Source organism: Aeromonas sp. PS2Canimalfood6 (genome assembly GCF_048276795.1).
GTDB classification, from domain to species: Bacteria; Pseudomonadota; Gammaproteobacteria; order Enterobacterales; family Aeromonadaceae; genus Aeromonas; species Aeromonas caviae.
The window spans coordinates 1-48,349 of record NZ_JBLUXC010000030.1 but is presented as its reverse complement, the minus strand read 5'-3'; the positions used below and the strand labels follow the sequence as shown (position 1 = coordinate 48,349).

Here is a 48,349-nt window from a genome sequence, read left to right as displayed (position 1 = left end):
GGAAGGGGTGAACAACAAGATCAAAGTGATAAAGCGTATGGCATATGGATTTAGGGACTCAGAATACTTTTTTCTGAAAATCAAGGCGGCCTTCCCCGGAAAGCCGCGATGAACCTTTTTTTTTGGCCGTTCCCCTCTGGTGCGTTGCTGCATTTTCAATCATTTTTAGTGGTCGTCGTCTGCGTCTTTGGTCGCAGAGACGGGGCGGGAGTGTGGTGATAATCTGGCCACTCACACGGGGCGAGCTTGTTAATACGGGCGAAAACGTGTAGTTTTTTGCCTTCTCAAGAATTGAATAACCAATCAACTAGGAGCGTGTATGCGCATTGTTCTGTTGGGAGCTCCGGGCGCCGGCAAGGGTACCCAGGCTCAGTTCATCATGGAAAAACACGGTATTCCGCAGATCTCCACCGGCGACATGCTGCGTGCGGCGATCAAGGCGGGTACCGAGCTGGGCCTCAAGGCCAAAGCCGTGATGGACGCAGGTCAGCTCGTCTCCGACGACATCATCATCGGCCTGGTCAAAGAACGCATCGCGCAACCGGATTGCGCCAACGGCTTCCTGCTGGACGGCTTCCCCCGCACCATTCCCCAGGCGCAAGCCATGAAGGATGCCGGTGTGACCGTGGACTTCGTGCTGGAATTCGACGTGCCGGACGAAGAGATCGTCAAGCGCATGAGCGGCCGCCGCGTGCACTCCGGCTCCGGCCGTACCTACCACGTGGTGTTCAACCCGCCGAAAGTGGAAGGCAAGGATGACGTGACCGGCGAGGATCTGGTGATCCGTGCCGACGACGAAGAGACCACAGTGCGCAAGCGTCTGGATGTCTACCATCAGCAGACCGCGCCGCTCATCGGTTTCTACGGCAAGGAAGCGGAAGCGGGCAACACCCGTTACGTCAAGATCGACGGCACCCAGCCGGTGGATCTGGTCAGCCAGCAACTGGCCGCCATTCTCGGTTAAGCCATTCAGGGCCGGCAGGACGCAGCCGTTCGCCGGCTGGCTACGAGAGTGAGAAAAGGGTCCATACCGGGCCCTTTCTTGCATTCCATTCCCACGACACAGAACGACAGGATGCTAACGTGACCACGAAAACCGGGATCTTGCTGGTCAATCTGGGTACCCCGGCCGCGCCGACCACGGCGGCGGTCAAGGCGTTTCTCAGCCAGTTTCTGCACGATCAGCGGGTCGTCGACCTGCCGCGCTACCTCTGGTGCCCCCTGCTTCACTTCATCATCCTGCCGACCCGCTCCCCCAAGGTGGCCAAGCTCTATCAGCAGGTATGGACCGAGCAGGGCTCCCCCCTGATGGTCATCAGCCAGCAGCAGCGCGCGGCCCTGGAGCACGAGCTCAAGCGGGAAGGGGTCGAGGTGCCGGTGGCGCTCGCCATGACCTATGGCGCCCCGTCGCTGGCCGATGGCTGGCAGGCCCTCAAGGCCCAGGGGGTCAACCGGGTGATCCTGCTGCCGCTCTATCCCCAGTATTCGGTCAGTACCACCGCCTCGGTGTTCGACGCCTGGGCCAGGGCGATGAAAACCGAGCGCAATCTGCCGGTGGTGCGGCTCATCCGCGATTACCATGCCCACCCGGAGTACATCCAGGCGCTGGCCATGAGCGTGCGTCGCCACTGGGAGCAGCACGGCCAGGGGGAGCATCTGCTGATGTCCTTCCACGGCATTCCCGAGCGCTACGAGCGGGAAGGGGATCCTTATGGTCATCAGTGCAGGCGCACCGCCGCCCTGCTGGCGGAGGCGCTGGGGCTGGCCCCGGAGCAGTGGACCGCGAGCTTCCAGTCCCGCTTTGGCAAGGAGGAGTGGCTCAAGCCCTACACGGACCTGACCGTGGGCGAATTGCCCTCTCGCGGCGTCAAGCGGCTCGATGTCATCTGCCCGGCCTTCTCGGCGGATTGCCTCGAGACCCTGGAGGAGATCCAGGTGCAGAACCGGGAGATCTTCATGGCCGCCGGTGGCGAGCAGTTTGAATACATCCCAGCCCTCAACAGCGATCAGGCCCATATCCGAATGATGGTTTCCCTCATCTGTCGCGAGCTGGCATGATGACCGTTCTCATCCGGTGCCCGACGTGGCGGACGTTCGGATTCAACGATAAAGGAGTGTCCTGATGATGCATATCACGCTGATTTACGCCGGCCTGCTCGGGCTCTTGTTTCTGCTGCTCTCCTTCTGGGTGGTCAAGCGCCGCGCCCAGTTCAGGGTGATGATAGGGGAGGGGGAAGCCCCCGAGATGCTGGCCGCGATCCGCGCCCACGGCAACTTTGCCGAGTACGTGCCCCTCACCCTGCTGCTGATGGCCCTGTGCGAACTGGCGGGGGTCGGGGCGCTCTGGCTGCACCTGGGCGGTGTGCTGCTGGTGGTGGGGCGCATCCTGCATGCCATCGGCATCCAGATCCCCAGGGCTCCCAACATGCCGCGCCTCTTCGGCACCCTCTTCTTCTGGCTGTCGCTGGGGATGTTCTCGGTGCTGGCCCTGGTGCAGGGGCTCTCGGCAAGCTGAATGTCATCCCGCAACACCACCCCGCCACGGGGTGGTTTTTTGTGGCAGCCAAGTCAAACGTTTTCCTCGCAAACCCTTGTCTATACTGACCTCAAAATTCAATCGTGCGACTTTTCGGCGTGGTGGATTGTGTTAAAATCCCGCCCCTCTTTTCCCCAGAGCACAGAAGATTGCCATGAAATTTCCCGGTCAGCGCAAGTCCAAACACTACTTCCCGGTCGACAGACGTGATCCCCTGATCCCGCAGAACTCCCAGCTCACCGAACTGGGCAAGGCCTATGTAGTGGGCATCGATCAGACTCTGGTGGATATCGAAGCCCATGTGGATGAAGACTTCCTGAACCGGTACGGCCTGAGCAAGGGCCACTCCATGCTCATCTCCGACGAGGTGGCGGAGCTGGTCTACGACGAGCTCAAGGCCAACAACATGGTGGTGAGCGAATTTGCCGGCGGCACCATCGGCAACACCATGCACAACTACTCCGTGCTGGCGGACTCCCACTCCATCCTGCTTGGCGTCATGAGCCAGGACATCCGCATCGGCAGCTATGCCTACCGCTATCTGTGCAACACCTCCTCCCGGGTCAACCTCGACTACCTGCAGCCGGTGGACGGCCCGGTCGGGCGCTGCTTCACCTTCATCACCGAAGGGGGAGAGCGCAGCTTTGGCATCAACGCCGGCAAGATGGATCACCTGGATGTGGACCACATCCCCGAGACCATCATCAAGGAGGCCTCGGCCCTGGTGATCACCGCCTACCTGGTGCGCGGCGCCGACGGCACCCCCATGAAGGAGGCCGCCATGGCCGCGGTGCGCTATGCCCGCGAGGCCGGGGTGCCTGTGGTGCTGACCCTGGGCACCCGCTTCGTCATCGACGAGAATCCCCAGTGGTGGCGCGATTTCATCAGCGAGAACGTGACCGTGCTCGCCATGAACGAGGACGAGGCGGAGGCCCTGACCGGGATAAAGGATCCCCTCGGCGCGGCCGACAAGGCGCTGGACTGGGCGGACATGGTGCTCTGCACCGCCGGCCCCATCGGCCTCTACATGGCGAGCTACACCGACGAGGACTACAAGCGCGAGACCACCCACACCCTGCTGCCCGGCGTCATCCCCGAGTTCAACATGTACGAGTTCAGCCGCCCCATGGCCCGGGACAAGTGCCGCAAGCCTGCGCGTATCTACTCCCACATCTCCCCCTACATGGGCGGGCCGGAGAAGATCAAGAACACCAATGGGGCAGGGGACGGGGCGCTGTCCGCCGTGCTGCACGACATGGTGGCGAACGCCTACCACCGCATGAACGTGCCGAACTCCGCCAAGCATCTCTCGGAATTCCTGACCTACTCCTCTCTGGCCCAGGTGTGCAAGTACGCCAACCGGGTGAGCTACGAGGTGCTGGCCCAGAGCAGCCCGCGCCTTTCCCGCGGGTTGCCGGAGAAGGAAGACAGCCTGGAAGAGGTGTACTGGGAGCGGTGATACCTCTTCCTGTCGACCACGAGAAAGGGTGCCACTGGGCACCCTTTCTTGTTTTTGGGGCTGGATCATGTTTTTGGCATCGCTTTTGCTGACATCGTGGACAGCCCGCGTCGCGGCGGCATACCTTGTGTTAAGGATATGTAGCTGCTGCGGGGCGAGGGTATGTTGAGACAATGGAGTATCGGTCGGCGTCTGTCGCTGGTGACCCTGATGGTGCTGGCGCTGCTGGGACTGCTGCTGTTCTTCTGCCTGCAGATCTATCAGCAGGGGCTGATGGGGGAGAAGAGCCGCCAGACTCAGGCTCAGGTGGATACCGCCTACAGCCTGGTGGCGGGGCTGGAAGCCAGGGTGCGCAAGGGGGAGATGGACGAGGCGAGCGCCAAGGCCGAGGCGCTGGCGCTGATCAAGGGGTTGCGTTATGGCAACGATGACTACTTCTGGATCAACGACAGCCACCCCACCATGGTGATGCACCCCATGAAACCCGAGCTGGACGGCAAGGATCTCTCCGGGGTGGAGGACAAGCAGGGGCTCAGGCTGTTCGTCGCCTTCGCCGATCTGGCGCGGGCCCAGGGCGCGGGGGAGGTGGCCTACTACTGGCCCAAACCGGGGGTGGACGAACCGGTACGCAAGATCTCCTACATCAAGCGCTTCGCCCCCTGGGACTGGATCATCGGCACCGGCGTCTATGTGGACGACGTCGAGGCCCAGTACCGGGAGGTGCTGCACACCCTGCTGGGGATCGGGCTGGTGCTGGCCCTCCTGCTGTTTGCCGTGGTTGGCCTCATTGTGCGCAGCATCGTCGTACCCCTCTCCCGCTCGGTCTCGGCCCTTGGCAACATCGCCAGGGGGGAGGGGGATCTGCGGGTACGTCTGCCGGAGTCGGGGCGTGACGAGCTGAGCCAGCTCAGCATCAACTTCAACCTCTTCGCCAGCCAGATGGCGCAGCTGGTGGCCCGCAGCCAGCAGATAGCGGATCAGAACCGGGTGCATGCCCACCAGCTGGCCGAGGTGGTGGAGCGTACCGGCGCCATCGTCACCGGCCAGGAGCAGGATACCCTGCGGGTGGCCAGCGCCATGGAGCAGATGACGGTGAGCAGCCGCGAAGTGGGCCAGCACGCGGCCCAGGCCGCCGACGCGGCGGACTCGGCCCTCAATCTGGCCCAGCATGGCCGCGAGGTGGTGGTCCAGACCCGGGAGTCCATCAGCCAGCTGGCGGACGAGATGGTGGAGACGGTACAGGCGGTGAGCCGCCTCGAGCAGGAGACTCAGCAGATTGGCTCCGTGCTCGACGTCATTCGCGGGGTGGCGGAGCAGACCAACCTGCTGGCCCTCAACGCCGCCATTGAAGCGGCACGGGCCGGGGAGCAGGGGCGCGGCTTTGCGGTGGTCGCCGATGAGGTGCGTACCCTGGCGACCCGCACCCACAGCTCCACCGACGAGATCCGGCAGATGATCCAGCGGTTGCAGGAGGGGGCCGGCAAGGTGGTCAGCGGCATCAGCCAATTACAGCAGCTCTCCCGCGCGACGGCGGACAGGGCCGGCGATGCGGATGTCGCCATCAATGCCATCGATGGATCCGTCCACACCATTACTGCCATGAATGGGCAGATTGCCACGGCGGCGGCGGAGCAGAGTCGGGCGGCGGAGGAGATCAACCAGCGGTTGGTGGCCATCACCCAGCTGGCGGCGGATGCCCTGGCCCAGAACCGGCTGACCGAGCAGGCATCCGGGCAACTGGCGCTGGCCTGCGACGAGCTGGGGGCCCTGGTGGCGAAATATCGCATCTGACGGCCTTTATCCCCGCTTTTTCGGGATAAGGCTTGAGTCTGGGGGGCTTTTGGGACACCATCTGCCCCATTCTCGGCCAGCCCTGGCCGACAGCCTGCCATTGCTTTGCAAGAGAGAGACCCCATGAGCAAACTAACTGACAATCTTGACGCCAATTTCCAGCTGTTCATCGAAGAAGTCCGCGAGTCGGGTCAGGTGTGGGGTCTGCGCTACGGTGAAGACTGGGTGGTGTGCCGCTCCGCCGAGTTCGAAGATGCGGACGTGATGCCGCTCTGGTCCGCCGAAGGGGATGCCCGCCTGCACTGCGTGGACGAGTGGGCGGATTACGAGCCGGAAGTGATCGAGCTCGAAGAGTTCCTGGACATCTGGATCAACGATCTGGACGAGGATGACGTGCTGGTCGGCCCGAACTGGAACGCCGATCTGGAAGGTCAGGAGCTCGAGCCCATCGAGCTGGCCAAGGCGCTGGTGGAACTGGACGCCTGAGTCTGCCGTCCCGCCGGATTGTGATGAACCGGCCCCCTTCGGGGGGCCGGTTTTTTTATGGCCGCCATGGGCCATGAAAAGGCGATTTGCCTTTGCACCCGTCCCGGGGATGGGTCATCATCAACCCTTTGCCGATCGGGAGGTGCCATGTTTGTCTTTGACGTGACCACGAAGGCGGGGGCGCAGGGGAGGATCCAGGTGCAGGCGCTGGACTGGAGCCAGAGCGGCCCGGTGAGCTTTCAGTGTGACAGCGACGAGCTGGCCCTGGTGCTGCTGAGCGGGTGCCGCTGTGATGCCGTGGGGTACTTCAATCTGCTGGGGGGCTGCAAGCCGCTCTACGTGGAGCAGTGGCTCACCTATTTGCAGGAGCGTGGCCAGCTGGAGAAGGTCACGGCCCGCCAGGAGAGCCCGTCCCAACCCGATTACCTGACCCGGGCCGGGCTGGCGGACGACGAGCTCAATGCCCTGCTCGGCCAGATCTACAAGGTGGCCGGGTTCAACCGCCTGCAGATCAACCGCTACCTCAAGCATCGCCACAACCCGACCATGCTGGCGACCCGTTACGATCAGAAGGAGCTGGAGCGTTATCGCCAGCTCAACGACATCATTCTGACCCTGTTGAAGCTGAAACCGTCTCCGTGAAGATCCCCATCTGACCGATCTCCGGTCCCAGCTCCTGGGGCCGGGCGATGAGGTAGCCCTGCAAGCCGTCCACATACATGCTCTGCAGCATCTGCTTCTGGCCTATCTGTTCCACCCCTTCCGCGATCACCAGGCAGCCCATGCGATGGGAGACGTCGACGATCATCCGCACGAACTGCTGATTGGTGAGATCCTGCTCCAGCTCGGTGATGAGACCGGGGTCCAGCTTGATGTAGTCGGGTTTGAGCTCGCGAAACAGGCTGAAGGAGCCGATCCCCTTGCCGAAGTTGCAGATGGCCGAGCGGCTGCCGTGGCGCCTGAGCAGCTCGAACAGCCGCCTGGACCCGGTCAGGTTGCGCTCCAGATGCTCCTCGTCGAGCTCGAACACCAGGTTGGCCCCGATGTCGGGGTCTTTTTGCAACTGGTGATCCAGCCAGATGAGAAAGGCGCTGTTTTGCAGCAGGGAGCCCGGCAGATTGAGACCCCATCGGCTGTTGTGGCCTCCGAAGGCGCGGTATTGGCGGATGACGTGGCGGATCACCATCTGGGTCAGGCGCAGTACCATGTCCAGCCGCTGCGCCATGGCGAGCAGGGTATCGCTTGGCAGCACGGTGCCGTCGCTGCTGCAAAAGCGGGGATAGATCTCGTGATAGGCGAGCATGCCGCGATGCAGGGGCTGGATGGGCTGGCAGGTGAAGTTGACGCTCTCCTGCTCCAGCAGATCGGTCAGCACCTGGGTCCAGTGACGCTGACCCTGCACTTCGACCACCTCGTCGTTCTGCTGGATGGCCCAGCCATTGACTACCTCTGTCTGGGCGCGGGCCAGCGCGAGATCCGCCCGGGCCAGAATGGCCTCTATCTTCTGCTCGCTGCTCAGGCGGGTCATGCCCGAGTAGGCGGCGCTCTCGAGCTCGTGATCGTGCTGATAGCGATCGAAGGCGAGCTTTAGGTCCCGTCCCAGCAGATGGGGCGGGATCTGGGCCAGGGGGGGCAGCAGGACGGCAAAATCGGCCCCCGAGATGCGATAGACCCGGTGGCCCGGGAAGCGGCTGACGGTGTGGCTGATGAGGGCGGCGATGTCCCGGATGTAGGCATCTCCGGACTGGAAGCCGCGCTGGGCGTTGAGGGTCCCAAGCTCAGTGGCGCGGATGAGCACCAGGATGGCGGTCTGGGTGTTTTCCTGTTGCAGCAGCTCGGTCAGATCGCGCCGGAAGGCGTGGCGGTTGCCAAGGCCCGTCATCTCGTCCCGGGTCGCCTGATTGTGCAATTCGGTGATCTGGCGGTGGGCATCGATCTCGGCCTCATTGAAGGATGCAAGGAGCTGGCGCAGAGCCGTTTGTGCCTGTACGCTGTCGAGCATGGCGGGATCCCGCTGCTGCAGCGCCAGCAGCCAGCGTTGCTCCTGCCTCGCCTTTTCCCCACGGCGCACGCTGTGGGTGAGAAAGAGCAGCAGGGCGAATCCCGTCAGGGTGGTCATCAGGACCAGCAGCAGGGTGAGCGGTGAGGCGGGGGGGGCGAGCAGCACTCCCTGCAACAGCAGCATGGGAATGCAGACCAGTGCGCTGACCAGCAGCAGGTTTCCCTCATGTTTATTCAACATCGTTTCATCCTTGATGATGTTCATGATGTAGAAATTCTAACCAAGTCGCTGGCGCAAAACATGAGTACTCACGCAACTCCACGATAAAGCGCCGGCGGAATGCAACTAAATGTGAGTGAAAACACTTTCATGGTCTGTAAAAAAAGCGAAGATGGGTTGAAAACAGCCCCAACAGAGCAGAGGTAGATATGTTGCTAGAACCCGTAGACACCGCCAAAGCACGGCAACTATTGAATCAGAGTATGGCCTTGGTGCTCGCAGGGGGACGGGGCAGCCGCCTGAAGCAGTTGACCGATAACCGCGCCAAGCCCGCCGTCCACTTTGGCGGCAAATTCCGTATCATCGACTTCGTGCTCTCCAACTGCATCAACTCCGGCATCCGCCGGGTAGGTGTGGTGACCCAGTACAAGTCCCACAGTCTGTTGCGCCACCTGCAATCGGGCTGGTCTTTCCTGCGCTACCAGATGAACGAGTTCATCGACTTGCTGCCCGCCCAGCAGCGGGTGGACGAGGTGCACTGGTATCGCGGCACCGCAGACGCCATCTACCAGAACGTCGACATCATCCGTGACTACGGTCCCAAATACATAGTGGTGCTGGCAGGGGATCACATCTACAAGATGGACTACGCCGCCATGCTGCTCGATCACGTGCGCCTCGGCGCCAAGGTGACGGTGGCCTGTATCGAGGTACCGCGCTGCGAGGCATCGGCCTTCGGCGTGATGGACATCGACGAGCAACGCAAGATCCGCGCCTTCGTGGAGAAACCGGCCAATCCGCCCGCCATGCCGGGCTGCGAGGATCGCTCGCTGGCCTCCATGGGCATCTACATCTTCGAGGCGGAGTACCTCTACCAGTTGCTGGAAGAGGACATCCACAATCTGGAGTCCAAGCACGACTTCGGCATGGACGTGATCCCGCGCATCGTGGGGGAGGGCAAGGCCTTTGCCCACCCGTTCAACATGTCCTGTGTCGGGGCCAAGGAGGGGCAAAAACCCTACTGGCGCGACGTGGGGACCCTGGATTCGTTCTGGGAGGCGAACATGGACCTTGCCTCCGTGGTGCCCGAGCTCGACATCTATGACGAGAACTGGCCCATCTGGACCAGCCAGAACATGTCGCCCCCGGCCAAGTTCGTGCAGGACAGAAACGGCCAGCACGGCATGACCATCAACTCCATGTTCGCGGGGGGCTCCATCGTGAGCGGCTCCTTCGTGCTCAACTCGGTGCTGTTCACCAACGTGCGGGTGCACTCCTTCTGTACCCTGGATCAGGCGGTGATCTTCCCCGGGGTCGAGATCGGGGCTGGTTGCCGCTTGCGCCGGGTGGTGGTGGACAAGGGATGCAAGCTGCCAGACGGCCTGGTGGTGGGGGAGAACGCGGACGAGGATGCACGCCGCTTCTACCGCTCCGAGCAGGGCATCGTGCTGGTGACCAAGCCGATGCTGGCCAAGCTCGGCTAACTTCGTCGATACAGACAAAAAAAGGGAGCCCTGGGCTCCCTTTCTATTGGTGGTCGATTTATTTCTCGCTGACCAGGGCCTTGCCGGCCATCACCATGGCGGTGCCATGCTTGCCACCGGCGGCGGTCACTTGCGGGACACCATCTTCGTCGGTGTCGCTGCCGGCACCCTCGATGACGTTCTCGCCGGAGTCGCCGATCCACTCGGCCATCTGCATGCCGCCGTTGACGGTGCCGCGGAACCAGCTCACGTAGCGCTGGGTCAGCTGGGCCAGCTCCAGCTCGGGTGCCTTCTCGGCCCCTTCGTTGCGCAGGTTCAGCATGGCAGAGCGCAGGGCGCCGGAGATGGCGGCCTGGGTCCAGGGGGTGTATTCACCCTGCTTGCCGGCGAGCCAGGTTCCGGCCTTGGCATTGAAGTAGGCCTTGTCGGCGGCGATGAAGAGCTCGCGCGCCGCGGTGCGGTACTTGGCATCCGAGGTGGCCAGGAAGGCGGCGGTCAAGCCGCGGATGGCGGCGAACTGCGCGTCGATGGACTGACCGGCGTCAAGCTTGCCGCCCAGGGTCAGACCGTCATGGACCAGGCCGTTCTTGCCCTTGAGGTTGGCGAGGATGAAATCGGCCTGCTTGCGGACCAGTGCGATCGCCTGCTCACCCTGTGGGGTCTTGAGGTTCAGCTCGCCATTGTCACCGGCGGCGTAACCCACCGGCAGCGCATCCTGGGCGCGCTGGAAGATCTGCAGGGCGACCAGGCTGTAGGCAGCGTCAAAGGTGGTGACGTGCTTGTCCTGTTTGCCAGCCTGCCAGCTGTCGACCAGGGTGCCAGCCTTGGGCTCGAAGTGCAGGGCCAGCAGGTTCTTGAAGGTGAGGTTGGAGAGGTTCAGGGCCAGGGAGAAGGCATCGCTGCCCGCCACCGCCTTGCCCAGATCGTTGGTCTGGTTGGCAGCCGGAGCGGCGGCGAACGGGGCACCGTCAAACACGGCGTGGAAGGCCGGGTTCTGGTTGGTGTTGGCCGTGCGCTGATCGCTGAAGGCGTAGAACTCGGAGAGGGGCCACAGCAGCATCCAGGCGTCGCGCAACTGGGCGGTGCCGTCCACGACCTCCAGCTTGCCGATGGCACCGGCGTCGTTCTTGCTGGTCTCGGTCACTTTCACCTGATGAGGGAAGTAGACAACCCCCTTGGCCGGATCGTACTGCGGGGTGATCTTGGCACCCAGGGTCTTGCCGTCAAAGCCGAGCTGACCCTGCAGGATGGCGAGCTTGTCGATGGACTGCTCGGTCAGCATCATGCCGTTGAAGCCGTCGGCGGCAGAAACCCCCAGCTTGTGCTTGCCGTCCTGATCCATGGTGGCGGACGCGGCTTCCACCTCTTCATCGGTCTCGGCTACGTGCATGCCGCCCAGGAAGTCCTGGGACCACATCACTTCCTTGAGCAGGATGCCGCCCACGGCTGCCGGGACCAGCAGGTTGTCACTGCCGCTCCAGCGCAGGGTGGCGTAGTCGCGGAAGTAGGCGGGGACCTGGGTCTTGACGCTCTTCTCGTTGCCCTTGGCGGTCTTGATGGTGATCTGGTCACCGTTGACCGGGGTGGCGTTTACGGCCTGGGCGAACTCCGGGTTGGCGGAGGCGTAGGGCAGGGAGAGGGGATACATGCCCTGGGGAATTTCATCGGCGGGGAAGCCGACGGCCTCTGCCATGGCCAGTACCCGTTTGCCCAGGTCGGCCAGGGTGCCGCCACGGGCCTGGTTTTGCGGCCCGTTTACCAGATGGGGGCCCATGCCGGACTGGTAGTTGAGGGCGTACATTGCCTCTTCGGAGTATTCATAGGATTCGATGCCGGCGGCGAAGTCGAACGGGGTCGGCTCGTCGGCGCGGTTGGCGTCCAGCACATCCAGATCCAGACCGAGGGCCTCGGCTAGCGGCTCGCCGGAGAGCTCGAATTCGGTGTAGGCCAGCATGTTGGCGGCGGTGTTGAACGTCTTGTCCTCCACCTTGACGGCAGCCTGTGCGGCGCTGCTGAGGAGTGCGCAGGCGATCGCCTGCACCAGTACGGTTTTTCTCATGTCCTTCTCACCATATTGTTGATTTTATTATGACGCTTCTCATGAATCTAAATGAGAATGGTGTGCATTATGGGGCAAAGGGCGGGGCTTGAGAAGAAAAAAACCGCGCCCCGGTGGGGTGAAGAGGAGAGGCGCGGCGGCAGGTGTCACATCAGTTTGAAGGGGATGACCAGTCGGCCCGGCTCCACCTTGAGGGCTTCGACCTTGTCCTTGATCCGCGCCTCGTTCTGGCGGCTGCCATCGAGCCGGTAGACGGGGGTCTGGGAGAGGAACAGGGAGAGGGACTGGTTGAAGGTGGGCAAAAGCGGGGAGAGGGCGGTGCCCACGTCCGCCGGCTCTGTCTTGACGGAGAGCAGCTCGAGATCGCGCAGATAGATGGCGCCCTGTTCGGCCACGTAGTCCGGGCGTGCCCGCAGGGAGAGGCGGATCTTCATCTGCTGGCTGCCCAGCGGGCTCGCCACCTGCAGCTCGCCGGCGGCATCCAGCTCGACCTTGTCGGCCTGGCTGCGGCCGATGCGGCTTTGCATGTCATCGAGTCGGATCTTGCTCGACATGATGCCGGGGATCCCCAGCTGTTTCTCGAAGGCGACTCGCTCCTTGAGGTACTGGTTGATCTCTCCTTCACTGACGCTGTACTGGGTCAGCGAGCAGGCCGCCAGCAGCAGGGCGAAGGGGAGCAGAAGCAGGTGTTTCAACATGGGAGGGTTCCATTTTCGGGGCTGTCACAAGAGGTGGCGCCATCTTAGAGGCAAAGCGGGTTGGCCGCCAGTGGGGCCGCCCTGACCGGTTTCTGTCGCATCCCCCATATGGGGATGGCAATCCGTTTTCATTCGAGTAGCTGTTTCCCTTCACCGCCAGCAGGCCCGCCCTGGCGTCATCCCCGACATACCCACAGACAAGCTCCTGTTTTAACGATGCAAAATCCCATTGACCCCGCGATTTCAAAGCGAGTATTTTACCGCCGCACAAAGTCAAATTGATAATCATTATCATTTTGAATCTTCTTTGAGGGTATGACGTGAAGACTCGAGTAATGGACAATGGCACACCTGCCGAGGCGAAGATGTCGCCTGATTTCTTGTTTACCTCGGGTCAGGGCACGATCAGTGCCACTGACCTGGGGCAACCCATCACCACCCCCGCCTGCGAGTGGCCCCTGCTGGCACAGCAGATAACCCTGGCCCTCGATGCCGCCAGGGCTGCCGGCCAGACCAACCCTCTGCTGATAGGTGCTTTTGCGTTCGACCCGGCGGAGGCCTCCTGCCTCTATGTGCCCGGCAACTATAAGCGGGGCGAGAAACTGGCCCCGACAGAGCCGTCATCGGTGACAGCGGCTGAGCAGGCCCCCGAGGCCAACCGGGTCATCTCGGTGCAGAGCACCCCGCCGGCCAGCGAATTCCAGGCCTCGGTCAGTGCGGCGCTGGATGCGTTTGCACAAGGCCGGCTCGCCAAGGTGGTGTTGTCGCGCAAACTCACCCTTACCCTGCACCAGCCTGCCGACCCTACGCAGGTGATGGCCCGTTTGATGGCCCAGAATCCCCACGCCTTCCACTTCTCCCTGCCGCTCGGCCAGGGTCGCCGCCTGCTGGGCGCCAGCCCCGAGTTGCTGCTGCGGGTCAGCGGGGGAGAGGTGTTCACCCATCCGTTGGCGGGCTCCGCCAGACGGGCGAGCGAGCCGGCGCAAGACGAAATGGTCGCCCGGGAGCTGCTGGCCTCTCGCAAGGATCAGCATGAGCACCGCCTGGTGATCGACGAGATCCGCCGGGTGCTGACCCCCCACTGCCGCGAGCTGGCGATCCCGTCCAGCCCCTCGCTGATGAGCACGGATACCCTCTGGCATCTGGGCACCCCCATCGCCGGCCGACTGCACGGTGGCGAGGCCTCGGTGCTCTCCTTGGCCTGCCAACTGCATCCCACCCCGGCCCTGTGCGGCTATCCCACCGAACTCGCCCGCCAGTTTATTCGCGAGCAGGAGCCCTTCCGGCGCGCCCTGTTCAGCGGCATCGTCGGCTGGTGCGACAGCCAGGGCAACGGCGAGTGGGCCGTGGTGATCCGTTGTGGCGTGCTCGATGGCCATCAAGTGGAGCTGTTTGCCGGCGCCGGCATCGTCGCGGGCTCGGATCCCGCCATGGAGTGGGCCGAGACCGGCACCAAGCTGGGGACCATGCTCAAGGCCCTGGGCCTGGATTTGGAGGTGGCGCAATGACCCAGCTTCAATATCTGGGCTGGCAGAGTGGACAGCCGAATCTGGAAGCCCTGGGCCTGAGTTCGGAGGTGGCGCAATGAGCCAATTCAACCGCTTCCTGCCCTATACCCGCTGGCCCGAAGAGTTGGCGGAGCTGTACCGCGCCAAGGGTTATTGGCGCGGCGAGCCGCTGACCGCCATGCTGGCGCGTCAGTGCGAGCTGGCACCTGACGCCGAGGCCATCCTCTGCGGCGAGCGCCGCTTCAGTTATCGTGAGCTGGACGCCGCCTCGAGCCGGCTGGCCGCAAATCTTGCCCGCCACGGCCTGGGGGTGGGGGACACCGCACTGGTGCAACTCCCCAACGTGGCCGAGTTCTATCTGGTGTTCTTCGCCCTGCTCAAGGCCGGCATTGCGCCGGTCAACGCGCTCTTTAGCCACAACCGGCTGGAGCTCCTCTCTTATGCCGAGCAGATCACTCCGCGCCTCTTTGTCGGCTCGCTGACCCACCCGCTGTTTGCGAGCAAGGGACGCGAGAGCGAGCTGCTGACAACCATCGGTGCCGAGCTGGTGCTGCTGGATGGCGATGGGGGGGAGCTGGGGCTGGCTCGCTGGCTCGGCGAGGGGGATGAGGGGAGCTCCCCATCCGTCTCCTTTGCCCCGACCCCGGCGAACGAGGTGGCCTTCTTCCAGCTCTCCGGTGGCAGCACAGGCACCCCCAAGCTTATCCCGCGCACCCATGACGATTACCTGTACAGCGTGCGCCGCAGCAACGAAATTTGCGGCCTCGGCTCCCATACCCGCTATCTGTGCGCCCTGCCGGCGCCCCACAATTTCCCCCTGAGCTCCCCGGGCGCCCTGGGGGTGTTCGAGGCAGGCGGCACCGTGGTGCTCGCCCCCGACCCCAGCCCCATCAGCTGTTTTCCGCTGATCGCCCGCCACCGGGTCAACCTCACCTCGCTGGTGCCGCCGGCGGTCTCGCTCTGGCTGCAGGCAGCGGAAGCGGACCCCACTGCGCGCATTCAGCTCGAGAGCCTCGACTTGCTGCAAGTGGGCGGCGCCAAGCTGGGGGAGGCGGTGGCCAGCAAGATTGGGCCGCTGCTCGGCTGCCGGCTGCAGCAGGTGTTCGGCATGGCGGAAGGGCTGGTCAACTACACCCGGCTCTCTGATCCCGACGAGAAGGTCATTCACACCCAGGGCCGCCCCATGAGCCCGGACGACGAGGTGCGCATCCTCGATGAGGCGGGCAATCCGGTTGCCCCCGGCGAGCCTGGCGCCCTGCACACCCGCGGCCCCTATACCTTCCGCGGCTACTACCAGAGCCCGGCCCACAACGCCCGGGTGTTTGATGCCGAGGGCTTCTACTGCTCCGGCGATCTGGTGGTACAGGATGCCGATGGCTACCTCACCGTGGTGGGGCGGCAGAAGGATCAGATCAACCGGGGAGGCGAGAAGATCGCGGCGGAAGAGGTGGAAAACCAGCTGCTGCACCACCCTGCCATCACCCATGCGGCCCTGGTCTCCATGCCTGACAGCGCCATGGGGGAGAAGAGCTGCGCCTTTATCGTCAGCACGGATCCCGCCTTGAAGCCGCTGGCCTTGCGCAAGTTTCTGCGCGAGCGCGGGGTGGCGGACTTCAAGCTGCCCGACCGTTTCGAAACTCTGGACGCCCTGCCCATGACGGCGGTGGGCAAGATTGACAAGCAGGGGCTGCGGGCGCGCATTGCGCACGCCATCGCCGCCAACCAGCCCCTGACAACAGCATAAAACTAAAAAAGGAATCATGACGTTATGGCTATCCCAACCCTGAACAATTACGCCATGCCCAGCCAGTGGAAGGCCAACAAGGTCGACTGGTCTCTGGATCCCAAACGCGCCGCCCTGCTGATCCACGACATGCAGGAGTACTTCACCGCCTTCTATGGCGAAAACAGCCCGCTGATCGCGGCCCTGACCGAGCGTCTGGCCGCCGTGCGCAAGCAGTGCAAGGCCCTCGGCATCCCGGTCTTCTACACCGCCCAGCCCAAGGATCAATCCCCTGAAGATCGCGCCCTGCTCAACGACATGTGGGGCCCGGGTCTCAACAAGCGGCCCGAGCAGCAGCAGGTGGTGGCCGCTCTGCGCCCGGAGCGTGACGACACCGTGCTGGTCAAGTGGCGCTACAGCGCCTTCCAGCGCTCCGAGCTGGAGCAGATGCTCAAAGCGCTGGGACGGGATCAGCTGATCATCGGCGGCATCTACGGCCATATCGGCTGCATGATGACCGCCTGCGACGCCTTCATGCGCGACATCCAGCCCTTCTTCCTGGCGGACGGGGTGGCAGACTTCTCCCTGGCCGATCACCAGATGGCGCTCGACTACGTGGCAACCCGCTGCGGCAAGGTGATCCCCTGCGAGGAGGTGCTGGCCCTTGCGCCGGTTGCCGCTTCTGCCGTCCAGAGCAATCCGTTGCTGACGTATGAGGGGCTCAAGGCACGGCTGCTGAGTCATATCGACGAGGACGAAGATGAGTTTGACCCCGACGAGAACCTCATCGACTACGGTCTGGATTCGGTGCGGATCATGGCCCTGCTCACCGAGTGGCGCGCCGCCGGGGTGGAGCTCGGCTTCGTGGATCTCGCCAAGCTGCCGACCCTCAATGGCTGGTGGCGCCTCATCGAGGCCAAGTTGGCAGCCCAGGCGCTGGAGGTGACCCCATGAACCGCTTCCCCTTGACCATTCCCCAGCAGGGGCTCTGGTCCGGACATCTGCTCAATGACGACAAGGCGATGTTCAACACCGCCGAGTGCATCGCCTTCGACGGCAAGGTCGAGGCGGCCGTGCTGGTCGCGGCCCTTGCCAAGGCGGTGGGGGAGTGCGAGGCGATCAAGGGCCACTTCGAAGACGATAATGAGGCGGTCTGCTTCGTCTCGCATGAGCTGCCCCTGGCCTATGAAGAGGTCTCCCTCGAGCACGATGACGAGACGCTGGCCCGCGCCTGGGCCTGGGCCGATCTGCGCCGCCCGTTCGAGCTGACCCAAGAGGCACCCTGCCGTTTCGCCCTGCTGCGCGGCCCCGGCCGCGATTATCTCTACAGCTGCGTGCACCACATCGCCCTCGATGGCTTTGGCACCACCTTGCTGTTCCAGCGCATCGCCGAACTGTATGCCGAGGGGCTGGCCGGTGAGATGAACTCCCCATCCCCCTTCGGCTCGTTGGCGGAGGTGCTGGCCGAAGAGGTGAGCCGCGAGCAGAGCGGCAAGAACGCCGCCGCCCGCGCCTTCTGGCAGGAGCAGTTGAAGGAATGGCCCGAGGTGCGCTCCTTCAGCGAATCCCGAGCCCCCATCGCGGCCGAATTTATCCGCGAGAGCCGCCCGCTGCCGGCGGCGCTCTGGCTATCCCTGACCGGCTTTGCCGACGAGCACAAGCTGGGCTGGCCCGATCTGCTGTTGGCCGGCCTCTCTGCCCAGCTGTCGGTTTCGAGCGGCCAGGGCCAGACCCTGCTCGGCCTGATGATGATGAACCGCATCGGCTCGGCATCGTTGACCGTGCCCTGCATGCAGATGAACATTACCCCGCTGGCGCTGACTCTGGGTGAAGAACTGGATCTGGCGGGGGCTGCCGGCGCCGTGGCCAAGGCCAAGCGCGGGGTGCGCAAGCACCAGCACTACCGCTACGAGCTGCTGCGCCGCGACCTTGGCCTGGTGGGGGGCGACAAGCGCCTGTTCGGCCCGCTGGTCAACATCATGCCGTTTGATCACGCTCGCCGCTTCGGGCCGCTATCTGCCCATATTCTCAACATCAGCGCCGGCCCGGTGGAGGATCTCACCATCGAGGTGCAGGTCGGCGTCGATGGCCAGCCACGCCTGGATCTGGACGCCAACCCCGACTGCTACCAGCAGGCCGATCTGGCGGCCATCGCCGATACCCTGTTTGCCCTGCTGGAACGCTGGCTGGCCGAGCCCGCCCAGACCCTGGGAACGCTCAAGGCCGACTGGCTGGCCGAGCAGCGAGCCAGCGCCCTGATCACCGGCCCCGCCCATGAAGTGATCAAGACACGGCCGGTGCTGGAGGCGCTCTGCCACTTCGCCGCCCAGACCCCTGACAAGGTTGCGCTGGAGCAGGGAGAGGCCCGCTTCAGCTACGAGGCGCTGCTGGCCAGATCCGAACAGATGGCGGCTGCCCTACAGGCCGCAGGCGTCGCCCCCGGCGACAAGGTGGGGGTCATGCTGGCCCGCACGCCACAGGCCATCTTCGCCCAGCTGGCGGTGCTGCTGGCGGGCGCCGTCTATGTGCCCCTCGACCCCGAGCAGCCGCTGGAGCGTCAGGGCCATATCCTGCGACTGGGGGAGGTCAAGACCCTGATCACCCAGGCCGAGTACCGCCACAAGTTGGCCAGCCTGTTTGAGGGGCGCACCCTGCTGGCGGGGGATCTGGTGAGCGGTGATCGGCTCAACCAGCCGGCCGCCGGCCGCGCCGTCGCCTACCTGATGTTCACCTCGGGCTCGACCGGCCTGCCCAAGGGGGTGGCGGTGAGCCACGGCGCGCTGGATCACTTCGCCGCCGCCGCCCGCTGCCGCTACCACCTGGATGAAGACGCGCGGATGCTGCAATTCGCCCCCTTCAACTTCGACGCCAGCATCGAGGAGGTGTTCGCCACCCTGAGCGCCGGTGCCACCCTGGTGCTGCGCACCGACGCCCTGCTCGAATCCATGCCCGCCTTTGCGGCCGGGGTGGAGCAGATGGGGATCACCCACCTCGACCTGCCCACCGCCTTCTGGAACGAATGGGTGGTGGCGCTGACGGCGGGTCAGGCCCACATTCCTGCCGGGCTTACCACCGTCATCATCGGCGGCGAGGCGGTCTACCCCGAGCAGCTGGCCCAGTGGCAGCGCCAGGGCCGCTCCGATGTGCGCCTGTTCAACACCTACGGCCCCACAGAAACCACTGTGGTGGTGACCACCCAGGAGCTGCAACAGGAAGACCCGAGCCAGGCCCAGTTGCCCATCGGCCTGCCGCTGCCCGGCATGCAGGCGCTTATTCTGGGGGCGGGGGAGCAACCTGCCGAGGAAGGAGAGTTGGTGCTGCTCGGCCCACAACTGGCCAATGGTTACGTGGGCGGTGTGCAAGGGAGCTTTGGCACCCTGCGGGTTGGCGCGGAGCTGATGCCCGTCTATCGCACCGGCGATCGGGTGCGCCTGGTGGCTGGCCGGCTGGTCTACCTCGGCCGGCGCGATAACGAATTCAAGATAAGCGGCTATCGTATCCAGCCCGGCGAGGTGGAGGCCCAGTTGCTGGCCCTGCCGGGGGTGGACGAGGCATGCGTGCAGGGGGTGAGCATCGGCAGCGTGCGCCGACTGGTGGCCTTCGTGGCGGGGCTGGAGCGCGACAGCCGGGTCATCAAGGCGCAGTTGGCCAGGGTGCTGCCTGCCGCCATGATCCCCACCGACTATCGCCACTATGACCAGCTGCCCCGCACCGGCTCCAACAAGCTGGATCGCAAGGCCCTGCTAGCCGCCTACCAGGCGGGCGGCGAAGCCCTGACCCTGGGCAGCGAAACCGAGAACCGGGTCGGCGCCATCTGGCAGCAGATCCTGGGACTCGCCACCATGGGGCCTGCCGACAACTTCTTCGAACTGGGGGGCCAGTCCCTGCAGACCATCCAGATAGTGAACCGGCTCGGCGCCGAGTTCGGGGTGCAGGTCAAGGTCTCCGACGTGTTTGATCACCCGCGCCTCGATGACTTCTGCCGTTTCCTCGACGGCCTGCTTGCCGAAGACGAAGAGAGCGTGGAGATGGTGTGGTGATGAGCAAGGAGCAACAAGCAATGGCCTTTGATTTCACTGGCAAGCGGGTCTGGGTGACCGGAGCCGGGCGCGGCATCGGCCGCGAGGTGGCGACGCAGTTCGTGGCGGCCGGCGCCGCCGTGGTGGGGCTGGATCTGGCGTTTCCCGAAGCCGACTACCCCTATGCCACCCGGCTGCTCGATATCGGTGACTCGAAGGCGGTCAACGCCTGCTGCGCAGCGCTGCTGGCGGACGGCGGGCTGGATGTGCTGGTCAACGGGGCCGGGGTGCTGCGCCTCGGCCCCACCGAAACCTTAAGCGATGACGACTGGCACGACTGCATGACGGTCAACGCCAGCGGCGTCTTCTATCTGCTGCGGGCCCTGGTGCCCCACTTCAAGGGGCAGCGGCGCGGTGCCATCGTCACCATCGGTTCCAACGCTGCCCATGTGCCGCGCATGCAGATGGCGGCCTATTGTGCCTCCAAGGCGGCGGTCACCAGCCTGACCCAGACGGTGGGGCTGGAGCTGGCCCCCTTCGGCGTGCGCGCCAACCTGGTGTCGCCGGGCTCGACGGATACCCCCATGCTGCGCGGCATGCTGCCAAGCGAGGAGGCCATGGCCCGCACCATTGCCGGGTTGCCGGAGCAGTTCAAGCTTGGCATCCCCCTGCGCAAGGTCGCCACCCCGGCGGAGATCGCCCATACCGTCCTCTTCCTGGCCTCGGATCTGGCCAGCCACATCACGCTGCAGGATCTGGTCGTCGACGGCGGCGCCACCCTGAGTGCCTGAGGCTTGAGAAACAGATGAACAATATGATTTTGCTGTTGAAACAGCTGGAACGGCAGGGAGTGAAGCTTGCGCTGAACGACAAGGGCCAGCTTATCTCCCAGTCGAGCAAGGAGGCGGTAACGCCGGCCATCGGCGCCACCATCAAGGCCCACAAGGATGAGCTGGTGCGCTGCCTGGCGGCCCGCGCCGCCTTCGAGGCCCCTATCATCTCCGAGGGGGCCTTGCAGGGGCCGCTCTCGTCGTCCCAGAGCGGGCTCTGGTTTATCGAGCAGTACGAGGAGGCCTCCCACCTCTACAACATGCCGGTCTATTTTCGCGTCAAGGGAGAGCTGGACACGGCGGCGCTGGAGTTTGCCTTCGATCACCTGTTTGCCCGCCACCCCAGCATGCGTACCCGCTTCATCAAGGACGAGGCGGGCAGGGGGGCGCAGGAGATCCTGCCCCACGTGCCCTTCAAGCTGCAGATTGAGGACGTGAGCGCAGAGCCCATTGCCGAGCACGAGGCCTATGTGGCCCGCCGGGTGCGGGAAGAGATTGGGCGTCCCTTCTCCCTGACCCAGGGGGATCTCAGCCGAGTGCATCTTATTCGGCTGGGCAGCCGCGAGCACGTACTGCTGATCACCCAGCACCACATCATTTCCGACGGCTGGTCGGTCAAGAACATGTTCGCGGATCTCAAGCGTGCCTTTCTTGCCCATCAGAACCGCGAGCCTCTGCAGGTGAGCGAGCTGCCGCTCACCTACATCGACTATGCCCGCTGGTTCAACTCACCGCGTTTTCTCGATTATCACGCCGAGTTCAAGCCGTTCTGGGTCGAGCGGCTCGGTGGCAGCCCCGAGGTGCACGGTCTGCCGCTCGACAAGCCGCGCCCGGCCCATCAGGACAGCGGCGGCGAGCTGGTCTTCTCCACCATCGAGAGCGACCTGTGGGAGAGCTTCAAGCGCCTGTGCCAACGGCACAGCACCTCCAACTTCATCGGTCTGCACGCCCTGTTTGCCCTGCTGATGGTGCGCCAGAGCGGCGAGAAGGAGGTGGTGATCGGCACCCCGCTTGCCTATCGCGAGCGTCACGAGATCGAGTCCCTGGTGGGCTTTTTCGTCAACACCCTGGTGCTGCGCACTCAACTCAGCGGCAAGCCCAGCTTTGTCGACTATCTGCAGCAGTGCCGGGAGGAGGATCTGGCGGCCTTCGATCACCAGCTCTACCGTTTCGAGGCGCTGGCCGAGGCCATCGGCGCCGATCGCACCACCGCCATCAACCCCATCTTCCAGATCATGCTGGTGTATCAGGCCAAGGTGGACTTCAACGATCTCATCCCCGGCTGCCAGCTGGTGGAGGAGACCTCGCCTGTGTTGCCTGCCAAGACCGACATCTCGGTCAAGGTGACCGAGCTGATGGACTCCGTCAGGGTGGACTGGCTGTTTGCCACCGCCCTGTTCGAGCGAGAGACCATCCAGGCCTACGCCGATCGCCTGCTGCACCTGATGCGCGCCGTGGTGGAGGCCCCCGAGACCGACATCTGGCAACTGCCGCTGGAGGCGGGCACCGACCAGGCCGCGCTGGCCGCCGAGCTTGCCGACCTGCCGCCGGACTATCCGAGCCGCGACACCCTGCTCTGTCATATCGAGCGGCGCGCTATTCAGTTGTCGGACGCGTTGGCGGTCAGCGACGGCGCGCAATCGTTGACCTATGGCGAGCTGGAAACGCGTGCCAACCGGCTGGCCCACTGGCTGCTGGCTCGCGGCGTCACCCCGGGCGCCGCCATCGGCATCCAGGCCAGGCGCGATATGGCCTTCGTCATCGCCCTGCTCGCCTGCTGGAAGGCGGGGGCGGCCTATGTGCCCCTCGACCCTGCCTATCCCGCCGAGCGGCTGGCCCATATCCTTGGCGATGCATCCATCAGCCTGGTGCTGGGGGGCGTGCCGGACCCGCGCCTTGGCGAGGCGCTGGCGGGCACGACGGCCGAATATCACGATCTGCACGGGCTGGCGCTGGACAAGATGCCAGCCAGCACGCCTGCATTGCCTCGGGACGCTGCCATGCTGGCCCAGATCATCTACACCTCCGGCAGCACCGGCCTGCCCAAGGGGGTCATGGTGGAGCAGGGCAGCCTGGTCAATCTGATGGCGGATCACGGTGAGCGCATCGCCCTTGATCAGAACGGGGCCATGTTCAACTGCATGTCCCTCTCGTTTGATGCCGGCAACATGACCAGCTTGCTGCCCCTGTACTGCGGTGCGGCCCTGCACTTCGGGGAGCCGGGCGAGGGGGTGATCGGTGCCGCGATCGCTCGGGGTGCCAGCCATATGATTTTGCCGACCGCCCTGCTCGCGAACCTGCTGCCAGCGGCGGATCTCGGCTCCCTCAAGGCCATCGGCTTTGGCGGCGAGGCGTGCCCGAGCAGCCTGGTGGAGCGTTGGGGGGAGCGGGTGGCGCTGTTCAACATGTACGGCCCGACCGAGTGCACCGTCACCGCGCTCTGCGCGCGGCTCACCCCGGGGGCGCCCATCACAATCGGTCGACCCGTCAACAACCTGAAGGCGCTGATCCTGGACGAGGCGGGCAACCTCTGCCCGGTGGGGGTCCCAGGCGAGCTCTGCCTGGCAGGGCTGGGGCTGGCTCGTGGCTACCTCAATCTGCCGGAGCGCACCCAGGAGGCCTTTATCGAGCTGGCCTTTGATGCAACGAATGAGGAACGTACCCATCGCCTCTATCGCACCGGCGATCGGGCCCTGCTGCGCCGCGACGGCAACATCCAGTATCTGGGCCGGATAGACGAGCAGATCAAGCTGCGCGGCTATCGCATCGAGCCGGGTGAGATAGAGACCCGGCTTGCCGAATTGTGCCCGGCCATTCGTCAGATCAAGGTGGTGGTGCAGGAGGGGCGCCTGCTGGCGTATGCCTGTTTGCAGGCCGGGGCGAACGAGCCCGACGGCGATGCCCTGCTGCAGCGGGCCGGCGAGTGCCTGCCCGAATACATGGTGCCGGCGCGCCTCTGCTGGCTGCCCGAGATGCCGCTCACCCCCAACGGCAAGCTGGACTTGCGCCGCCTGCCCGCCATCGTCTGGCAGCAGAGCAAGGGAGAGCCGCAAAACGAACTGGAGCAGACCGTGCTTGCCATCTGGCAAGGGGTGCTCAAGCAACCGCTCGGGGTGGAGGATGACTTCTTCCGTCTGGGCGGTGACTCCATCCTCAGCATCCAGCTCACCACCCGGCTGCGGGATGCGGGGCTGCACTGCAGCGTGAAGGACGTGTTCGAAGCCAAGACGGTGCGCCGCCTCTGCCGCCAGCTCGGCCAGCAGCAGGCGGTCAGCCACAGGAGCGAGCAGGGCAGCCTGACCGGCGAGTTCCCGCTCCACCCCATCCAGCACTGGTTCTTCGAGCAGGGCTTTGCCAAATCCGGTCACTGGAACCAGGGGGTGATCCTGCGCCTGCCGGCCGGGGTGGACGATGAGGACCTGCGCGGCTGGCTGAATGCCCTGCGCCAGCACCACGATGCCCTGCGCTTGGCGGTGACCCCGACCGGCCAGCGCTACCTGGCCGAACTGCCATTGCCGCCGCTGCCGACCCTGGATGCCGCCAATCTCGATGAGGCTGAGCTGCAAGCCCGCCTGACCGAGCTGCAGGGAGAGCTCGACCCTGCCAGCGGCCACACCCTGGCCTGGGCCCGCCTGCGCAATCTCTCCTTGGAGGGGGATCGGGAGGGCGAGACGGTGGAGGGGCTCTTCCTTGCCTTCCACCACCTGGTCATCGATGCGGTCTCCTGGCGCATCCTGGCCGAGGATCTGGCCCGGGTGAGCAGGGGTGAGCCGCTGCCCGCCAAGGGCAGCAGCTATCGCCAGTGGGGTGAGGGGCTCGCGGCCTACGCCAAACGGGAAGAGGATCAGCTTGGCTTCTGGCTGGCTCAGGGGGAAGGCAGCCAGGGTCACCTGCTGATCGCTGCGCGCGCCACCGATGGCCGCGCCGCCGCCAGCCTGCTGCAACTGAGTCAGGAGACCACGGCTCGTCTCATCGACACCGCCAACCAGGCCTACTTCACTCAGGTGCCCGACCTGCTGCTGGCGGCACTGACCCGTACCCTGAGCGAGCAGGGTTACGGCAACCGTCACTGCGTGATGCTGGAAGGACACGGCCGCGAGGCCATCGATGCTGAACTCGACGTGAGCCGTACCCTCGGCTGGTTCACCAGCACCTATCCGCTGGCGCTGGCGGATGCCAAGGAGTGGGATGCGCTGGTGTGCGCCACCAAGGAGCAGCTGCGCGCCGTGCCGGACAAGGGGGTGGGCTTTAACGCCCTGCGGCTGCACCACCCACGTGGCTGGGCACTGCCCGAAGCCTTGGTGGTCTTCAATTACCTGGGGGTCAGCCATCAGGGTGTTGCAAGCCAAGCCTGGCAGCCCCTGCCGCTGGCGCCGGGGGCACCAAGTTCCCCTGACAACCTGCCGCGCGAGCTGGTCAGTCTGCACGGGGGCGTGTTTGATGGCCGCCTCACCCTGCGCCAGGTGGGCGCCCTCAACCAGCAGGCGAGCGACGCCCTGATGGCGCGGCTGGCGGACAACCTGACGGCGCTGGTGGAGCACTGCTGCACCGTGAAGGTCCCACGCCATACCCCGAGCGACTTCCCGGGGCTTGGCCTCTCGCAAGCTGCGCTCAATGGGGTGCTGAGCGGGCGCGAGGTGGAGACCCTGCTGCCCATGACCTCGCTGCAGCAGAGCATGTTCCATCACAGGGCGCTGCTGCCCCGGGATCACGCCTATCACCTGCAGACCGAGATCGACTATCACCAGCCGCTGGACGTGGCGGTCTACCGTCAGGCCTGGCAGGGGCAGATCGCTCGCTGGCCGGCCCTTCGCAGCGAACTGGTGCTGGTGGACGGGGTGGCGCTGCAGCGCATCCTCAAGCGCGCCGAGCTGCCATTCCACTATGAGGATTTGTCTGAAGTGGAAAATGCAGAGGCTCGGGTCCAGGCCTATCGCGAGCAGGATCTGGCCCGCCCGATCCCGCTCGAGCAGGCGCCCCTGCTGCGGCTTGCCTGCTTCAAATTGGCCCCCGATCACCACAAGGTTGTCTTCAGCGCCCATCACGGCGTGCTGGATGGCTGGAGCGGCCCCGTGTTGCTGGGGTCCTTGCATCGCGCCTATCAGGCGCTGATGAACGGCCTGCTGCCGCAGGGCGAGCCGGATACCGCCTGGCTCGAGTTTGGCCGCCATATCGCCAGCCAAGCCCGCAGCGCCGAGGCTTACTGGCAGGGGCGGGAGGAGCTGCTAACAAAGCCTAACGATCTCGCCTGCCTGTTCGGGGTGACGCTGGACGCTGGCGCAAGCGGGCGCCATACCCAGCAGCGACCGGCGGTGTGCGCCACGGAGCTGCCGGCCGAGGTAGCGACCCTGCTCGCGCGCCGAGCCTGCGAGCTTGGCGTGACCGCAGGCCTGTTGGCCCAATACGCCTGGCACCGTCTGCTGGCTCGTCGCTCTGGCGATGCCGTCACCCTGGTGGGCAACGTGACACCGGGCCGGGATTACCCCATCGAGGGGATCACCGCGAGCGTCGGGCTCTATATCAACAGCCTGCCGTTGGCGCTTGAGTGGCGCACCGAGCTGACCCTGGCCGAGCATATCGCCCGGTTGCAGACCGACCTGATGGCGCTCAATGAGCACGGCACCCAGTCGCTGGCGGCACTGACCAAAGGCCGGTCGCGTCTGTTCCAGAGTCTGTTCGTGTTCGAGAACTACCCCATGCCGGTGGCCCCTGTCGCCCCCGAACCTCACCAGCTGGTGCCGCGCTTTGGCACCGTGGTGGAGAAGGTGGAGCTGCCGCTCTCCTTGGTGGTCAGCAGCCGGGGCGAGACGCTCCAGCTGCGCCTCGAGTTCGATGGCGAGCAGATCCCCGAGGCCCGGGCAGAGGCGGTGCTGGCTGACTGGCTGGCCGAGCTTGGCTGGCTGGCGCAGGCGGATCTGAGCCAGCCGGCCAGCGTGGCGGCGGTACAGTCCCCGGTGATGCCGCTGGTGGTCGCCACCAGGGCGGAGCCCAGCCTGGCTCAGCCGCCGGCCGAGGCCCGCGTGCTGGTGGCCCTGTGGGAGCGTCTGTGCGGCGTGCCCGGCATCTGGCTGCAGACCCTGTGTGAACTCGGGGTGGATTCGGTGCAGCAGCTCGCCCTGCTGGCGGCCCTCAACGAGGCGTTTGGCCAGGAGCGGGCGCCGCTCACCCTGCAGACCCTCAAGGCCCATCCATCCCCCAGCCGGCTCTATGGGCACTGGCTGGTGTGCCAAACGGAGGCCGCGCTATGACGGTGACCATCAAGCATAAGGCTCAACTCGTGCAAACCCGGCCCGCCCCCCGTGAGGGGGCGGCCAACCTGGGCGCGCGGCTGGCGGCCTGTCTGGCCGCCAGCCCGCTGGCCCCTGCCATCCGTATGGGCGGGGAGGGTATCGGTGAGGGCGGATCAGATGAGCAGTGGCTCAGCTACGGCGCGCTCAATGCCAGGGTCGGCGAGATTGCCGCCCGTTTGCAGGGGCTGGCGGTGGGGGAGCGGGTTGGCCTCTATCTCTCCCGCAGCCCCGATCTGGTGGCCAGCCTGCTGGCCTGCCTGCGCCTCGGTCTCACCTTCGTGCCCCTTGAACCGGATTTTCCGGTGGAACGACTGCAGGGGATCGCCCGCCAGGCGCGCCTGTCGGCGGTGATCTGCGACGGCGACAGACCGGCTCCCGCCTTCGGTTGTCCGCTGCGCACTCTCGACGGGCCGGCAGCTGCAGGGCCGGTCTCCTGGCCCCAAGTGGATGATGCCCTGGCTGCCTACATGATGTTCACCTCGGGCTCCACCGGCGAGCCCAAGGGGGTGGTCATCAGCCGGCGGGCCCTGCTCTGCTTCCTCGACGGGATCCGTGAGCGGCTCGGGCTTTCACCTGGCTGCCACTGGCTCTTCATCACCACCCCGGCCTTCGACATCTCGCTGCTGGAGATGCTGGGGCCGCTCTGGGACGGTGGCCGGCTGACGGTGGCCGGCGGTGAGCACAACAAGGATCCCCTGGGGATGCTGGCCCTGCTCGAGGCCGACCCCTCCATCAACTGGCTGCAGGCCACCCCGGCCTGCTGGCGCATGCTGCTCAAGGCGGGCTGGCAGGGGCGCAATACCCTCACCGCCCTGTGCGGTGGCGAGGCGCTGGACCCAGGTCTGGCCGAGCAGCTCTGTGCCCGCCCCCGGCGGCTGTGGAACTGCTATGGGCCGACCGAGGCCACCGTCTGGTCCCTGGTGAGCGAGGTGATCTGGCCGCCGGTTGGCGGGCAGATCACCATCAGCCACAGCCTGCCCGGCTATCGTCACTGGGTGCTGGACGAGGCGGGGCAGCCGGTGGCAGAGGGGGAGTGCGGTGAGCTCTGCATCGAGAGCCCGGCCCTGTGCGAGGGGTACTGGCGCAAGCCGGCCTTGACCAGCGCCGCCTTCCTGCGCCTTGCCACCCATCGCCTCTATCGCACCGGCGATCGGGTGCGCCTCCTTGGGGCGGACCGCTTCCTCTATCTGGGACGGCGCGACGATCAGATCAAGCTGCGGGGCTTTCGCATCGAGCTCGGCGAGGTGGAGGCGGGACTGCGCCGCCAGGCCGGAGTGCAGGAGGCGGCGGTGCGTCTGGTGGGCGAGGGGGACGAGGCCATGCTGGTGGGCTACGTGGAGGCGAAAAGCGGGGTGACTCTCAATCGCCTCGCCCTGCGCAAGGGGCTGCAGGCGACGTTGCCGCACTACATGGTGCCGGCGCGGCTCATCCTGCTGGATGCCCTGCCCAAGACCGGCAGCGGCAAGCTCGACAGAAAGGCGCTGCCATTGCCCGAGTAGTCGCCTTGCCGGACGGTAAGAGCGATGGATAAAAAAGAAGCCCGCATCATGCGGGCTTCTTGTTGGCCGTCAACCGAGGGATTAGTGAGCGATGGGGGCGGCATCCGGTTTGGTCAGCAGGCGCTCGACGTCGTCGATCACCTTGAGGGCCGCCTGGGGGCCGCCGGTGGAGGTCCAGAGTGACCCGTCCACGGCGCCGAAGCGCTTGCCCTTGATGGCGCCGAGCTGCTGGAAGGCCGGGGTCTGCTCGGCCTGCTTCATGGCATCCACCGCATCCCCGCTGGTGCTGAGGGTGCCGATCACCAGCCAGTCACCGTCCAGCAGGTTGAGGGATTCGAGGCTCAGGGCCGGGGAGTGGGGGCTCTTGTCGCCAATCTGGTGGGAGGGGCGGGTGAGCCCCATCTCGGTGACCACGCTGCTGGCAAAGGTGCCGCCGTGCATGTAGCTCGGCCCCTTGGGGTTCCAGCGCACTATGCTCATCTGCTCCCCCTGATGCTGGGCGAGCTTGCTGCGGGCCTCTGCCAGGCGGGCCTCATACCGGGTGAGGAACGCCTTGGCCTCGGCCCCCCGGTTCATCGCGTCGGCGCTGCGACCGAACACGGTTTTCCAGGGCTCGCCCCAGTTGCCGGTGACGACGGTAGGGGCGATCTCCTTGAGCAGGGCGAGGAGCTCGGGCTTGGTCTGGCCGGTGAGGATGAGGTCCGGCTCCAGATCGATGAGGGTCTCCAGATTGGGGTTGTCCAGATCCCCGACCACGGCGATCTCCTTGCCCGCCTTGTCCAGCAGATAGCGGGGCAGGGTGGACTGGCCGCGTCCATTGACGGTGCCTACCGGCTGCACCCCCAGAGTCAGGGCGCTGTCGAGATCGAGTTCGCTCAACACGACGACCCGCCGGGGCGCATCGGGGACGCTCTGAGACTGGCCGTTGGCATCGATGACCTGGCGGCTGCCCGCCTGGGCCTGGAAGCCCGTCAGGCTGGCCAGCATGAGCAAGGTGGCCAGCGGGGAGAAGATCTTCATGGTGACATCCTTATGGGTGAAATCGGTGGGCCGGAGTCTGTGGAAAGTGCCTGAGAGCCGCCCGGCCAGCCCCGAATGGGCGGGGACATGCTACCACAAAGCAAGTGAGAAGCGTTGTCATTTGTATTTGTGGCATGGCCTCGGCTTGCTTTGGTACCATCGCAGGCCCCTGTCAGGAGCCTTGCATGTTGCCTCGTTGTCCCTCACTCGATGGACCCTTTGTCCGTCAATTCGATACCTTGTGCCTGCCGGGCCTGGAGACGCTGTCTCTTCATCGGGTCAGTTTTGATCCCGCCGCCTTCTCGCCGGAGTGCTTTGGGGCCCAGGGCATCATCCTGCCTGCTTCATTGCAGGGGGCTGCCCCCAAGCGCCTCGGGGAGTTTCTGGCAGGGCGTCTCGCAGCCCGTGAGGCCCTGCGTCCCTTCGGTCTTGCAGGATGCAGCGTGGCCATCGGAGCGGCCCGGGAGCCACTCTGGCCTGAAGGGGTGGAGGGGAGCATCAGCCACAGCCGGCTGGCGGGAGAGGGGGTGGCCCTGTGTGCGGTGCGCCCGGGCCAGGAGGGAATAGGGCTGGATCTGGAGGCCTGGCTCGATGGCGACCAAGGGGCGCAGCTCTGGCCCGGCATCATGGATGGGGAGGAGTGGGGACGGCTGGAGGCGGGGGTTCACGACGCCCAGCTGAGCCTGGCAGAGGGACTGACCCTGGTGTTTTCCGCCAAGGAGAGCCTCTTCAAGGGGCTCTATCCCCGGGTGGGGCGCTACTTTGACTTTCTCGATGCCCGCTGGCTCGCCATGACGGCGCAGACTCTCACCCTGGAGCTCAAATGCCCGCTGACGCCGACCCTGCCAGCCGGCTGGCGCGCCACCCTGCACTGGCAAGCCCTGCCGGGGGGCGTGCTTACCGTCTTGCTGCTGTGAGCACGATACCAGCGCCCGGATAACGCCAACGCAAAGCCCAGAGAAAGAAACCGCCATCAGGCGGTTTCTTTCTCTGGCACAGGGCCTTGCTCAGGCCGACACGTCATGGTCGGCGCGCAGGCGGGGCACTTCGTCAGCGCGTCGGCGGGGCACGATGACAGGGGCCCCGTCGCCGGGGGCGTGCAGTATGTCCACATCGGTCTGGTAGAGGCGATCGATGAGGGGCTTGGTCACCACCTCCCGGGCCGGGCCCATGGCCTGGATGGCGCCATCCCCCAGGGCAATCAGCTCGTCGCAGTAGCGGGCGGCGGTGGCGAGATCGTGGATGACGATAAGCACCGTCTTGCCCTCGGCGGCGACCCGATGGATGGCTTCCATCACCTCGGTCTGGTGGCCGATGTCCAGCGCGCTGGTGGGCTCGTCCAGCAAGATGATGTCCGCATCCTGGGCCAGCACCATGGCGAGCCACACCCGCTGGGCCTGACCGCCGGACAGCGAACTGGCGCTCTGGTGCCAGATGGCATCGAGCTGCATCCGCTCCCGGGCCCAGTCCACCATGCGGGCATCTTCCTCGCTCCACTGATTGAACCAGCCCTGATGGGGATGGCGGCCATATTGCACCAGCTGCTCCACCAGGATACCGGGGGGGACCAGGGGGCGTTGGGGCAGATAGGCGAGTTCCCGAGCCAGGGCTTTGGCGCCATAGGCACCGAGTGGCTTCTCCTTGAGCAGGATCTCCCCGGACCGGGGCTGCTCCTGTCCCGCAAGGAGCTTGAGCAGCGTGGATTTGCCACCGCCGTTGGGGCCGACGATCCCCACCAGCTTGCCCCGGGGGAGGGAGAAGGAAATCTCCTTGAAGATGGTCTTTTGCGGGTAGCCGAACTGGAGTCGGTTCACGGTGAGCGTCATCGGGCGGCCCTCGGTCTGTATTGAAAATGGATGAATGCCATGGTCAGTCGGCCTTCTGGCGATCTTTGAGCAGGATGAAGAGCAGCAGCAGGCCGCCGAGAATGCGGGTCATGATGCCGGTGGCCACCTCGTGGGGGCTGGCCAGCACCCGCACCAGGGTGTCGCTGGCGAGCAGCATCAGGGCGCCGCACAGGGCGGCAATCCAGAGCGGCACGATGCGATCCCGGCTGAGCCAGGAGGCAAGGATGGGGGCCGCCATGGCGATGAAAACCACGGGGCCACCGATGGCGGTGCCAAGGGCTGCAACGATGATGGCCTGGGCCAGCACCCCGAGCTGCACCCGGTTCACGTTGACCCCGAGGGTGCTGGCCGTCACCGGTCCCAGGCGCAGCACGCCGAGGGAGCGGGAGAGACAGACGGTCCAGGGACAGATGAGCAGGAGCAGCAGGCTCACCGGTAGCAGGGTGCCATAGCCCTGACCGACGAAGTTGCCCATGTTCCACAGATAGAGGCTGGTGAGGTGCACCAGGGACTGGGTGGACATGACGAACTGGCCGAGGGCGTTCATCAGCTCCGAGACCCCGATGCCGATCACCACGAACAGGTAGCCCTGCTCCCCCGGCTTGTTGCACAGGGCATAGAGCACGGCGGCGGCAAACAGGGCGCCGAACGGCGCGGCCCACCAGGGCCAGGTGCCCAGCGTCAGATAGAGGGAGAAGATGATGATGGCAAGGGATGCCCCCTCGTTGACCCCTATCATGTCCGGGGTGGCGAGGCGGTTTCGCACCAGGGTCTGCACCAGGCAGCCCGAGAGTCCCATGGCGGCGCCGGCCACCAGCACCGCCAACAGGCGCGGCAGTCGGATCTTGAAGACGGTTACCTGATCGAGTCGGCTTCCCTCCCCGAGCAGGGTCTGGATCACCCCCATCATGGTGATCTTGCCGGAACCCAGGGTGAGGGCCAGCAGGGAGAGCAGGGTGAGGGCGACCAGGAGCCCCAGGGTGATGAGCCAGGCGCGGCGGTGCAGCAACAGGGTGTGGCTGCCAAGGCGAAGGCAGAGGGTGCCGCTCGGGAGTGAGAGAGAGTTCTTCATGGGCGTGGCACCTTATTTGACGGCCAGCAGGGAGCGGAAGCCGCCGCTGCGCACCACCAGGATGAGCACGGGCGCCCCGATGAGCGCCAGAATGACGCCGTTGGGCAGCTCGTAGGGCTGGATCAGCCAGCGGGCCAGCACATCGGCACCGAGCAGAAAGAGCACCCCGAACAGGGCGGAGAAGCGCACCTGGATGGCGAGGCGAACCGGCTCCACCAGGCGGGCGCAGTAGGCGGCGAGGAAGCCGACAAAGCCGATGGGACCAGCGATGGCGATGGCGCAGGCGGTGAAGAGCGTTGCGGCCAGGAGCACGCCGATCCGCACCCGGGTGGGGCGGATGCCGAGGGCCCTGGACTGGTGATCCCCCATCTGCATCAGGGTGAGAGGGCGACAGAGCGCCAGTGTCAGCAGCAGGGCGGCCAGGGCGAAGGGGACCACGGTGAGTACCGCTTCCAGACTGGAGGCGGCAAGGGACCCTAAGTTCCAGAAGCGGAACTGCTCCAGCACCACCCGGTTGGAGAGCAGCAGGAAGTTGGAAAGACCGCCGAAGGTGGCGGAGAGGGCGACCCCTACCAGGATGAGCTTGAGGGGGTTGGAGCGCCCCACCATGAGGCCGAGGCCCAGCACGATGAGGTTGCCGAGCAGGGCCCCCATGCCGGACCAGAGCAGATACCCGTAGGCGGATTCGACGCCAAACCAGGTGAGGCCGATCACCAGAGCAAAGACGGCGCCGGCATTGACCCCGAGCAGGCCGGGTTCGGCCAGAGGGTTGCGGGTGGCACTTTGCAGCATGGAGGCCGCCAGGGAGAGTGATGCCCCCACCACCAGGGCTGCCAGGGTACGGGGCAGGCGCAGGGTATGGACTATCATGGCGAGCTTTTCATCGGCCACGAAGGCGGGATCGCCCATCAGGAAACCAGCGACCTCGCGGCCACCATAGACACCGGCCCCGGTGGCCAGTGACAGACAAATCAGCAGGAAGAGGAGCAGCACGCCGAGCCAGAACAGCCGAGCTTGGTATCTGAGCACTCAATGACTCCTTGAATTCGGGGAGGCAGAAACGCAAAAAGGGAGCCCCGCGACCGGGGCTCCCGCAGACAGGATGGATTACAGCTTGTAATCGACCCCTGCGTAGACGGTGCGACCTTCCAGGATGAAGTCGGCGTCGGTCGCCACCTCGTCACGCTGGGTGTTGGTGAGGTTGGTGATGCCGAGCTTGAAGTCCAGGGCCGGCGTGACGGTCCACTTGGTGTTCACGTCCAGGGTCTGGTAGTGCTTGGAGGTGAATGCCTGGGCGTTGCGGGCCGGCACCTTGATCACCTGGCTGCCGACATACTGCCAGGCCAGGTTGGCGCTGACCACGTCGCTCGCCTTCCAGTCCAGGCCGATGTTGCCGGTGTGATCCGGGGTCTTGGCCAGATCGTCACCCGTGCTCTTGTCTTCGGAGTCCAGCAGGGTCAGGTTGCCGGTCAGCTGCACGTTGTCCAGCACGTCGAACCAGCCGGTCAGCTCCAGCCCCTTGATGCGGGCCTTCTTGACGTTGAGGTAGGTCATGACGGTCGGACGGTAGCCCGGGCCCCACTGATCGCTCTGGATCAGATCCTCGATCTCGTTGTGGAAGCCGGTCACGCCTGCACCGAAGCGATCGGCGTTGTAGGCGGTGCCAAGCTCGTAGCTGACGGAGGTTTCCGGCTTCAGATCCGGGTTGCCTATCACCTTGCAGGCGCCGCGGCAGGCGGTGGTGGCGAATCCTTCGCTGGACTGGGCCAGGGTCGGGGCCTTGAACGCCTTGCCGGCGCCGCCCTTGATCACCCACTCGTCACTCAGGGAGTAGAGGGCGTAGGCACGGGGGCTGAACTCGTTGCCATAGGTCTCGTGGTGATCCAGACGGCCGGAGAGCGTCAGGGCCAGATCCCCAAAGCCGAACTCGTCTTGCAGGTAGAGGGCGCTCTGGCTCGCATCCACGCTGCCGTTCTGGATGCTGCGGCTGTGCTCCAGCTCGGTCTTGCGGAACTCTGCACCCGAGGTCAGCAGGTGATCCCCGAGGTAGCCGCTCAACTGGCCATCCACCGTGTTGTTGGTCTGGGTGATGTCGGCGGCACCACCGTTGAGCTGGGAGTCATCCATCAGATCGGTCTGCTCGAAGTAGTAACGAGCGCGGCTGTCGAAGTGTTCCCAACGGCCGTTGTGGGTCAGCCCCAGGCTCAGGCGATCGAGTTTCTGCACGTTGTGGGGGGTGGCCGGTGCGGTCGGGGCACGGGGCACGTTGTTGAAGTAGCTGTCCATGTCGTTCTGGTTGTAACCCAGATCGAAGTCGATGTCCTGGTTGTCGGCCACCAGCCACTTCAGGCTGGAGAGCACGTTGACCACTTCCCGTTTCTCCAGGGCGTCGGCATCCGGGTTGTTGGACTGCTCGCTCTTCCAGCGATCCCGCTGATAGCCCTCCACCACCACGCTGCCCAGCAGCTTGTTGTCGATCAGGGCGCCGGAGACGAAGGCGCTACCCTGGTTGGCATCCCCGCCATCCCCCTTGGTGGGCATGGTGTGGGTGTAGCCGACGGCCGCTTCGGTGTTCTCCTTGGCCTGGCGCAGGATCACGTTGACCACGCCGCCGAGGGCATCGGCCCCGTACAGGGAGGAGACGGGACCGCGGATCACTTCGATGCGCTCGATGGCGGCCATGGGGATGGAGCTTAAGTCGAAGTCGTTGCCAAAGGAGCTGCCCAGGGTCTCGCGGGCGTTGACCCGCTTGCCGTTGACCAGCAGCAGGGTGTAGTCACCGCCCATGCCGCGGATCTTGATCTCGTTGCGACCCGTGGGGTTGGTGCCGATGATGTTGACACCGGGCACGTGCTTGAGGGCATCGCCGATGTTGTTGACGTTCATCTTGTCCAGATCGGCGCGGGTGACCACGGAGACGCTGGCCGGGGCGGTCAGCTCGGTGTGCTTGGTCTGGGTGGCGGTGACCACCACCGTTTCGTTGGCCTTGACGGACTCGGCCTGGGCCAGGCCCGGTACGGCCAGCAGACCAAGGGAGAGCAGAATGGGGTTCAGTTTAAAGAGGCCGTGCTGCAACTGCATTGTCAAAAACTCCATGGATATAACTGAGGTTATGGGGTCCGGATTCTTCTGATCCGGTGCTCACTGACTTCCTTGTCTGGCGGTGCCAGAGGCAGGATTATTGTTATCTCTTGTGCTCTTCAGGCCCCGGATGAGGAACCAGACACCGGCGCAGGCCACCAGGGTGCACGCAATGTTGATCCAGGCCAGGGTGGGGAAACCGTGCAGGGCACCCCCCTCGTCGGAGACCAGATATCTGGCGGAGAGCAGGCTGCCGAGGCCCGCAGCCACATTGGTGACCGAGCCCTGGAAAGACATGAAGGCAGCGCGCTGGTGGGGGGCCGGAATGGCCGCCGTGACCGCGAGGGTGGTGCTGGCACGGGCGGAGCTCAGGGCCATGAAGAGGGTGAACAGCAGATAGAGAGGCAGGCCTGCCGGCAAGGCAAAGCCCACCAGGGTGATCAGGGCCAGGGCCAGGCTGGTGAGCAGGATGGCGCCCTGGGCGCGGCCCTGATCGATCCAGCCGCCGCACAGGCGCATGGTGGCCATGCTGGCAAGGCCGCCGCACAGATAGAGGCTGGCGATCTGCTCGCGCGGGAAACCCAGGTTGAACTGGAAGTAGTTGGCAAAGTGCGGAATGAGCAGGAAGTGGCCGAACATCTGCAGGCAGAGGATGAAGAGCGCTCCCTGGCAGAGTGGTGACCCCAGCAACTGGCGCATCCCCTGGCCTGCCGGGGCCCGGTTGACCGGCAGGGACGGCAGCCAGATGGCACACAGCAGGGCCAGCAGCAGGCCGCCTGCACCAAACAAGAGGAAGGGGCTCTGCCAGCCAGACCACTGGGCCAGCACGAGGGCCGCGGGCACGATCAGAATGGCGGCCAGGGAAAACGCCATACCCACGTAGGCGAGACGGCGGCCCCGCTCGGCGGGCGGTACCAGATCCAGCACCGCCGCCATCAGGATGGCCCCCAGGGGGCCGGCCACGCAGCCGGACAGGATGAAAAGCAGCAGCAGTGTCTGGCTATCCTCGGCCAGGGCGCAAGCCATCAAGAGCAGGAAGCGCAGGACCAGCAGTACCAGCAGGGCGGGTTTGCGGTTGACCCGATCGAGCCAGGGGGCGGCCAGGAGGCCCAGCAGAGCGGCGCCCAGGGTGGCGCCGCCGCTGAAGTAACCTGTCTGCTCCGGCAGCATCCCCAGGCGGGTTACCAGTTCCGGGCCAAGGGGCATCACCATCATCATGCAGCCCATGGAGAGCATGTTGATGAGCAGCGCCAGGTGGATGGCGGCAGGGGTGGATGCGACGGATTCTGGCTTCATCAGAGGCTGACTCGAAAAAATGAGTCCGAATTGTATCCGAGGGTTTTTGTTGTGACAACAAATGATAACCATTTTTATTTGTATTGATTGGTATCTTAACGAGTCTTTATCAGGTGCCTCTGTATGGGGTTGCATACCAGGCCCGTTGCAATCGGGGCGCCATGGACCATGATGGCAGGAAGCGAGAGGGTGGCGGTGAACGCCGGGAGGAGAAGATGCGCGCTGGATCAGGGTATTGGGGGCTGGGGTGCTGCCTGTTGCTGGCATTGCCCCTGAGGGCCGAAGTGAAGGTCATACCGGTATTCGAGGCGGATGCCGCGGTGCAGACGCTCAAGGAGATCTACCCGGATCTCGGGGTGAGCGCCATGGGCAACCAGCTGGTACTGAGCGGAACCCCCGCCCAGTTGCAGGAGGCCGAGCGTACCCTGGCGCAAGTGAACCAGCCGCCCCAAAGCCTGCTCATCGAGTGGCGGGTGGATGGCGCTTCCAGCAGTCAGCAGGCCGGAGTGGGGCTGGGCCTGGATGCCAAACGGCAGTGGCTGCTGGAGGGGGATGCCCGGCACTATGAACGCAGCCAGAGTGACAACTGGCAGGTGCGTGGCCTCTCCGGGCGGCCCGTGCTGTTGCAGATGGGGTCCTATCAGCCGGTCACCTTTTACCAGTGGCAGGGGGGAAGGGTGGTGGGCATGATGCCGCTGATGAACGGTCTCTACGCCACCGCGACCCTGATAGGGGACAGGGTGCAGGTGGCCCTCAGCAGTGAACAGGCAAGAGTGGAGCGAGGCAACATACACACCGGCCAGAGTGCCACCGAGGTGAGCGGCGCCCCGGGCCAGTGGCTGACGGTGGGGGAGCTTTCCACAACCCAAGGCAGCCGGGAGGCCGCGATCGCCAATCCATCAGGCATGGGCAGGGCCAGCGGCAGCGAGCGCCAGACCCTGCAGATCCGGGTCACGCGCCAGTGAACCAGCCTGTCAGTGGGGCTGATCCAGAGCGTAATCCCGCAACTGGCGGCTTCTTAGCAGATACCAGAGCGCCCAGAGGCTGGCGATGAGCACCAGGGCGGTGGGCCAGTTGAACGACCACTGCTGCAGATTGAGGCTGTGCAGTTGCATCACCAGGCCGCTCGCGGTGGAGCAAAGCAGCAGAGCGCGGCTGTGGCGTCTGAGCCAGGCTCTGGCACTGTGGGTCTGGCGATGGGTGCCGCCGCAGGCGAGCAGCGCCAGCATGGCGGGCACGTCCGTCAGCAGGCTGACATAGAGGGTGAGCTTGTCCGGGTAGAAGAGGGTCAGGATGGCGCTGCCACTCTCCCGGGTGACCCCCGCCATCAGAAACAGCCAGACCGAGCGGGTCAGCAAGAGGGCGATGGGCCAGAACCAGAGCGGGGGGCGCAACTGGCCGTGATCGTCGTAACGGTGTTCGGGGTAGAGGGTCATGGTGGCCCGGTATCCATTCATGCAGTGCGAGTGATGAAGGGGATATGGGGCACAGGGCAGGCCATTGCAAGGCCGGCAACGGCCGGGAATTAATCGGGGGGCCATGCCCCCCAATCCGCAGTCTTTAGTTGCCGGGTTCCGGCGTCACAGCCAGCCTTTTCGCTTGAAGAAGAGACCGGTGCCCAGCGATGACATCACCATCAGCACCAGGGAGAGGGGATAGCCGTATTCCCAGGCGAGCTCCGGCATGCGGCCAAAGTTCATGCCATAGATGCTGGCGATAAGGGTCGGCGGCAGGAAGATGACCGCGGCTACCGAGAAGATCTTGATCACCTTGTTCTGCTCCAGATTGGTCACCCCCATGGAGGCCTCCAGCTGGAAGTTGATCTTGTCGAACAGGAACTGGGTATGGGGCAGCAGGGATTCCACGTCGTGCAGCATCTCGTCGATCCACTTGTTCTGCTCCCCCGTCATGCGCTGGCGCAGACTGCGTTTGAGAAAGCGCAGGGCGCGGCGGGTATCGTGCAGGGAGAGACGGATCTGGCCGTTGGCCTCTTCCTGGGCCATCAGCTCCTTGAGCATGGGGTTGATCTGGTCCGGCTCGAAGATCTGATCGGCGGTGTTCTCCAGGGTCTTGTACCCATCCTCGATGAGATCCGAGAGGTACTCCACCTTGAGGTTCTGCACCTCCAGCAGGATGTCGAGGGCGTCTTCGACCTCTAGCCTGTCCTGACGCATGTAGTGGCGCAGCAGACGCACCAGGCCGATGTCATCCTCGCGGATGCTGATCAGCAGGTTGTTGCGCAGGGTAAAAGAGACGTGCACACCCTTGGTGTCGCGACCGATGCGCTGGGGAAACAGGGAGTGGATGTGCAGACCGTCGGTGTCCCAGTAGAAGCGGGCGGATGCCTCGATGTCATCGAGCTCCTCCTTGTCCGGCACCTCCTCCAGGAACAGGCCCGTCAACCATTCTCGCTCCGCAGTGTCCGGCTTGTAGGCATCCAGCCAGACGGTGTTGTCGGGAACGATGTCATCCGGCCCGAGCGTGACTATGTCCAGCACCTTGTTGTTGAGAATGTAGGCGGTGATCATCTGTCCCCCCTTAAGAAGTCATGGGTAATCAGGGATGGTTGCACAGGTTCATGCGGCCTTAGATCGCACGGAAAGCGATCCCATGAAATAGCATAACGAGGCCGATGGACAACCTGAATGCGGCGAACTATACAGGGGCGGGACCCGCTTGTCAGGGCCTATTCATCGGGGGTTCAGCCTGTTCGCTCAAAAAAACGGCGAGGTCGGATCAGCCGTGGCGACCACGATGCGGGCGATCCCGGCGTCGCCTCCTTTGTTCGCCCTAGAGTGGAGGAGGGCCCGGGCTCACCGGCGGGAATGGCGGGTTGCTGGTCGCCCTGCGACAGCCCCCGGCCAAGCGCAGGAAACGGTCTCCGGGCGGTGTTCCGGGGCTGCGTCTCCTTGTTATCTGCTCTGGTGTGCGTGGGCAAGCCTGTTACAGATTGGGGTAGTTGGGGCCCGAGCCGCCCTGGGGCGGCGTCCAGACGATATTCTGGCTGGGATCCTTGATGTCGCAGGTTTTGCAGTGAATGCAGTTGGCGGCGTTGATCTGCAGCCTTGGCCGGGTATCCCCATCGAGGATCTCGAACACCCCCGCCGGGCAGTAGCGCTGGGCGGGTTCGGCCCAGGTGGGCAGGTTGACCTCGACCGGAATGCGCGCGTCCTGAAGGGTCAGGTGACAGGGTTGATCCTCGTCGTGGCTGGTGCTGGCCAGATAGACGGAGGAGAGCTTGTCGAAGCTGAGCTTGCCGTCGGGTTTGGGGTAGTCGATGGGCTGGCAACGGCTGGCCAGGCGCAGCTGGCGGTAATCCGGTTCCTTGTCCAGCAGAGTAAAAGGAGAGGTCAAGGCAAAGAGTCGTTGCTCCAGCCAGTTGAAGGCGCCGCCGAGCCAGGGGCCGAAGCGGTGCAGTGCGGCCCCAACGTTGCGGGCCCTCTTCAGTTCCCGGGTCAGCCAGCTTTGCAGCAACGCGTCCTGAAACTCGGCCAGATCCCGTCCCCCTTCATCCCCTCCTCGCAGTGCCATGGCGACCGTCGCGGCCGCCACCATGCCGGACTTCATGGCGGTGTGGATCCCCTTGATGCGGGAGAAGTCCAGGGTGCCCGCATCACAGCCGATGAGCAGGCCGCCGGGAAAGTGCATGCGCGGCAATGAATGCCAGCCCCCCTTGGTGATGGCCCGCGCGCCGTAGCTGATGCGCTCGCCCCCCTGCAACGTTGCCGCGATGAGGGGGTGGTGCTTGAGACGCTGGAATTCGTCAAAGGGGCTGAGCCAGGGATTCTGGTAGTTGAGATCGACGATAAGGCCGACCGCCACCTGATCCTGGGCCAGATGATAGAGATAGAAGCCCCCCTGACTCTTGTTGCCCTTTCCCTCCCCAAGGGGCCAGCCGCTGCCATGGAGCACCCGCCCAGGATGGGATTGTCCCGCAGGCACCTGCCACACCTCCTTGAAGCCGATGGCGTAATGCTGTGGTTGGGCGGCATTTTCCAGATGGAATCGGGCGATCAGCTGTTTGCCGAGGTGGCCGCGCGCCCCTTCGGCAAACAGGGTATAGCGGCCATACAGGGCCATGCCGGGCACGTGATCCGGCTTGGGGTTGCCCTCCTTGTCGAGGCCCAGATCGCCGGTCACCACCCCGCGTACCCGGCCCTCTTCCACGATGAGGGTGCTCGCCGCAAAGCCCGGGTAGATCTCGACACCGAGGGCCTCGGCCTGCTTGCCGAGCCAGCGGCAGAGGGTGCCGAGGCTGATGATGTGGCTGCCGTCGTTGTGCATGCGGGGTGGCACCGCCCAGTGGGGCAACTGCAGGGAGCGGCTGTCGCTTTGCAGCAGATGGACCTGATCATCCGTCACCGGCACGCCGAGGGGGGCCTCCTGCCAGCTCTCTGGCAGCAGCTCCCTGAGGGCGACGGGATCGAGCAGGGCGCCGGAGATGAGGTGGGCGCCTATCTCGGCCCCCTTCTCCAGCAGGCAGACCGAGAGGGCCGGGGCCTGCTGCTTCAATGCGATGGCGGCGCTCAGGCCTGCCGGGCCGCCACCGACGATGACGACATCAAATTCCATTGCTTCGCGTTCCATCTTGCCTCTGCGCTCGACTTGGCCTAGGGTAGTGCTGGTAGTTTACGTAAACGTAAACCACTTTGTCAGCAGAAAAGTGAGTGACGACAAGGTGGACCCACACAACAGGTATGAGGGATGACCGCCATGAAGCTGCTGGTCGCAGTCAAACGGGTCGTTGATTACAACGTCAGGATCCGGGTCAAGGGGGATGGCTCCGATGTGGAGCTCGCCAATGTGAAGATGGGCATCAACCCGTTTTGTGAAATCGCGGTGGAGGAGGGGGTCAGGCTGCGGGAAGCCGGCGTGGCATCCGAGCTGGTGGTGGTGACCTTCGGCCCCGAGGCGGCGGCCGAGCAGTTGCGCCATGCCCTGGCGCTGGGGGCGGATCGGGCGCTGCACTATGTTGCCGGCGAGACCCTGACTCCGCTCACCGTGGCCCGGGCCCTGCAAACGGTGTGCGGGCAGGAGCAGCCCGACTTGGTGCTGCTCGGCAAACAGTCCATCGATTCCGACAACAACCAGGTGGGGCAGATGCTCGCCGCTCTCAATGACTGGCCGCTTGCCACCTTCGCTTCCGCCATCAGGCTGGTGGAGGGGGAATTGCAGGTGACCCGCGAGATAGACGGTGGTCTCGAGACCCTCGGCATGGCGCTGCCCGCCGTGGTGACCGTGGACTTGCGCCTCAACGAGCCGCGTTTCGCCTCCCTCCCCAACATCATGAAGGCCAAGCGCAAGCCGCTGGAGAGCCAGCCGTTCGCCGCCCTCGGGGTGGTGCCGGCCGACCAGACACGGCAGCTCGGGGTGATGGCGCCGCCGGTGCGCAGCGCCGGCATCAGGGTGGGCTCGGTGGACGAGCTGCTGGACAAGCTCAAGCACGAAGCCCGGGTGCTCTGATGGGCAGGGGCATGAGAGGGATGCCTCCCGCAGGCGTGAGCGCCATGCATGGGGCAGCGGCCCCGGGGAGCAAGGGATCAATGGATGACATGAAGGTGCTGCCATGAGCGTACTTGTGATTGCGGAACATCATCAGGGGCGGATCGCCGACAACCTGGCCCAGCTGGTCACGGCGGCGGGGCGCCTGGGGGGCGAGGTGCATCTCTTGCTGCTGGGGCAGGGGCTGACGGAGGCGGGGGAGCAGGCCGCCGCCCTCACGGGGGTAAACCGGGTGCTGCTGGCGGAACATCCCATGCTGGCGGAGGGGCTCAACGACGGGGTAGACAGACTGCTCGCCGAGGTGGCCAGGGACTACCAGCACTGCCTGATGGCGGCCAGCAGCCAGGGCAAGGATCTGCTGCCGCGGGTGGCAGCCAGGCTCGGGGTGGAGATGATCGCCGAGGTGACCGGCATCGAGGGGCCCGACACTTTCCTGCGTCCCATCTATGCGGGCAACGCCATCGCCCGGGTGGCGAGCAGCGCCCCCATCAAGGTGCTCACCGTGCGGCCCACCGCGTTCGCCAAGGCCGGGTCCGGGGAGGAGCGTGCCGTGATGGAATCGCTGCCGGTGGGCGAGGTGCGCTGCCGTACCCGGCTCATCGAGCGGCGTGCGGTGCGCTCCGCCAGACCCGAGCTCGGGGCGGCCCGGGTGGTGGTCTCCGGCGGGCGGGCACTCGGCTCGAAAGAGCACTTTGCCCTCATCGACGCCCTGGCGGACAAGCTGGGGGCTGCCGTCGGGGCATCGCGGGCCGCCGTGGATGCGGGTTATGTCTCCAACGACCTGCAGGTGGGGCAGACCGGCAAGGTGGTGGCCCCCGAGCTCTACATCGCGGTGGGCATCTCGGGCGCCATCCAGCATCTGGCGGGGATGAAGGAGTCCAAGGTGATCGTCGCCATCAACAAGGACGCGGAGGCCCCCATCTTCCAGGTGGCGGACTACGGTCTGGTGGGGGATCTCTTCACCCTGCTGCCGGAGCTCACCGCCAAGCTGTAAATTTGCCACAAAGGGGCGAAGAAAGCCGTCCGTGCTGTCTCGCCCCCGTTTCCATGCATATTCTCTGCAAGCCCTGGTCCGTTCAGGGCTTTTGTCTGATGAGTGCCCGGTGGCGCCAGGGCAAAAGGTTGCGCTGGATCCCAAAAAGCCTTTGCCCCCACGGGGGGCTGTCGTGTAAAAACGTTCGAGTCACCGATCACACACATCCATTCACGGAAAGCGTCATGAGCAAACAGATTTACAACTTCTGCGCCGGCCCCGCCATGTTGCCGGTTGAAGTCATGGAGCGCGCCCAGCGCGAATTTTGTAATTTCCAGGGGCTGGGAGCCTCGGTCATGGAGCTTTCCCATCGCGGCAAGCCCTATATGGCGGTCGCCGAGAAGGCCGAAGCGGACCTGCGCGACCTGCTGGCGGTGCCGGACAACTACAAGGTGCTCTTCATGCACGGCGGTGGCCGCGGCCAGTTCTCCGCCGTGCCCATGAACCTGCTGGGTGGCGCCAACAAGAAGGCGGATTACCTGGTGACCGGCGTCTGGGCCCAGAGCGCCGTGGATGAAGCCCAGAAATACGGTGACATCCAGACCTTCCAGGGGGTGGCCAAGAATGAGCAGGGGGTCTCCCACCTGCTGCCGACGCCGGCGTTTCGCGCCGATGCCGCCTATGTGCACTACTGCCCGAACGAAACCATCGATGGCATCGAGATGTTCGACATCCCGGCCACCGGCGATGTGCCCCTGGTGGCGGATCTCTCCTCCACCATCCTCTCCCGTCCCCTCGACGTGAGCCGCTTCGGCATCCTCTACGCCGGTGCCCAGAAGAACATCGGCCCCTCTGGTCTGGCCATCGCCATCGTGCGCGACGACCTGCTGAACCAGGCCCGTGCCGATGTGCCGTCCATCTTTGACTACCAGCTCACCGCCAAGAACGACTCCATGTTCAACACACCCCCCACCTACGCCTGGTACCTGGCCGGTCTGGTGTTCGAGTGGCTCAAGGAGCAGGGTGGCCTGGCGGCGATGGAAGCACGCAACAAGGAGAAGGCCGACTTCCTCTACGGCTACCTCGATCAGTCGAGCTTCTATGGCAACAAGGTGGATGTGGCCTGCCGCTCCCGCATGAACGTGCCCTTCCAGCTGAAAAACGAGGCTCTGGACAAGCTGTTCCTGGCGGAGTCGGAAGCGGCCGGTCTGCTGGCCCTCAAGGGACACCGCATCGTCGGTGGCATGCGCGCCAGCCTCTACAACGCCATGCCCCTGGAAGGGGTCAAGGCCCTGGTCAGCTTTATGGATGACTTTGCCAAACGCCACGGTTGAGGCGTGTCTCCCCATTGCCAGACGCCGGGGACTCCCCGGCGTCTGTTTTTCAGACCCATCCTGACCCAGGCTGCCGTCTCCCGCGGTCGTGCCACTGTCGAACTTGCCGCGGGGGACGCGGGCTGTTAACGTCCGGTCAGGTGATTTAATTGAGATCGAACAGGAAGTCTATGAATTCGTTGCGTTTGGAACCCATTTCTAGTGTGGCCGGGGTGGTCAATCTGCCCGGCTCCAAGAGTGTCTCTAACCGGGCCCTGCTGCTGGCGGCCCTGGCCCGGGGCACCACCCGGCTGACCAACCTGCTCGACAGCGATGACATCCGCCACATGCTGGCGGCGCTGACCCAGCTCGGCGTCAAGTACAAGCTCTCCGCCGACAAGACCGAGTGCACCGTGCACGGTCTGGGTCGCAGCTTCGCGGTCTCGGCACCGGTCAACCTGTTCCTCGGCAATGCCGGTACTGCCATGCGCCCCCTGTGCGCCGCCCTGTGCCTGGGCTCCGGCGAGTACACCCTGGGCGGCGAGCCGCGCATGGAAGAGCGCCCCATCGGCCATCTGGTGGATGCCCTGCGCGAAGCGGGTGCCCACATCCAGTACCTGAAGAAAGATGGCTATCCGCCCCTGGTGGTGGATGCCAAGGGGCTCTGGGGTGGCGATGTCCACATCGACGGTTCCGTCTCCAGCCAGTTCCTGACGGCGTTCTTGATGGCGGCCCCCATGGCGGCCGGCGACACCCGCATCCACATCAAGGGGGAGCTGGTCTCCAAGCCCTACATCGACATCACCCTGCACATCATGAAGCAGTTCGGGGTGGTCATCGAGCACGACGACTACAAGGTGTTCTACATCAAGGGCAACCAGACCTATGTCAGCCCGGGGGACTTCCTGGTGGAAGGGGATGCCTCCAGCGCCTCCTACTTCCTCGCGGCGGGCGCCATCAAGGGCAAGGTGCGGGTTACCGGCATCGGCAAGCACAGCATCCAGGGGGACATCCACTTCGCCGACGTACTGGAGAAGATGGGGGCCCGCATCACCTGGGGCGATGACTTCATCGAGGCCGAGCAGGGGCCGTTGCACGGCATCGACATGGACATGAACCACATCCCGGATGCGGCCATGACCATCGCCACCACGGCGCTGTTTGCCGAGGGCACCACCACCATCCGCAACATCTACAACTGGCGGGTGAAGGAGACCGACCGCCTGCACGCCATGGCGACCGAGCTGCGCAAGCTGGGCGTGGAAGTGGAGGAGGGGCACGACTTCATCACCGTGATCCCGCCCGCACAGCTGACCCACGCGGCCATCGACACCTACAACGATCACCGCATCGCCATGTGCTTCTCCCTGGTGGCGCTCTCCGATACGCCGGTCACCATCAATGATCCGGGTTGCACTTCCAAGACCTTCCCGGACTACTTCGACAAGCTGGCCAGCGTCAGTCAGGCCTGAGCCCTTTCGGCCCGCTTCGTGCGGGCCTTTTCATCTCTGCCCCCCGCTTTTTTCATGCCTCCTAGCAGCATTATGCAAACTTGCAAGGTGCGATAATAAAATTCCTTGTCGAAGAATGTAATTTTCTATTTACACCGACCCGGCACAGGGCTAGATTGAGATCTCTTTATCGCAGTCATCTAGCAGGAAACTTGGTCATGCAGCATCAAACCGACGACGTTCGTATCAGTGAAATCAAAGAGTTATTGCCCCCGGTTGCGGTGCTTGAGAAGTTTCCGGCGACCGACACCGCCTCGGCCACCGTGTTTGAATCCCGTCAGGCCATCCACAACATCCTGGCCGGCGACGATGATCGCCTGCTGGTGGTGATCGGCCCCTGCTCCATCCACGATCCGGTCGCCGCCCTGGAATACGGCAAACGCCTCAAGGTGCTGCGCGACGAGCTGAAAGATCAGCTGGAGATCGTGATGCGGGTCTACTTCGAAAAACCCCGTACCACAGTGGGCTGGAAGGGGCTGATCAACGACCCCTACCTCGACAACAGCTGCCAGATCAACGACGGCCTGCGCCTGGGTCGCAAGCTCTTGCTGGATCTCAACGACATGGGGCTGCCGACCGCCTCCGAGTTCCTCGACATGATCACCCCGCAATACGTGGCGGATCTGATGAGCTGGGGTGCCATCGGCGCCCGTACCACCGAATCCCAGGTACACCGCGAGCTGGCCTCCGGTCTCTCCTGCCCGGTGGGCTTCAAGAACGGCACCGACGGCACCATCAAGGTGGCCATCGACGCCATCGGCGCCGCCAGCGCCCCGCACCACTTCCTGTCGGTGACCAAGTACGGGCACTCCGCCATCGTCTCGACCGCTGGCAACCCGGACTGTCACATCATCCTGCGCGGTGGCCGCGAGCCCAACTACAGCGCCCGTCACGTGGATGAGGTGGTGAGTGGTCTGGACAAGGCCGGTCTGCCCCAGAAAGTGATGATCGACTTCAGCCACGCCAACAGCAGCAAGCAGTTCAAGAACCAGATGCTGGTGGCCGAGGACGTGGCCGGTCAGCTGCGTGCCGGCAGCAAGGCGGTGTTCGGCGTCATGGTGGAGAGTCACCTGGTGGAAGGGCGTCAGGATCTGGTGGACGGGTGCGAGCTCACCTTCGGCCAGAGCATCACCGACGCCTGCATCGGCTGGGCCGATACCGAGGTGCTGCTGCGCAACCTGGCGGACGCTGTGGCCGCTCGCAACGCCCTCTGAGCCCAAGGCGCCCCGTTGGCGGGGCAATAAAAAAGCGCGACCCTGGGTCGCGCTTTTTGTTTGGCCATCTCTCGGCAGGTCGCGGTTTACTTGGCCCGCTCCTGGTGGCCGCGCAGGCGGATGTTGATCATCTCCACCACCAGCGAGAAGGCCATGGCGAAGTAGATGTAACCCTTGGGAATGTGCAGATCCAGCCCTTCGGCCATCAGCGCCACCCCGACCAGGATAAGGAAGGAGAGGGCCAGCATCTTGATGGTGGGGTGGGTATCGACGAAGTCGCCGATGGCCTTGGCGGCAAACATCATGACGCCGACGGCGATGATGATAGCCAGCACCATGACAGGGACATGATCCGCCATGCCCACGGCGGTGATGACGGAGTCCAGGCTGAAGATGATGTCGAGGATGGCGATCTGCACCAGGGTGGACAGGAAGCCCGCGGTCTTGCTCACCACACCCGCCTCTTCGGCGGCCCCTTCCAGGCTCTGGTGGATCTCGTGGGTGCTCTTGGCGATGAGGAACAGACCCCCCACCAGCAGGATGAGATCCCGTCCCGAGATGGCTTCCCCCAGCACGGTGAAGAGGGGCTCGGTGAGGCGCATCACCCAGGCCAGGGAGAGCAGCAGCAGGATGCGGGTGCCCATGGCGAGCCCCAGCCCCAGGATGCGCGCTTTCTGGCGCTGGGCTTCCGGCAGGCGACCCACCAGGATGGAGATGAAAATGATGTTGTCGATGCCGAGCACGATCTCTAGCAGGGTCAGGGTGGCGAGCGCGACCCAGGCGGAGGGGTCAGCAATCCATCTTAAATGCGAAAGGGGACTCCCTCCGACGTAGGTGGGAGGGGAATTTCGCCGGGGCGTCAGCCCCGCTGGTTTTGAATGTATTGCTTGATCACCTCCAACGGTGCTCCGCCGCAA

36 protein-coding genes are annotated in these 48,349 nt (G+C 64.8%); 23 read left to right on the top strand and 13 right to left on the bottom strand.

Translation table 11 applies throughout. From position 1 onward, the window contains the following. The 8 genes from ACNPAA_RS13180 to ACNPAA_RS13145 all read left to right on the top strand — a co-directional run. Positions 1 to 112: transposase (locus ACNPAA_RS13180; RefSeq protein ID WP_147273929.1), on the top strand; the 112-nt coding region annotated here is incomplete at its 5' end. A 207-nt stretch (positions 113 to 319) separates the two neighbouring features. Continuing rightward, positions 320 to 964 (top strand): adenylate kinase, encoded by a 645-nt coding sequence (gene adk, locus ACNPAA_RS13175; RefSeq protein WP_010674422.1) that lies wholly within the window; start codon positions 320 to 322, stop codon positions 962 to 964. A gap of 119 nt (positions 965 to 1,083) precedes the next feature. After that, positions 1,084 to 2,058, top strand: coding sequence for a ferrochelatase (hemH, locus tag ACNPAA_RS13170; RefSeq protein WP_042017278.1), 975 nt, complete (start codon positions 1,084 to 1,086; stop codon positions 2,056 to 2,058). A 64-nt stretch (positions 2,059 to 2,122) separates the two neighbouring features. After that, on the top strand, positions 2,123 to 2,515 hold the full coding sequence (locus ACNPAA_RS13165) for an MAPEG family protein (RefSeq protein WP_041212923.1): 393 nt from the start codon (positions 2,123 to 2,125) through the stop codon (positions 2,513 to 2,515). 175 nt (positions 2,516 to 2,690) lie between these two features. Then, complete coding sequence (locus tag ACNPAA_RS13160; protein WP_010674425.1) at positions 2,691 to 3,995, top strand: inosine/guanosine kinase; 1,305 nt, start codon at positions 2,691 to 2,693, stop codon at positions 3,993 to 3,995. A gap of 162 nt (positions 3,996 to 4,157) precedes the next feature. Next, on the top strand, positions 4,158 to 5,786 hold the full coding sequence (locus tag ACNPAA_RS13155; protein WP_233759680.1) for a methyl-accepting chemotaxis protein: 1,629 nt from the start codon (positions 4,158 to 4,160) through the stop codon (positions 5,784 to 5,786). 123 nt (positions 5,787 to 5,909) lie between these two features. Next, the gene (locus ACNPAA_RS13150) at positions 5,910 to 6,272 is read left to right on the top strand and encodes a DUF2750 domain-containing protein (protein ID WP_010674427.1); all 363 of its coding nucleotides are present in this window, start codon (positions 5,910 to 5,912) and stop codon (positions 6,270 to 6,272) included. Positions 6,273 to 6,419: 147 nt separating this feature from the next. After that, on the top strand, positions 6,420 to 6,914 hold the full coding sequence (locus ACNPAA_RS13145; RefSeq protein WP_010674428.1) for a hypothetical protein: 495 nt from the start codon (positions 6,420 to 6,422) through the stop codon (positions 6,912 to 6,914). Here ACNPAA_RS13145 and ACNPAA_RS13140 read toward each other — a convergent pair. After that, positions 6,877 to 8,514: an EAL domain-containing protein gene (locus tag ACNPAA_RS13140; protein WP_069652607.1), complete on the bottom strand. Its 1,638-nt coding sequence runs from the start codon at positions 8,512 to 8,514 to the stop codon at positions 6,877 to 6,879. The genes ACNPAA_RS13145 and ACNPAA_RS13140 overlap by 38 nt on opposite strands. Positions 8,515 to 8,702: 188 nt before the next feature. Between ACNPAA_RS13140 and glgC the strand changes: the two genes are divergently transcribed. Beyond that, a complete protein-coding gene (gene glgC, locus ACNPAA_RS13135) occupies positions 8,703 to 9,977 on the top strand; it encodes a glucose-1-phosphate adenylyltransferase (protein WP_010674430.1) in 1,275 nt (424 codons plus the stop codon). 58 nt (positions 9,978 to 10,035) lie between these two features. On the opposite strand, the gene ACNPAA_RS13130 is transcribed toward glgC, so the two are convergent. Beyond that, positions 10,036 to 12,036 (bottom strand): hypothetical protein, encoded by a 2,001-nt coding sequence (locus ACNPAA_RS13130; RefSeq protein ID WP_417891816.1) that lies wholly within the window; start codon positions 12,034 to 12,036, stop codon positions 10,036 to 10,038. Between the two features lie 146 nt (positions 12,037 to 12,182). After that, positions 12,183 to 12,734 (bottom strand): lipoprotein, encoded by a 552-nt coding sequence (locus ACNPAA_RS13125; RefSeq protein ID WP_045524966.1) that lies wholly within the window; start codon positions 12,732 to 12,734, stop codon positions 12,183 to 12,185. Between the two features lie 320 nt (positions 12,735 to 13,054). On the opposite strand from ACNPAA_RS13125, the gene ACNPAA_RS13120 reads away from it, so the two are divergent. The 7 genes from ACNPAA_RS13120 to amoH all read left to right on the top strand — a co-directional run bounded on the left by ACNPAA_RS13120 (position 13,055) and on the right by amoH (position 28,603). Continuing rightward, entirely contained in the window at positions 13,055 to 14,242 is a 1,188-nt protein-coding gene (locus ACNPAA_RS13120; RefSeq protein WP_417891815.1) for an isochorismate synthase, read from the top strand. Positions 14,243 to 14,318: 76 nt separating this feature from the next. Further along, the gene (amoE, locus tag ACNPAA_RS13115; RefSeq protein WP_417891814.1) at positions 14,319 to 15,986 is read left to right on the top strand and encodes an amonabactin biosynthesis (2,3-dihydroxybenzoyl)adenylate synthase AmoE; all 1,668 of its coding nucleotides are present in this window, start codon (positions 14,319 to 14,321) and stop codon (positions 15,984 to 15,986) included. Between the two features lie 24 nt (positions 15,987 to 16,010). Next, positions 16,011 to 16,919 carry an amonabactin biosynthesis bifunctional protein AmoB gene (gene amoB, locus ACNPAA_RS13110; protein WP_336592920.1) on the top strand — a complete coding sequence of 303 codons (909 nt, stop codon included), beginning with the start codon at positions 16,011 to 16,013 and terminating at the stop codon, positions 16,917 to 16,919. Then, a complete protein-coding gene (gene amoF, locus ACNPAA_RS13105; protein WP_408823352.1) occupies positions 16,916 to 20,005 on the top strand; it encodes an amonabactin biosynthesis non-ribosomal peptide synthetase AmoF in 3,090 nt (1,029 codons plus the stop codon). Before amoB ends, amoF begins: the two co-directional genes overlap by 4 nt. Before the next feature lie 20 nt (positions 20,006 to 20,025). Continuing rightward, positions 20,026 to 20,775 (top strand): amonabactin biosynthesis protein AmoA, encoded by a 750-nt coding sequence (amoA, locus tag ACNPAA_RS13100; protein ID WP_017784697.1) that lies wholly within the window; start codon positions 20,026 to 20,028, stop codon positions 20,773 to 20,775. A gap of 14 nt (positions 20,776 to 20,789) precedes the next feature. Beyond that, complete coding sequence (amoG, locus tag ACNPAA_RS13095; protein WP_417891813.1) at positions 20,790 to 27,062, top strand: amonabactin biosynthesis non-ribosomal peptide synthetase AmoG; 6,273 nt, start codon at positions 20,790 to 20,792, stop codon at positions 27,060 to 27,062. Continuing rightward, positions 27,059 to 28,603, top strand: a complete 1,545-nt coding sequence (gene amoH, locus ACNPAA_RS13090) for an amonabactin biosynthesis glycine adenylation protein AmoH (protein ID WP_417891812.1) — start codon at positions 27,059 to 27,061, stop codon at positions 28,601 to 28,603. Before amoG ends, amoH begins: the two co-directional genes overlap by 4 nt. Positions 28,604 to 28,684: 81 nt before the next feature. On the opposite strand, the gene ACNPAA_RS13085 is transcribed toward amoH, so the two are convergent. Further along, entirely contained in the window at positions 28,685 to 29,623 is a 939-nt protein-coding gene (locus ACNPAA_RS13085; RefSeq protein WP_069652597.1) for an iron-siderophore ABC transporter substrate-binding protein, read from the bottom strand. 185 nt (positions 29,624 to 29,808) lie between these two features. Here ACNPAA_RS13085 and ACNPAA_RS13080 point away from each other — a divergent pair, with 185 nt between their 5' ends. Beyond that, positions 29,809 to 30,540, top strand: coding sequence for a 4'-phosphopantetheinyl transferase family protein (locus tag ACNPAA_RS13080; RefSeq protein ID WP_417891811.1), 732 nt, complete (start codon positions 29,809 to 29,811; stop codon positions 30,538 to 30,540). A gap of 90 nt (positions 30,541 to 30,630) precedes the next feature. Here the strand turns inward: ACNPAA_RS13080 and ACNPAA_RS13075 are convergent, their stop codons facing one another. The 5 genes from ACNPAA_RS13075 to ACNPAA_RS13055 all read right to left on the bottom strand — a co-directional run bounded on the left by ACNPAA_RS13075 (position 30,631) and on the right by ACNPAA_RS13055 (position 36,919). Further along, positions 30,631 to 31,449 carry an amonabactin ABC transporter ATP-binding protein gene (locus ACNPAA_RS13075; RefSeq protein ID WP_124244602.1) on the bottom strand — a complete coding sequence of 273 codons (819 nt, stop codon included), beginning with the start codon at positions 31,447 to 31,449 and terminating at the stop codon, positions 30,631 to 30,633. 43 nt (positions 31,450 to 31,492) lie between these two features. After that, complete coding sequence (locus tag ACNPAA_RS13070; protein ID WP_043155877.1) at positions 31,493 to 32,542, bottom strand: amonabactin ABC transporter permease subunit 1; 1,050 nt, start codon at positions 32,540 to 32,542, stop codon at positions 31,493 to 31,495. A 12-nt stretch (positions 32,543 to 32,554) separates the two neighbouring features. Next, on the bottom strand, positions 32,555 to 33,571 hold the full coding sequence (locus ACNPAA_RS13065) for an amonabactin ABC transporter permease subunit 2 (RefSeq protein WP_010674444.1): 1,017 nt from the start codon (positions 33,569 to 33,571) through the stop codon (positions 32,555 to 32,557). Positions 33,572 to 33,649: 78 nt separating this feature from the next. Then, the gene (locus tag ACNPAA_RS13060) at positions 33,650 to 35,623 is read right to left on the bottom strand and encodes a siderophore amonabactin TonB-dependent receptor (protein WP_010674445.1); all 1,974 of its coding nucleotides are present in this window, start codon (positions 35,621 to 35,623) and stop codon (positions 33,650 to 33,652) included. 60 nt (positions 35,624 to 35,683) lie between these two features. Further along, the gene (locus tag ACNPAA_RS13055; protein WP_182976547.1) at positions 35,684 to 36,919 is read right to left on the bottom strand and encodes an MFS transporter; all 1,236 of its coding nucleotides are present in this window, start codon (positions 36,917 to 36,919) and stop codon (positions 35,684 to 35,686) included. A gap of 215 nt (positions 36,920 to 37,134) precedes the next feature. Here ACNPAA_RS13055 and ACNPAA_RS13050 point away from each other — a divergent pair, with 215 nt between their 5' ends. After that, positions 37,135 to 37,884, top strand: coding sequence for a hypothetical protein (locus ACNPAA_RS13050; protein WP_041215335.1), 750 nt, complete (start codon positions 37,135 to 37,137; stop codon positions 37,882 to 37,884). 9 nt (positions 37,885 to 37,893) lie between these two features. Here ACNPAA_RS13050 and ACNPAA_RS13045 read toward each other — a convergent pair whose 3' ends face one another. The 3 genes from ACNPAA_RS13045 to ACNPAA_RS13035 all read right to left on the bottom strand — a co-directional run bounded on the left by ACNPAA_RS13045 (position 37,894) and on the right by ACNPAA_RS13035 (position 41,506). Further along, positions 37,894 to 38,355 (bottom strand): DUF2919 domain-containing protein, encoded by a 462-nt coding sequence (locus ACNPAA_RS13045; protein WP_045524977.1) that lies wholly within the window; start codon positions 38,353 to 38,355, stop codon positions 37,894 to 37,896. A gap of 144 nt (positions 38,356 to 38,499) precedes the next feature. Beyond that, entirely contained in the window at positions 38,500 to 39,447 is a 948-nt protein-coding gene (gene corA / locus ACNPAA_RS13040; RefSeq protein ID WP_005301617.1) for a magnesium/cobalt transporter CorA, read from the bottom strand. Positions 39,448 to 39,862: 415 nt separating this feature from the next. After that, positions 39,863 to 41,506, bottom strand: a complete 1,644-nt coding sequence (locus tag ACNPAA_RS13035) for an electron transfer flavoprotein-ubiquinone oxidoreductase (RefSeq protein WP_274798627.1) — start codon at positions 41,504 to 41,506, stop codon at positions 39,863 to 39,865. 126 nt (positions 41,507 to 41,632) lie between these two features. Here ACNPAA_RS13035 and ACNPAA_RS13030 point away from each other — a divergent pair, with 126 nt between their 5' ends. From ACNPAA_RS13030 to aroG, 5 genes are all read left to right on the top strand, one after another. After that, positions 41,633 to 42,382, top strand: a complete 750-nt coding sequence (locus ACNPAA_RS13030) for an electron transfer flavoprotein subunit beta/FixA family protein (RefSeq protein WP_279955738.1) — start codon at positions 41,633 to 41,635, stop codon at positions 42,380 to 42,382. A 103-nt stretch (positions 42,383 to 42,485) separates the two neighbouring features. Beyond that, positions 42,486 to 43,415 (top strand): electron transfer flavoprotein subunit alpha/FixB family protein, encoded by a 930-nt coding sequence (locus ACNPAA_RS13025; RefSeq protein WP_104452801.1) that lies wholly within the window; start codon positions 42,486 to 42,488, stop codon positions 43,413 to 43,415. 224 nt (positions 43,416 to 43,639) lie between these two features. Further along, entirely contained in the window at positions 43,640 to 44,728 is a 1,089-nt protein-coding gene (gene serC / locus ACNPAA_RS13020) for a 3-phosphoserine/phosphohydroxythreonine transaminase (protein ID WP_010674452.1), read from the top strand. 170 nt (positions 44,729 to 44,898) lie between these two features. Further along, a complete protein-coding gene (aroA, locus tag ACNPAA_RS13015) occupies positions 44,899 to 46,179 on the top strand; it encodes a 3-phosphoshikimate 1-carboxyvinyltransferase (protein WP_041212941.1) in 1,281 nt (426 codons plus the stop codon). Between the two features lie 197 nt (positions 46,180 to 46,376). Next, on the top strand, positions 46,377 to 47,432 hold the full coding sequence (gene aroG, locus ACNPAA_RS13010; RefSeq protein WP_041212942.1) for a 3-deoxy-7-phosphoheptulonate synthase AroG: 1,056 nt from the start codon (positions 46,377 to 46,379) through the stop codon (positions 47,430 to 47,432). An 86-nt stretch (positions 47,433 to 47,518) separates the two neighbouring features. Here the strand turns inward: aroG and ACNPAA_RS13005 are convergent, their stop codons facing one another. Then, positions 47,519 to 48,295 carry a TerC family protein gene (locus ACNPAA_RS13005; protein WP_410488225.1) on the bottom strand — a complete coding sequence of 259 codons (777 nt, stop codon included), beginning with the start codon at positions 48,293 to 48,295 and terminating at the stop codon, positions 47,519 to 47,521. Positions 48,296 to 48,349: the final 54 nt, after the last annotated feature.

Excerpts from the sequence above, each read along its gene's own strand:
- adk (WP_010674422.1), top strand. The coding sequence starts at position 320 with ATGCGCATTGTTCTGTTGGGAGCTCCGGGCGCCGGCAAGGGTACCCAG.
- ACNPAA_RS13165 (WP_041212923.1), top strand. The coding sequence starts at position 2,123 with ATGATGCATATCACGCTGATTTACGCCGGCCTGCTCGGGCTCTTGTTT.
- ACNPAA_RS13160 (WP_010674425.1), top strand. The coding sequence starts at position 2,691 with ATGAAATTTCCCGGTCAGCGCAAGTCCAAACACTACTTCCCGGTCGAC.
- ACNPAA_RS13155 (WP_233759680.1), top strand. The coding sequence starts at position 4,158 with ATGTTGAGACAATGGAGTATCGGTCGGCGTCTGTCGCTGGTGACCCTG.
- ACNPAA_RS13150 (WP_010674427.1), top strand. The coding sequence starts at position 5,910 with ATGAGCAAACTAACTGACAATCTTGACGCCAATTTCCAGCTGTTCATC.
- ACNPAA_RS13145 (WP_010674428.1), top strand. The coding sequence starts at position 6,420 with ATGTTTGTCTTTGACGTGACCACGAAGGCGGGGGCGCAGGGGAGGATC.
- ACNPAA_RS13140 (WP_069652607.1), bottom strand. The coding sequence starts at position 8,514 with ATGTTGAATAAACATGAGGGAAACCTGCTGCTGGTCAGCGCACTGGTC.
- glgC (WP_010674430.1), top strand. The coding sequence starts at position 8,703 with ATGTTGCTAGAACCCGTAGACACCGCCAAAGCACGGCAACTATTGAAT.
- ACNPAA_RS13130 (WP_417891816.1), bottom strand. The coding sequence starts at position 12,036 with ATGAGAAAAACCGTACTGGTGCAGGCGATCGCCTGCGCACTCCTCAGC.
- ACNPAA_RS13125 (WP_045524966.1), bottom strand. The coding sequence starts at position 12,734 with ATGTTGAAACACCTGCTTCTGCTCCCCTTCGCCCTGCTGCTGGCGGCC.
- amoE (WP_417891814.1), top strand. The coding sequence starts at position 14,319 with ATGAGCCAATTCAACCGCTTCCTGCCCTATACCCGCTGGCCCGAAGAG.
- amoB (WP_336592920.1), top strand. The coding sequence starts at position 16,011 with ATGGCTATCCCAACCCTGAACAATTACGCCATGCCCAGCCAGTGGAAG.
- amoF (WP_408823352.1), top strand. The coding sequence starts at position 16,916 with ATGAACCGCTTCCCCTTGACCATTCCCCAGCAGGGGCTCTGGTCCGGA.
- amoA (WP_017784697.1), top strand. The coding sequence starts at position 20,026 with ATGGCCTTTGATTTCACTGGCAAGCGGGTCTGGGTGACCGGAGCCGGG.
- amoG (WP_417891813.1), top strand. The coding sequence starts at position 20,790 with ATGAACAATATGATTTTGCTGTTGAAACAGCTGGAACGGCAGGGAGTG.
- amoH (WP_417891812.1), top strand. The coding sequence starts at position 27,059 with ATGACGGTGACCATCAAGCATAAGGCTCAACTCGTGCAAACCCGGCCC.
- ACNPAA_RS13085 (WP_069652597.1), bottom strand. The coding sequence starts at position 29,623 with ATGAAGATCTTCTCCCCGCTGGCCACCTTGCTCATGCTGGCCAGCCTG.
- ACNPAA_RS13080 (WP_417891811.1), top strand. The coding sequence starts at position 29,809 with ATGTTGCCTCGTTGTCCCTCACTCGATGGACCCTTTGTCCGTCAATTC.
- ACNPAA_RS13075 (WP_124244602.1), bottom strand. The coding sequence starts at position 31,449 with ATGACGCTCACCGTGAACCGACTCCAGTTCGGCTACCCGCAAAAGACC.
- ACNPAA_RS13070 (WP_043155877.1), bottom strand. The coding sequence starts at position 32,542 with ATGAAGAACTCTCTCTCACTCCCGAGCGGCACCCTCTGCCTTCGCCTT.
- ACNPAA_RS13060 (WP_010674445.1), bottom strand. The coding sequence starts at position 35,623 with ATGCAGTTGCAGCACGGCCTCTTTAAACTGAACCCCATTCTGCTCTCC.
- ACNPAA_RS13055 (WP_182976547.1), bottom strand. The coding sequence starts at position 36,919 with ATGAAGCCAGAATCCGTCGCATCCACCCCTGCCGCCATCCACCTGGCG.
- ACNPAA_RS13050 (WP_041215335.1), top strand. The coding sequence starts at position 37,135 with ATGCGCGCTGGATCAGGGTATTGGGGGCTGGGGTGCTGCCTGTTGCTG.
- ACNPAA_RS13045 (WP_045524977.1), bottom strand. The coding sequence starts at position 38,355 with ATGACCCTCTACCCCGAACACCGTTACGACGATCACGGCCAGTTGCGC.
- corA (WP_005301617.1), bottom strand. The coding sequence starts at position 39,447 with ATGATCACCGCCTACATTCTCAACAACAAGGTGCTGGACATAGTCACG.
- ACNPAA_RS13035 (WP_274798627.1), bottom strand. The coding sequence starts at position 41,506 with ATGGAACGCGAAGCAATGGAATTTGATGTCGTCATCGTCGGTGGCGGC.
- ACNPAA_RS13030 (WP_279955738.1), top strand. The coding sequence starts at position 41,633 with ATGAAGCTGCTGGTCGCAGTCAAACGGGTCGTTGATTACAACGTCAGG.
- ACNPAA_RS13025 (WP_104452801.1), top strand. The coding sequence starts at position 42,486 with ATGAGCGTACTTGTGATTGCGGAACATCATCAGGGGCGGATCGCCGAC.
- serC (WP_010674452.1), top strand. The coding sequence starts at position 43,640 with ATGAGCAAACAGATTTACAACTTCTGCGCCGGCCCCGCCATGTTGCCG.
- aroA (WP_041212941.1), top strand. The coding sequence starts at position 44,899 with ATGAATTCGTTGCGTTTGGAACCCATTTCTAGTGTGGCCGGGGTGGTC.
- aroG (WP_041212942.1), top strand. The coding sequence starts at position 46,377 with ATGCAGCATCAAACCGACGACGTTCGTATCAGTGAAATCAAAGAGTTA.